The organism is Streptomyces sp. PH10-H1 (genome assembly GCF_030063355.1).
Classification (GTDB): Bacteria; Actinomycetota; Actinomycetes; order Streptomycetales; family Streptomycetaceae; genus Actinacidiphila.
Window position 1 is genome coordinate 1 of sequence record NZ_JASISZ010000053.1, and the last position, 57,266, is coordinate 57,266.

Sequence of the window (57,266 nt, forward strand, 5' to 3'; positions counted from 1 at the left end):
GCCGGTTCTCGACCGGCCACCCCAACGACGCCTTCGACCCCGCCGCCACCGTCCACCTCGCCGACCACGAGGCGTGACCGCGCCCAGCCCGCCCAACCGGCAAAGGACCTGCGACGCGCTGCACTAGGAACCTTTACGACCTCTCGCTACCCTCCGGCCCATGATTCCCACGGTTGTTTGGGGTACCGGCAACGTCGGCCGCGCGGCCATCCGGGCCGTCGAGGCCCACCCGGCGCTGAGAATCGCCGGCGTGCTCGTCCACAACCCCGACAAGGTCGGCCGCGACGCGGGCGATCTCGGCGGGCTCGGCCACGATCTGGGGGTCGCGGCGACCGACGACATCGACGCGGTGCTGGCCACCGGGCCCGGCGCCGTGGTGTACGCGGCGTCCGGCGACATCCGCCCCGACGAGGCCCTCGCCGACATCGTCAGGGCGATCCGGGCCGGAGCCGTGGTCGTCACCCCCGCGCTGTACGCGCTCTACGACCAGCGCAACGCCCCGCCGGAATTCCGGGATCCGGCGCTGGCCGCCATCGCGGACGGCGGCGGCTCGCTGTTCGTCTCCGGCGTCGACCCCGGCTGGGGCAACGACGTGCTGCCGCTTCTGATCAGCGGGCTCGGCACCACAGTGGACGTGATCCGCTGTCAGGAGATCTTCGACTACTCCACGTACGACCAGGAAGACTCGGTGCGGTACCTGGTCGGCATGGGCCAACCGATGGAGTACGAGCCGCTGATGCTCGCGCCGACGATCCCGACCATGGTGTGGGGCGGGCAGGTGCGGCTGATGGCCAGGGCGCTGGGCGTCGAACTCGACGAGATCCGCGAGACCATGGCCCGGCGCGCGCTCGACACCACGGTGAGCACCAGGACGATGGGTGAGTTCGAGGCCGGCACCCAGGGCGCGGTGCGGTTCGAGGTGCAGGGCATCGTCGAGGGCGAACCCCGCATCGTCATCGAACACGTCACCCGCATCCACCCGTCCTGCGCACCGGACTGGCCGACGCCGCCCGACGGCGACGGCGCACACCGGGTGATCATCGAGGGCCGTCCTCGCATCGAGGTCACGATAGAGGCCACCGACGAGGGCGAGAACCGGTCCGCGGGCGGGAACGCCACCGCGGTCGGCCGGCTGGTGGGCGCCATCGACTGGCTCGTGGACGCGGATCCCGGACTCTATGACGCGCTCGACGTCCCGTTGCGCCCCGCAGTCGGAAAACTCGGAAGGAAACAGCCATGATCATCGACATCCCCGAGGGCCAGGACGCGATCCCGTACGTGTGGGGCGGCATGGTCCCCGAGATAGGTATGGCCGCCTCGAACTTCTCGCTGTCGGTGTACGCCCATACGACCCTGGGGCTGCGCGAGTTCGAGGCCGCGCGGCTGCGGATCGCGCAGATCAACGGGTGCGTCTTCTGCCTCGATTGGCGGACAGAACGGGACGGCGAGAAGGTCGAGGAGGAGTTCCCCGACGCGGTGACCGAGTGGCGCACCACCGACGCCTTCGACGACCGGACCCGGTTGGCCGCCGAGTACGCCGAGCGGTACGCCCTGGATCACCACGGCCTCGACGACGAGTTCTGGACGCGGATGACCGCGCACTACAGCCAGCCCGAGATCGTGGAACTGAGCATGAGCATCGGCTCCTGGCTGGCGTTCGGCCGGCTCAACCATGTGCTCGGCCTCGACACCGTGTGCGTGCTGCCCGCGCCTGAGGTGGCCCGTTGAGGGGAGCACGTTGGCGGCTGCCCGCGGAACCCCACCTCCTTGCCTGATCCCGTCGCGGATTGCGCCGCAGGTCGGCTGTCCGGTCGAAGCTGGGGACCGGGGCTCGGTCTCATCGGGAACCACGCCGCGGACGTGGCCGTCGCCGGACCGGGCGTTCTCCGACGTCAGGCCAGCGGTCGAAATACGCCCGTCCCTCATCGGGCCGGAATGCCGTGCCACTGTCCTCGTGACCCGGATCCTCGATCACCATCGTCTTCGATTCCTCATCCCAGTACGCAATGCTGTTACCCGCTGTCTTCTTCGCAGTGGGACGGGTCACGACATCTTCGAGCCGTTTGGTGAGTTCATCCGTGGTGAGCTCGGGGAAGTGATCCGCCGCATGCCCCTTGGCGATCGCCCGTGCCACCGCCGCGTCGCGCACACTCAGCGCATAGGCCGCATCCGGATCCGTCTTCGCGAGCGTACGCAACTCCGTTCTGGACATCCCGCTGTAGTCGAGCGGCCCGGCCTTCGGGCCCGCACCACCGGGTACCCTTCGCGTCGTTCCGCTGTTACCGGACCCGTCGCCGCTGTGGCCACCACCTGCCGTCGCCTGCGTGGGCCCGCCGGACCGCTGTCCGATGGCCCCGCCGCCCGGTGCGCCCGGTGCGCTCGGTGCGGAAGAAACCTGCCGCGCCGGGGGCAGTTGCGTGTACGTCTGTTGTTCCGGCGTCGCTCCCGGTGGATGTGGCGACAGTGGCTCGAGAGGGCGGGCGAACCCGGCGACCGGCCGGTGCCCCGCCGGTGGCGTCTGAGCGGCGTCGGTCGGTGCCGGATGGGCGGCCGACTGCGGCGCGAAGCCGACCCGGCGTCCCGGCGTGACAGTGACGGATGTCGGCAGGGGTGGTGTGGCGACCGGATCCGTCAGGGCGCCCCTGGTGGCTGCGGTCGGCGCTCCGGTCTCCGCCCGCCGCACGGCGCCGATCTCGGCCTGCCCCGCCAGTTCGGTCCGGATCACCGTGGATTCGGGTGACGACAGTGCCCTGGCGGCGGCGATATCGCCCTCGGAGAGGAAGCCTTGCGCCCTGGCCACCCGTCGCTCCAGAAACTCGGCCTCGCTCTCGAGTTCCGCGGCATCCGACGCCCGGTATCCCGCACCGGTTCCGGCGAACGCCAGCTCGACGCCGATGATGTAGTCCCACTGCGCGGTGAAGGCGGCGACCGCCTGGCTCACCGATAAACCGTGGCGCAGGTAGAACCGTATGTCCCGGTTGAAGACCTCATTCGACGACACGGGATATGTCTCGACTTCGGCGCGGGTCCTGGCGTCCTTGATTCCGATCCAGATGAACTGCCCATTGACCTCATAAGGCCCCCAGGACAGCCGTGCGAGCGCTTCTCCGCGAGTCATTCCCAGCGCCGGAACGAACTGGCGGTCGTATGCCTCCGATTGTCGCGTCTTCTCTTTCTGGCTTGCCTCCCACGCGACCACCTCTTCATCGGTCGCATCGCCGCCGAGCAGCGCACGATTCGCCAGGGTCTGTCCGTATGGGGTCAGGAGGTCCAGAAAGGTTCTGGTGAAGTCGACGGAGTTCTGCTGTCGGCGGCTCCTGAAATCGGCCCACGAGAGGGACCAGGCCGGGCTCGGCACCGCGCCGCCCGGCTGACCGGGGGTGAGGCTGAACCCGTCCGGCAGCCCGCCACTGAGGAAGACCCAGGTCTCCACTTGCTGTCTCGTCACCGGATTGGCGAAGAGCAGACGCCATCTGGCCTGGCCGGGCAAGGGGAACACCCGGGCCGCGGGAGGGGCGGCATCCGGCGGTCTCTGCCGGTCCTGATTCCCCGCGCGGCCGGCACCGTTGCGGCCGGTAGGTGCCGGTGGCCGGCCTTGGCCGTGCGCCGTGCCGTTGGCCCGCGCACCTCGTGCTCTGGCAGGAGCCGCCGGATCGCCGGTAGCCGCCGGTCTCGCTGGATGCGAGCCCGCAGCGTGCAGCGTCACACCCACCGGGGGGCCGCCGTCGTAGCCGGCCAACGTGTACCGACCGCCGCCGGTTTGCCCGGGCCCGTCGGCGAAGGGCTCCGGGGCCGCCCGGCCTGCGGGCCCCTTGGACACGGCCACCTCGTCCGCCGCCGCCGCGCGCACCCCCCGGGCGACACCGGCCAGCACCGTCGCGACCAGCTGCTGTCCTGCCGGCCGGGACATGCTGTCGGAGATGGCGTCGGCCCCGCCGGCATCGTCGGGCAGGTGATACCGCCGCCTCATCGAAGTCTCCGTTCCATCCGCAGTTCCGTCCGCCGTCCTTCGTCACCGACCTCGGTGCCGGTGCCTGCCGCCCTCATTGGAAGGGATCCAGCTGGTTCAACAGCCGCAGCACGACCGAGTTCTCCCGGGAGAAGGCCAGCCGCAGGTTGGAGGCGGTAAGGGCCAGCTGCGGGGCGGCCTGCCGCTCGATGACGTGATCGATGGTGATGGTGATCCGGCGCCCGTTCACCGTCAGGTAGGGGGCGCCGTCCGAGAAACCGCAGCCCGCGTCGGTGAACAGGCTGCGGGCAGACGGATCCGCGGCGACCCGGCGCCAGAAGCGGTTGCGTTGCAGGTTGAACAGATGGCGGCTGTTGCTCGCGGTGAGGATGGCGGCGTCGCCCGCCCGCGCTGCGGCGTCCCACAGCCGCTGCAGGACACTGATGTCGCTCTGATCGAAGCGCTTGGCCAGAATCCGCCGCAACGCCGTGACCTGACCCGGGGTGAACCCGGCCGCCACTTCGGGCGCGGTGGTCACGACGCCCTGGCCCGGGGCGATCGTGGTGGTGGACGGCGAGTGGTCGAAGGTCTGCTCCCAGGACCGGTCATCGGCACGATCGACGTCGGTCTGTCCGTCAGGGGTGCCATCGCCGCTGATGACCCGGCGTACGCCCGTGTGGTCCACCGCGGTCACAGCGACGACGCGGACCGCGTTACGGACGGCCTGGGCACCGCGAACGGTCGGACGGGGCGAAGCACCACGGGGAACGGCCGCAGCCGGCGCCCGAGGTGTGGCGGCCGGCGCCGTGCTTACCGGCTCGGCCGCTGTCGGGGCCGCGCTGCTCTCAGGCGCAACGGTCTGAGTCCGCGTCGGAGGCACGGTCCGCGGAGCGGTCGCGGACGGGGGCGCCCGGTGCGCCTCCGGTGCGATCGCGGACGGCTCGCGCTCCAGCTCCACGAGGGCCGGCGTCGTCCGTCCGGCGCCGACTCCCGGCACGTCGATTCCGGCCTCGGCGCCCTCCATCGCGGCGCCCAGCCCGCGCCCGAGACGGCGCGTGGTCAATCGCAGCGCGAACAGGGTGTTCTGGGCGAGTTCGCTGCTCGCTCCGGACGCCACGATCCGCGCTCCGGCCCGCAGCGCCAAGCCCCCGAGCCGGAGCGCGGCGTGTGCCATGAGGAGATAGTCGATCAGCCCAAGACCCTCGTTGACGAGCGCCGCCTCAGTCGTCCAGTAGGCCACGACGTCGCCATTCGGATCGTGGATCCGGTGTTCACGGCATCCGCTGCCACCGGATTTGAGGTAATAGGCGACGATCTGCGGGCCGTCGAACTGCGGTATCGGCCGCAATGAATTCCAGTTCGCGACAAGGTTCTCCTCGAATGGCGTCAACCGCCCCCCGACCATCTGGACAAGGAAGGCATGGAGGGCTTGAGGGGTCATCTCCCAGCTGTTGTCGTGAACGATGACGCGATCGTCGTGCTGATCCCCCGGACCCTCGATCACCACAGTCCGGTCATGCAATATCGCACGCGTCCGGTCGCTGACCCTGATGGGCGCTCGCCGGTCCTCGAAACTCAGTGACCTCCAGTACTCGGGCTCCTCCGGAGTGACCCCGTAGATCATCCGGATGGTGTCGGCACCGAGGGTGGCTGAAGGAGTGGGCTGCTCCCGAACAAGACGTTCCCGCACTCCCCGCAGGAACGAATCGAGGCCGTCCCGCCGCAATGCGTCCCTGAATGCCTCGTCATTTACGGTGTCGGCGTACCAGTTCACCACTCGCTGGAGCAGGGCCATGTCACGGCGTCCGTCGATCTCGAGGAACCGGCTCGCTTCGAGCAGTAGCCGGTCCTCGAACGGCAGCCCGGCATCCGCTCCGTGAGTGCCCGTCGGTGCCGCTCCGTGGGTGCCTGTCGGCTCCGTCGGCGCACCACCCTGCGGGCGGGCCCTGCGCACTACTGGCACGGCAATCGGGCGGCCGCCGTCGTCGTAGCCGGGCACCTGCGCGAACTGGTCCTTCGCCGCGTCCCGGCCCGGCCCGTACCGCTCCCGAGCCGACGGTCGCTCAACGGCCTCGCCGCGGTGCCGCTCCGCCGGCACCCGCTCGGCCAGCACCCGCTCCGCCGTGGCCAGCTGCGCCGCCACCGTCCGGGCCAGCGCCTGACCGAGCGCCTCCAGCTGCTCCTGCGTCGGCTCCCCCACCACTCGCACGGTGATGGGCACGTAGCAGTTGATCTGCATGTCACCACCTCGGGATCTGGCTGTCGAGCGCGGACTACGGGTGCGGGTTCACGGATCCGGACGCGGAGTCGGTGTGCCCGAGCGAGTCGGTCGGGGAACTGGTGAACCCCGGCCGTCCGGAAGACGGGGACCGGGCCGTCGCTCGGTCCCCAGGCCACCTACAAGTGGACGGTGATCGACGCGGACGCGGAGCCGGTTCCTCCACGCGAATCCGTCGCGGTGACCGTGAAATCGAACCTTCCGGTTGTGGGCAGCGAGATCTGCGCCCCCCAGGTCGACCAGTCACCGGCGGCCGACGTGTCCTGCGCGGATCCCGAAGGACCGTTGGTGAACGCGTAGGACACCCCGGTCACGCCCGACGACGCACCCGACGTCTTCCCGGCCAGGGCGAACACATACGGCAACGACGTGGCGGTCACATTGCCGTCGAACGGATCGAGCGTCATCGACGGCGGCGCGCCGTCGGTACCCACCAGCGACCGGGTCTGGGTCGACGATTGATTCGCGGGGTCGGTGCACGTGATCGAGATCGAACGTGACCCCACCGGCGTCGGGGTGAGCGTGATGGTCGACGAGTACGACGTGCCGCTGTACTGCCCCGTCGTGATCGCACCGTCATGGGCGATGCTGACGGAGAAGGGATAGAACTGGTCGGTCCCGCTGCTCAGTTGCACAGTGACCGGGCCACCGTTCGGGCCGAGGCCGACCGTGGCGCCGTCAGCCGGCGCCACCACGGTGAACACCGGAGGACCGACGGGACTCACCGGAAGATTCACCCCGGATGCGTGGACCTGCCCTCCGCCGGAAGTCGTTCCTGTCGCCGAGATCGTGTAGTCGGTCGCCTGCGAGAAGGTCTGGGAATAGCTGCCGCCACCCCCCGGATAATCCGTGAGCGCGGTGAGGATCTGATCCGAGGAATCCTGCCAGGTGATGGCGAGTTCGGTCTGTGTGTAGGTGACCGCAGGAACCGGCTGCCAGGTGTTTCTCCGGAAGACCCAGCCGGTGCCGGGGTCGGCGATCACGCGGATCGTGGTCGGCAGGCCTGCCCTCACCGTGCCGGCCGGCAGGTGGATACTCATCGATGGCGGGACGTTGTCCGGCGGAGTCGTTATCGAGGGGTTCACGGATGTCGTCGGACCGCTCTCAGCGGCCGGCAGATCGTTGATGGTCACGGAATCTCCAATCCTGCGGCAGACGCCGGACCCGTGGAACTCCCGCGCGCCTCAACGCCCCCCTGTGATGTCGGACGGCCGGTGGACAGCATCGCCCGCCGGAGCCGGCCTGTCGCGTCCCGTTCCGCTCACCGGACCGCACCGCACCGCACCGCCTGCCGCATGGCATCGGCCGCGGGAAGACGTTCGTGGCCGCGCGCAGTGCGCGGGCGCAAGCCAGGGGCGGGCCATCGGCCCGCCCCTGGGTCGTACGCGATGGGTTGTGCTAGCCGATCTGCGCGCCGAAGGCGGTCAGTGCGGCCGTGACCGGCTGGAAGAACGTCTCCCCGCCGTTGGTGCAGTTTCCGCTGCCGCCGGAGGTGAGACCGACCGCGGTGTCACCCGAGAACAGCGCGCCGCCGCTGTCGCCGGGCTCGGCGCAGACGTTGGTCTGGATCAGTCCGGTGACCGATCCCTCCTGATAGTTGACGGTGGCGTCCAGCCCGGTGACGGTGCCGTCGTGGACCTGCGTGGTGCTGCCGCTGCGCTGCACCACCTGGCCGACGGTGGGGTCGCCGGCCTGGGTGATGGTCTGGGTGTTGCCGTTGTACAGGTCAACGCTGCTGGGGTGAGCCACGCTGGTGTCGGTGTACTTGACCAGCGCGAAGTCATGGCCGGGGAAAGTGGCGGCCTCGACGCTGCCGATCTCCTTGCCGCCGGAGGAGTCCGACCAGCTCTTGAACGCGACGCCGCAGTGACCCGCGGTCAGGAAGTACGGCTGGCCGTCCTTGACGACATTGAAGCCCAGCGAGCAGCGCGCTCCGTTCGCGAAGATCGCGTCGCCGCCGGCGACGAACGGTGTGAAGCGACCTGCCGACCGCTGCAGCCGGGTGGTGGTGCCGAGCGTCTTGACAGCCGTGGTGAGCCGGTCGAGCTGCGCGCCCTTGACGGTGCTGTCCGCGGTGACCACCACCTGATCGGTGCGTGGATCGATGGACCACGAGGTGCCGGGGATCCGGGGCTGCGCCCCCAGCGTCTTGGCCGAGGTGTGCAATTCGGCCAGGGAGTTCCGCACTGTCCTGGGGACGGCGCCCGCCTCCTGGACCTTCTGACCCGTGTCCGTGCTCAGGACGTTGACGATGAGCTGCTGGGTCTTCGTGTCGTAGTACGAGCCCGCGGTGCCCTCACCCAGGCGGGAGGTGAGGTCGCCGGCGAGCTGCGCCGCGGCGGCCGGGGCGAGCGCCTTGGGGGTCGGCGTGGACGGCTGAGCGGCGTTGGCGTGGGGCAGCAGGACGCCGGCGGCCAGTACGGCTGCGGCTCCGGCTGCGGCGAGAGCGGTACGGCGCCTGGTTATCTGACGGTGCTTCAACTCGATGGCTCCTATGGGGGGATCGGCCTGCTCATCGACAGCAGGCCCGGAGAACGTGTCGGCACGGCCGAAACCGGAACGATCGCGTCCATGCCAACGTGTGCCGCCGAGTATCCCGATACCGCTCGGTAGCCTGCAAGGCCACGATCAAGCCCCCGGCGCACCGCGCCGACCAGCGCGGAGATACCTCGCAACCACCCCAGAGGCGGACCAGGACGGCGACATTGGAGCCCCACGCGACGGCCCGCACACCTGGCGTAAGGACTACACCTGTCCGAAAACCGACGCTCGCCATCCGCATGTGGAGGCCGGCACGGCCCTGTCAGTGGCCGAGGGCACACTGGCGCTGCCTGCGAGGTGGATGGTCCGGCCAGGTGATCGCCATCGGCGAGGACGGCAGGCGGGCGCTCGTCCTGGCAGACGAACCAGCCAGTAGCTGTTACCTCCGGCGGTGCTCATGGATGCCGCCACCACGGGGACCGAGCTGAACGTCGGATACCTCAGCGGGGGCGGGCTTCCCGACCAAGCGCCCGTCCCGCTGCACCCCGGCCGGTGACGGTCCGCGCCGCCCACACCGAGGCCGACGAGCAAACCTGGGTCGGCCTGGTCCAACTCCTGCCCGATGGCGCCTGACCGTCAGAGCGCCGGGCGGCGGTGGGTGCGGGATTTCAGGTCCTTTGCCAGCCGGTCGCTCTCGCTGGGCGAGAGCGTGCGCTCCATCGACGGCACGAGGTCGCGCTCCTCGTGCAGGAGGTACTGGTCGACTTCGCCGAGCACGATTTGCGTGGTGAGCGGCATCGCCTCGACGGCCACCTTGCCGGCCATGACATCGTCCAGGCGCCGCAGGAGCTGTGCGCCGTCCTCGCGGTCGCGTGCCACGGCCACGGAGGCGGCCTTGTCACGATGCTCCAGAAGGGGGTGGACGGTCGCCTCCTTCGCCGCGTAGTGCTGCTGGAACGCCACCACGAATGCCGGCAGGCCCTCCGGAGCGCCCGACGGGAATCTGTGCAGCTCCTGCAGGACCGCACGCAGGGCGCGGCTCCTGGTGATCAGCGCGTCCGCCGCACCGGTGTGGGGCGCGTTCGCCGGCGCCTCATCATGCTGGCGCTTCCTGGCGTCGGCGTCGAAGTCCTCCGCATGGCTGACGATCTCGTGCGGTCCGTGGAGACGGTCCTGCGAGCCGCTGTCCTGACGCGATGATCCGGTCATGGTGGGCGTCACCTCCTGATTTCATCCACTCACGTCGTCCGGGTACCCGCAATCCCAGGCCCCAGACTCAGCCGGGACCTGATCGGTCCTGCCGTCTTGACCGGGCATCTGCCCTACGCACCGGCGCACGACCTACGCGCACGTATGCTGAACGGCGACAGCTTCCGCGTGTTCGGTCAGGACGGCACCGGTGGCTACGCGGCGTTCTGGCTGGTCCGCCCTGGCCGCTCGCTCGTCGAACAGCCAGTCGTATTCCTCGGCTCCGAGGGCGACGTCGGCGTGGTCGCTCGCGACCTGGCCGGCTATTTGTGGCTGCTGGCCGAGGGTTTTGGCCCCTCGAAGCGATCGATTCACCGGAAGGCCCCGCACGACCCGCCCCGGAGCTGGCGGCCATCGCCGAACAGTTCGCGCCCGGACTCCACCAGCCTGCGGCGTCAGTGATCAGGGGAGCCGTGCAGGAGTTCCCCGACTTTGCACGTGTCATCGATTCGCTCTGCCGCTGAGTCCGGGGCGCTCGGCCAACAAGCACAGCGCGCCGCCCAATCAACTCTCGGGGACATATCGGCCGATGGCCGCCTCCCGGACGGTTTGCCCGTTTGTCCCTCCGGGCGCCGAGTTGACAGGCGTCGCGCGGGAGTTGACGATGAGTGACGCCTCCAAAGCCCTCGTGCCCGGGACCCCTTCATGACCGTCTCGAAGCTCACGCGCCGGCGCGGGGCACCGTGCGGACACCGTGGCCTTTGGCACGCCCGCCGTCATGAACTGTGTGGAGGAATCTGTGATATCCAAGCGCGGACTGGTCGCCGCCACCGCAGCCGGGGCTGGCGCGCTTCTGCTCGCCGCCGGTCCCGCCGTCGCCTGCAGCATCGGTGACTTCAGCGCCGGGACGAAGGCGCTGTGCGACACGAGCACCGGTGCGCCGATGGCGGCAATCACGGTCACGGACAAGGACGGTACCGGCACGCCGGCCGACATCTCCGTGCTTCTGCACATGGCGTCCGGACAGCAGGCCGGACCAGTGGTCGGCAGCGTGCACATCGCCCACCCGACCGCCGCCGGAGTCACCAGGACGATCCTCGTGGAGTGGCTCCCCGGGTACACCTGGGACGTCCAGGTGAGGGCCGGAAACATCCTCGACGAGTACCTGGACGTTCACCCCGCGTCCGCCGACACCGCTTGCGCCCTGCCCGGCAAGCCGACGACCGCGCCCGCGAAGCCGTCGTCGACCCCGACGACGGCCACACACGACTCCGCGCCGCCGTCCAGCACGAAGAAGGCGACGCCGTCCCCCTCGGCCTCCACCACCGGGACCGTTCTCGCGACAACCGGCGGCGGCGACGACACAGCCACGATCGCGGGGCTCGCCAGCGCGTTCCTGCTCGTCGGCGCCGGCGGCCTCTTCGTCCTGCGCCGCCGCGCCGCCACCGGCAAGCACTGACGCCACGCTGGGTACGTTGGCCGGGAGATGCCGGCCAACGGGACCCACCCCCCATTGCACCCTTCGGGCGCGGACTACTGGCGGCTTCCGGCGATGACTGTTATTGATCACGGTGTGCGCCGATCCGACGCGACGGCAGATCCTGGAACACCTCAGAGGCGGTGAGCTCCCTGCCGGTCAGATCGCGAGCCGCTTCGCGATCAGCACGCCGTCCATCTCGCGGCACCCCAAGGTGCTCAAGGAGGCGGGCCTGGTCACGGAGCGCCGGGACAGCAACCGGATCATCTACGCGCTCGTGGAGGACCGGCTTGCCATCTGCGTGGGCCGGTTTCTCAGCGCCGTCTGCCCCGAGCAAATCGTGCTTCGCCACACCAAGTGGCGCCCCACCACGGAAGGCGAGGAGTCATGATGCAGCCCCGTCTCTCCAGCATTGTCGAACGTCGGCTCCTGGTGAACCACCGAGTCGATCCACAGACTGCCGCACGGCTGATACCCGCACCTCTGCGTCCGCATCTGGTCCGCGGCCATGCGGTCGCCGGCATCTGCCTGCTGCGGCTCGGAAGCATCCGGCCCAGCTGGGTTCCCCAGGCAGTCGGACTGCGCAGCGAGAACGCGGCGCACCGCTTCGCCGTCGAGTGGGACGGACCGGACGGTGCCGAAACCGGCGTCTACATCCCGCGCCGCGACACCGCGTCACGACTCAACGCCTGGGCCGGCGGCCGCTTCTTCCCCGGCGAGCATCACCTGGCGGACTTCCAGGTGCGCGAGACGCGAGACGTACTGCGCGTCGCCTTCGACGCTCGGGACCGCACCGCCCGCGTGGATGTCGTGGATGTCGCCGCCGTCCTGACCGACGATCTGAGCACCAGCGAACTCTTCACCGACCTCGACGAGGCATCGGAGTTCTTCCGCCGCGGAGCCAGAGGATTCTCCGCCACCAGGACAGGCAGCCGCCTGGACGGCATGACGCTGCACACCGACACCTGGCGGGTGGAGGCATGCGAAGTACGCTCCGCCGAGTCCTCCTATTTCGACGACCCCAACCGCTTCCCGCCGGGCAGCGCGACCCTGGACTGCGCCGTGGTCATGCGCAACCTCCCCGCCACCTGGCAACCACTGCCCTCCCTGGCCACCGATTGAACGCCCGGGTCGGCGAGTGAGCAGATCTGCCGGCGGTTCTGAGCCATGGCGAGCTGCTATCGGCGGCCGCGAGCGGGTGCGCTGGGCATGGCCGGCGCCGGGGCGTAGGCGCTCACCGCCGGGGTGGACACCGTGCTTCAGGGCTGATCCCGGGCGATGCGGAGCCGCACCGCCCGGGATGCGGACGCACCGGGTCGGCGTTACCGGCTTGGTACCGCTGCTCCGGAGGCACCCCGCAGTGAGATATGTGATGCTGAAATTCTGCTACCTCCTGCATTCTCTGCATCGGCCAAGAAGAGGGGGCGAGAGTGGTGTCGCATTCCTCCGAATCCCCCCTCTCATCCATTCCGCCGCTCGCCACCGGTCCGCCGACCGGTTCCGGTACCGGCGAAAAGGGCCTCAAGAACGGCACGCTGGGGATCTTCTCCTCGGTGGCGATCGGCATCGCGTCCACCGCCCCGGCGTACAGCCTCGCCGCGACGCTGGGACTGATCGTCGCGGGTGTCGGCCTGCAGGCCCCGATCATCACCATCCTGGCGTTCATCCCGATGCTGCTGATCGCCTACGCCTACAAGGAGCTCAACGAGGTCGACCCGGACTGCGGCACCACGTTCACCTGGGCGGCTCGGGCCTTCGGTCCGCGGACCGGCTGGATGGGCGGCTGGGGCATCGTCCTCGCAGACATCATCGTGATGGCGAACCTGGCGCAGATCGCCGGCTCCTACGGCTTCCGGCTCTTCGGGCTCGACTCACCGGCCGCGAACACCACGTGGACCACCCTCGCCGGGGTGCTGTGGATCGTCGTGATGACCGCCATCTGTTACATCGGCATCGAGATCTCCGCGGCCCTGCAGCGCTGGCTGCTGTGCCTCGAGGTGGCCGTACTGATCCTGTTCGCGGTCACCGCGCTGGTCAAGGCGTACACCAGCGGAGCGCCTGAAACGGCGATCCACATCTCGGCCTCCTGGTTCAATCCGTTCAACGTGCCCTCGGCCGGAGCCCTGACCACAGGTATCCTCGCTGCCGTCTTCATCTACTGGGGGTGGGACACCGCCGTCTCGGTCAACGAGGAGACCGCGGACAGCGCGCGCACCCCCGGCCGCGCCGCCGTGATCTCCACCGTGCTGCTGCTGCTGATCTACGCACTCGTCTCGACCTCGGCCCAGGCCTTCGCGGGCGTGGGCACCAACGGCATCGGACTCGGCAATCCGGACAACGCCGGCGATGTGCTGTCCAGCCTCGGCAGCGCGGTGTTCGGGAGCACCGGCCTGGGCTGGTTCCTCGCCAAACTGCTGATCTTCATGGTGCTGACCTCGTCAGCCGCCTCCACCCAGACCACCATCCTGCCCACCGCCCGCACCACGCTGTCGATGGCCGCGCACAAGGCCATCCCCACCCAGTTCGCAAGGGTCCACCCCAGGTTCCTCACCCCCACCTGGTCCACGGTGGCCATGGGCCTCGCCTCCATCGCCTTCTACGTCATGCTGACCCTGATCAGCGACAACGTCCTGGCCGACTCGATCGCCTCGGTCGGCCTGGGCATCGCCTTCTACTACGGCCTGACCGGCTTCGCCTGCGTCTGGTACTTCCGCCGGGTGCTCACCCGCAGCGTGCGGGACTTCGTGTTCAAGGGCCTCTTCCCCGGCATCGGCGGCCTGACGCTGCTGTTCTTCTTCTGCTACGCGGCGTTCAACATCTACGCCGACCCCACCTACGGGGCCACCTCCATCAACCTGCCGCTGCTCGGCGAGACCGGTGGCGTGAGCGTCATCGGTGTGGGCGCCCTGGTGCTCGGGTTCCTGCTGATGCTGGTGCAGTGGGCCGTCCAGGGTTCCTGGTTCCGCAACCCCGACGTACCGGTGAGTGCAGCCGCCCGGGACGCCGCGTAGCGGCCCGCGAACGGGCCGGCGGTCCGGAACACACGCGGGCGAGCCCATCCGCATGGAGGCTCGTAGTTGAGCCGGTCGGCCCACCCCGGGGTACCCATACGGCACCTGTCGCCGGCATCGGCGGCACGGTCATCCTGGGAGTGCGGCTCCCCCGTACGCACACGGTCACCCCCCTGGCGGCCGATCCCCGCGACCGGAGGAGCGTCCCGGCGACGAAGTCGACGCCACCGGAACAGCGGCCACACGCGACAGCGCCAACCGCGCGCCCCGGGTGGTGCGGATCGACTCCCCGCCACCCGGGGCGCCCGCACCGGCATCGCCACGTGCGCCGGCATCGCTGAAGTCAGTGCCCGCTCACGCCGAACCGTTCAGCGCCGCGTAGGTACGGAAGCTGTAGTAACCCACCAGCGAGAACTGATTGGCCCCGGACGGCGAGGGCAGCGCGAACCAGTGGTCCAACAGACGGTCAACGGCAGGGCCGCATCCGGTCACGCCGGGTACGGCGAAGGTGGTGTCATACATCGCACCCTTGATGATCGGCGGGTTCTGGGACACCCACTGGGTGGGGCCGTAGGCGGTCGAAGTCACGGTCACAGGGGCGCGGTCGGAGCCGATGGCACAGGTCCGCCGCAGACCCGGGTGCTGGAGGCGGATCTTGATGTCGATGGAACCACGGATAGTGCCGTTCCCGATGAAATCTGCGTTACCGGCGTACTCGGGCTGGAGCTTGAGGCCGGGGATGCCGGGGACGGCGACCGGACTGGCATGCATCGCGCCGAAGACCTGACCGGTGGTGCCGTCGGGCAGCGGTCCCTCGGAATGGGTGACGGTCAACGGCACCTCGACGGCGGGGACTTTACCGGTCACGATGCGGATGTTGGCGACCATCACCTCGCAGCGCCAGGCGGCCGGGTCGGCACCGGACGGGAGTTCGGGACAGTCACGGTAGTCGAAAGAGGTGGGTATACCGGGGTCGGACGGCTTGGGCGGCAGGTCGGCGGCGGTCGACGCGGTGGCTGTGGCCAATGTCAGAGCGCCGGCGGTCGCGGTGGCGGCAAGAGCGAGAGTGAGACGCTGCGTTCGGTTCATGAGGCACAGCCTGGCTCGGAGCACGGCCGTACGACGTCCGGGGCCTCCCCTGCCCAACCCTGACCGCACCCTGACGTACGGTCAGGGTGACGATCACGGTTGGCTTCTGCCCGCAGACCTGCCGCTGCGACGAGCGGAACTCCGGCGTGCGGGTCGACGAGGCCTGGAATACCGATCCCGGTGCGCTGGGCGGAACCATGGCATGTGTGGTGGCAGGCGCCACCTCGGCCGCCGGCGCGGCGATGAGCAGCTCCGTGTGCCTGTGGTCGGACCGGGCCGGTTTCCGCCTGGTCGCCGACCACCATCCCAGCGGTGACCCATGAGGTCATCGCGGCCACGGCGCGGGGGCTGCGCGAGGCGATCCAGCACCCGGCGGGAGACTGACCCCGGCGCGGGCCGGCGGCTTTAGTGATCAGCCCGGCGCGGTGCGGCCGCGGGCCCGCCGCCGCACCGGCTCACGGGAAGGTCAGGGTCTCGCCAGGCAGGCGGGCTCGTCCGGGGCCCCACGGTCGGCGGTGTGCTGCTCGCGGGAGTGCGACTGCCAGGCGTCCATGCGGTGCGGCAGCTCGAAGACCCGGGCTCCGGCCGCCCGCAGGAACTCCGTGACGGCGTCCGCCGTACGGTCCTCGATGGAGAACACCCAGCGTCCGGGCACCAGCACCGTGTCGATGAATCCCATCGCCGCCCGGGCGAGCAGCAGCCGCAACTGGGGCTGGACGGTCCGGCAGGAGATGCCGTTGTCCAGGAAGACATAGGGGGCGCCGAGCCCGAGGTTGCCGGCGTGCTGCTCCAGTGCGCGCACGTGGACCGCCATCTGCCAGGTGTCGTAGGGGTAGCAGCGCAAGTAGGCCGCAGTCGCTGCGGCCCGGGATGCGTGCGTGCTGGTCATGGTCGCTCCTCGTCGAGCGCGAAAGGTGCAGTGCCGGCCCTGCGGTTCCCGCCTTCGCTGCCGGCCCCCGACGGGCTGGGGCGGGGTCGGGGCTGGCGCGAAGAGACAACTGCACGGGTCCAAGGGAGGGCCGCGGTGGTGGGCGACCTGGCCGGGGTGACCGCCGGTCGGACCGGGACGGTCCGGCCCTGGGGGGCAAGCGCCGCGATCGGCAGCGCTCCGCGGGCATGGCCCTGGTCTCAGGGTCCTTCCCGCCGACGAGTTCGGCCTCGGGGAGGCAGTGACGGCGCAGCCTGTGCCGGCTCGGAGCCGTTCCACACTCCTCAGGTGTACCTCCATAGTGGACCAGACCACTCCAAAATGTCTAGACCATGTATCCCTCGGCCCGCAGGCCGGTCATGTGCGGACCCGGAGCCCGGGCCCGCACATGACCGGCGACACCCGTCACCATCCGTCACCGTCCGTCACCGCTTGCGCAGCCGCAGTGCGGTCCAGCTGGCATCAGCGGTCCAGCCGCCGTCCACCGGCAGCGCGACGCCGTTCACGAAGCCGCTGCGCGCGGGGTCGGCGAGGAAGGCAACGACCTGGGCGATGTCCTCAGGTGCGGCGAACCGTGCCATGGGCACCCGCTCGACGATGTCGGAGTCCGTATAGCCGCCGGACGCCTGGTCCACGGCGTCCATCTCGGTCTTCACCCAGCCCGGGCACACCGCGTTGACCCGCACCCCGCGTCCGCCCCACTCCGCGGCGAGCGTCCGGGTGAGCCCGATCAGTCCGTGCTTGCTCGCGTTGTACGCGGCCCTGTCGGCGACCCCGTGCAGGCCGGCGATCGAGGCGACATTGACGATCGAGCCGCCGCCCTCATCAAGCATCAGCCGGCCCAATGCCTGCGACAGCAGGAACGGGCCCGTGAGGTTGACCTCCAGGACCCGGCGCCACTGCCCGGCAGTGGTCTCCTCCGCCGGGCTGAGCAGCGAGACGCCCGCGTTGTTGACCAGTACATCGACCCTGCCGAAACGCCCCCGGGCCTGCTCGGCGAGATGGGCCGCGTAGTCCTCCGAAGCGACGTCGCCGACCACCGCGACCGCCTCCGCCCCCGCGTCGCGCACGGCCGCGAGCGTCTCCACCGGATCCTTGAGATCGGCCAGCACCAGCGCGTAACCCGCAGCCGCCAGTACCTCGGCCACCCGCCGGCCGATGCCCTGCGCCACACCGGTCACCACCGCGACCGGCACACGTACATCGTGCTCGGAGCTCATATCCATCAGCACAGCCTCACCGACACGGGGCACCAGCGGAAGGACCGGTACGGGAAGCGACATCTACTCAGCGCTCAGAACGCTTGCGCCACCTCCCCCCAGGCAGGCCCGCCCTCATCGGCCGCAGCGGGGGTCAGAACCGGGCAGTTACGGGGTCGCGGGCGGGTCGCCCCGGGCGGCGTGGCGGTACAGGTCCAGGAGATCGTCCGTGAAGTACGCGCTGTAGGAGATGTCGGGGGTGTCACCGCCCGTGTGGTATCCGCCGATGACGCCGATCAGTGCGTAGCCGGTGGGGCCGTGCATCAGGAACGGTCCGCCCGAGGTGCCGCCGATATAGCCCTCGCACGCGATTTCCAGGAAATCGCCAGGGGCTTGGGGGTCAGTGCTGGTGTAGAGGTCGGTGGAGGAGAGGCAGTCGAGCGGTTGGGGGTACGCGGCGTCGCTGCCGCCCGGGTAGCCGATCAGCCGTACGTCGCGGTGCTGGTAGCCCGTATAGACCGCGAGGTCGAAGCCACCGACAGCGCTCTCCACCTCGGTGCCGTCCTCGCGAGGGCCCAGTCGGACGACGCTGTAGTCCCAGCGAGCGCCGCCGCCCGTGCCCAGGTCGTAGTAGCGCTGGTCGATGTAGATGCTCTCGACGGGGAAGACGCCGTGGGGTGTCAGGCTGTCGTGGTACTGCGGCACGAACGACAGATGGTGTTGCGGGTCCGGTGAACGCAGGCAGTGCGCCGCGCTGACCACCAGGTCATGGTGCGGGCTGCGGACGACCGTACCGCCGCAGAACCGGCCGGTGTTCGTCGCGTCGCTCCAGAAGAACGTGCCCACCTGCGGGAGCCCGTCGAAGGGGTGGCTCGGCGGTGCGGACTCGGCGACCGCGGGCGCCGCGGCCCGTTTGCCGGTCGGGACCGGCAGAGCGGACGCCATGCGCGCGGGCGTCCAATAGGTGGTGGCAGTGACGGCCGCGCCGGGGCGATCCGCGGCCTGCGCGACCGGGCCGGGTGCCACGGCGGTCAGCAACCCGAGCAGCAGGGCGACGAGACCGCGCAAGGCCGTGGGTCTCCTCATGAACAGGTTCCTCCGGCACAGGGTCGGGGTTACGGGTGCAACAAGGCAGACGGGTGAGGCTGGGGCGCGTATGACGCGAGCCTGTCATCGCTCCACGTCCTGGAAGCGGGTGAACGGTGCGCAACGCGCCGTCATTCACCGGAATGCAGTCCCGCCCGAGGCGAGGCACCGCAACCGGCCCTACCTGATCTGGCCCGATGAGAACCGCCGGCGAGAGCATCAGCCCGGTTGTTCATGGCGATGGTGCCGGGGGGAGCGGAGACGCCTCCGGGCCGCGGCACCGGCCGGTTCGACCGCACGGATCTCCAGCGGCGCGGAGTCGGAGGTGGCGAGGACCTCTGCACGTCCGGCCCCGGTTACGACGCACCGACCGGCATGGGCACCCCCAACGGACTCGGGGCCCTGTAGGTACCGGCCCACGTCACCACGGGCTCACGTCACTACCGGCGCACGCCTGCCGGGCGAGCACCGCCCGGCGGGCCCCTTCGGCTGTTCGTCCTTGTTGTTCTTGGTTCAGTGGCCGGTCGACGCTTCCAGGTCGCGTGCCCGCTGCAGCCAGGTGGCGAACAGGTCGGCGTCAATGTCCGTGAGGGCGCGGAGTTTCACGCCGGCCATGTCCCGCGCGCCGGGTTCGAGGCGGCCGGAAGGGTCGGTGATCTCCTGGCCGCGCCAGAACCCGAAGGTCACGTAGGCGGAGTACGCCTTGATGTAGCAGACCGGGGACTTGCCAGGCGCGGAGCCCAGACTCCACCCGGGGTGCCCGTGCCAGACCGCGCCGGCCCCCGGCAGTGCCGTCTCGATGAGTGGCAGGAGTGTGCCGGTGATCTCGCGCTGGGTCGCGGGGAGGGAGGAGAGGTAGTCCTGCACGGTGGCGAACGTGGCCATGTCGATCGTCCTTTGCTCTTCTGTGCGGATTCAGGCGGGTCGGTACATCAGTCGGTACGTCGAGTGGCACGTCGAGCGGTACGTCGAGCGCGCGGCCCGTGGTGAAGGCCGCCCACTCGCGGGGAGGTTCAGAGGCTGCGGCGGTACCGGGCGGCGACCGCGGAGATCCAGAGCATCGCGGTGATGGCGCCGACGGCCAGGGCCGGTTCCCTGCATTCTCGGAGTGGGTTCCGTGGGTGGCGATCGAGCTGGCCCGCCGCTTCCGCAAGATCGTCGGTGACGGCGAGAGCGTGATCCAGCAGGTCTTCGGCCCCTGAGCTGCTGTCATCGTGCCTGTGACGAACACCCATCGCACCATCGATGCGGTCTGGAAACTCGAGTCGGCCACCATCATCGCCGGGCTCACGAGGATGGTGCACGACGTCGGCCTCGCCGAGGAGTTCGCCCAGGACGCGCTCGTCTCCGCGCTCGAACAATGGCCCCAGTCAGGCGTCCCGGACAACCCCGGCGCCTGGCTGATGGCCATTGCCAAGCGCCGCGCCATCGATCGCATCCGGCGCTCCCAGCGTCTCGAGCGCAAGCACGAGCAGCTCGCCCGCGAGCCGGAACAGCCGCAGGACTCCCCTGAACAGGACGACGTCCTGCGGCTGATGTTCATCTCCTGCCACCCGGTGCTGCCGACCCAGGCGCGCGTCGCGCTGACGCTCCGGCTGCTCGGAGGTCTGACGACCGAGGAGATCGCGCGGGCGTTCCTCGACAACGAGCCGAGGATCGCCCAGCGCATCGCCGGGGCGAAGCGGACGCTGGCCGAGGAGCAGGTGCCCTTCGAGCTGCCGGATGCATCGGAGCTCGCCGAGCGCCTGTCGTCGGTGCTCGGGGTCATCTACCTCATCTTCAACGAGGGGTATTCCGCGACGTCCGGAGACGACCTGATGCGGCCGGGCCTGTGCCTGGAGGCGCTGCGTCTCGGCCGGCTGCTGGCCGAGCTGGCGCCGCAACAGGCCGAGGTGCACGGGCTGGTCGCGCTCATGGAGATCCAGGCGTCCCGCTCGGCCGCGCGGACCGGGCCGGCGGGCCAGCCGGTCCCGCTGCACGAGCAGAACCGGGGGCGCTGGGACCAGCTGCTCATCCGCCGTGGTTTCACCGCGATGCTGCGGGCACGGGAGATCGGCGGCACGGCCGGCCCGTACGTACTGCAGGCGGCGATCGCCGTGTGCCATGCCCAGGCACGAACCGCCGAGGACACCAACTGGCCGCAGATCGCCTCCCTGTACGAGTCGCTGGCCCGGCTGCTGCCGACACCGATCGTTCGGCTCAATCTGGCCGTGGCGCTGGGGATGGCGCGCGGGCCGCAGGCCGGGCTGGACGTCGCCGACGCCTTGACCACCGATCCCGCGTTGCAGGACTACCACCTTCTTCCGGGCGTTCGGGGCGATCTCCTGTTCCGGCTGGGACGGTACGAGGAGGCGCGGCTGGAGTTCGAGCGGGACGCGTCGCTCACCGGCAATGCCGCCGAGCGTGCCTTCTTGCACCGCCGTGCGGACGAGATCGCCGGCACCGGCGCGCCGCCGGTGGTCACGCTCGGGCAGGCCGCCCAGGAGTTCCTGGCACGCGACGATCTGGACGCCGGGACCATCCGCTCGTACGGGCAGACTCTGCGGCGGCTCTGCCGGACCCTGGGCGATCGGATGCCGCTGGCCTCCCTGACCCCCGACCAGGTGGCGCGGGTGTTCGCGACGGCCTGGGGTGAGGCGGCGGCCGCGACATGGAACTGGCACCGGTCGGCCGTCCGATCGTTCGGCGCCTGGGCACCCTTGGACCACCTCGCGGCGGGCCTCGACCGGCGTGCCGAGGATCGCCCGCGGACGCGGCCGATCGGCCGGGCACAGCTCGAGGCCCTCTGGAGCCGTCCCGACCTGCATCTGCGCGAACGGACCCTGTGGCGGCTGCTCCACGAGTCGGGGGCCGGGGTGGGGGGCCGCGCTGTCCCTGAACGTCGAGGACCTGGACCTGGACGACCGCCGGGCCCGCGCAGGCGACACCTGGGTGAGCTGGCGGTACGAGACCTCCCGGCTTCTCCCCCACCTGATCGCCGACCGCACCCGAGGCCCTGTGTTCCTCGCCGACCGGCGACCCGGACCGTCCCGGATGCCGGCAGCGGCCGATCTGTGCCGGCAGACGGGCCGCAGCCGTCTGTCCTACGAGCGGGCCGAGTACCTCTTCAAGCAGGCCACGAAGCCCCTGGACCCGGCAGGCAACGGCTACACCCTCGGCCGGCTCAAGCCCCGCGCCTGACCGGCGGACATCCTGAGGACCCGGCCAGCTCACGGCCCCCGGCCCCCGGGTCCCGGGTCCCGGCTCCCGGCTCCCGGCTCCCGGCTCCCGCAGCGGTCCTCTCCGAACCCCGGTGCGTGAAATCGTTGGCCGTGGCACGCTTCTCGGATGCTTCTCGAGACCCCCCGGCTCCGCCTGCGCCGCTTTCAGCCCGGCGACGCGCCGGCGCTCGCGGCCTACCGTTCCGACCCGGAGGTCGCCCGCTACAAGAGCTGGACAGCTCCCGTGTCGATCGATTCCGCCACCGCGTTCGTGCGGGCGTGCGGCGAGGCCGACCCCGGACAACCCGGATGGTTCCAGTACGCGATCGAACTCAAGGCCGACGGCAGCCTGGCCGGTGATGTCGGGGTGCGCCTGCACGACAACCGGATGCAGGCCGATCTGGGAGTCACCCTCGCCGCCGGCCGGCAACGGTCGGGGTACGCAATCGAGGCGGTCCGCGCGGTCCTGGAGGATCTGTTCACCCGGCGCGGCCTGCACCGGGTCTCAGCCGAGTGCGATGCCCGCAATACGCGCTCCGCTCAACTCCTGGAACGCGCCGGATTCCAGCTCGAAGGGCGCCGTCCCGAGTTCACCTGGCTCAAGGACGAGTGGACCGATGACCTCCTCTTCGGTCTGCTGGCGGACCGATGGCGGCAACTGAACTAGGGCCTGTCCGGCGGCAGGTCAGGCCAGGAGCAACGCCCGGTCCCAAGCCGGCGGGACATCGGTGGCGGCGGCGAGCAGGGCGAGTACGACCCCCGCCGAGCCGTCGAGGAAACCGGGGCCCGCGCCCGCGCGCACTTCACGCAACCCCATCAAACGCGCGGTGAGTTCGGCTGCCGCGTCCGAGAACGCGCCATCCCCCGTGTCCCGCGCGAACCGCACGGTGATCTGGAGCAGGCCCGCCACGCCATGGCACAGGCCGGGCGTCGCATCGATGCCGCGCCGCGAAGCGGGGCGTCGATAGACGGCCTTGAGCGTCTCCACCGCGAGGTCGCGCAGCGAGCTGTCATCGACAGCCACCCCGGCGAGCCACAGCGCCCTCGCGACGCCGGGGCTGCCGTAGCACCACGAACTGCGGGCGGCCGGGCCGTCCGCACCTGCCGTGCCGGGGCGATCAGGCAGCGCGACCAGCCTCGGCCAGCTGGGACACCACGCATCGTCAGCCCGGTGCGCGAGCAGCCATCCGACCACCCGCTCGATGGCCTCGCGTTGCCCCGGAACGTGGATGCCGACGTCCATGGCCAGTGCCAGCAGGGCGACGGGGCCGGGAATGCCGTGTGACAGGCCGCAGTTGAGAGCCCCCAGGGGAAACTGTTCGCGCAGTTCGGCGTCCTTGATGGCTTCGACCGGCGTGTACCAGTTGGGTGTTCCCGCCCGCTCACCGCACAACGCCACCAAGGCGGTGAGAACCTCACGCAGCACCTCGCGACACGCAGGCTCCGCGCTTCGGCACAGCAGATACGCTCCGGTACCGGTCATTCCGGAGATGACGTCGAACACCCGGACCGGTCCACCGTGAGCGGCGCCGCCGAGCGCACGGGCATTCGCCGTCGCCTCGCCGACGATGTCGGCGTCCCACCTCGAAAGCAGGTCGTCCGCACGGGACACGGACCAGGCCGCGAACGCCGGTCCGGCGAGCCCGCCGAACAGACCAGGCGACAACCTGCCGGCGCGTTCGGCACCCTTGGCCACGGCGGCGATATACCCGTCGGCCATGGCGTCCCACCCCTCTCCCGGCAGGCACCGGTCCAACTGGTGGTACGCCAGGGCTAGGCCCGCGCCACCGTGGGCGAGGTCGTGTCGTACGGCGTCGGGAACGGAGCGCGCTCGGCCCGCCATGCCGGCGACGCGATCGAGGACCGCGGCAGCCGTGTTCTCGGGCAGTAGCGCCGACCACTGCGCGTTGGGCACGTCATTACCTCCGCATGGGCGGTCCTGTGTGGACATGGGCGCATCCACACAGGACCGGTCGGTCACCGCTCACTGGTCGTGGCAGCGGGACTGCTCCGTGCAGTAGTAGCTGGTGTGGAACGTGTCTCAACACATCACCGGCTCCAGCAATTGTTCGTCCGTCTCCGGCAGTTCCTGCAGTTCCAGGACCTCGGTCGTCTCCATGGTTCGCATCTCCTCTCCGGGTGTTCTTCTTGCTCGCGGCGGCTCCCGGTCGGTCAGTCGTCGTCGACCAGCCAGGAACGATGACCGCCGTGTCTGAGGCGCAACAGGAAGTCCAGTACGCCGGCGAGGCCGACGTTGTACGCGGCGCAGATGTCGCGCATCGTGTCGTCGGGGACCACCAGCCGTCCGTCCCGGAGCGCGGCCCGGACGAACAGGCAGGTCGCGAGTTCCGCCGCCCGCGTCCGATAGCGTTCGTCCCCGGTCAGGTCGGCCAGGTCGAGCAGCAGTTCCGCGTTGCCCGACACCCCGTGGCAGGCTCCGGGGCCGTGCTGCCAGCGGTCCTGGTACACGGCGAGCGCGGCCCCTTCGGCGTACTCGCGGAACTGCGCGTCGCCGGTGGCGGCCCACAGCCGGACGAGGAAGGTGCCGACGCCGGATGTGCCGTTGCACCAGAAGTTCAGCCCGGTGCGTTCGGTCCGGCCCGGGCTTTTGGGCCAGTGCGCGGCGCCGCCCCGCCACTCGGCCACGGCGCACAGCGCGCGTGCGCCGCCGATCGCGCTCTCGGTCAGATCCCGCCGGTCCAGATCACGGCCCGCGGCGAGCAGGAAGGCCGCATTGCCGGCGACCCCGTGCCCGAATCCGTACAGGGCCGAGCCGGCGAGGTCGTCGCGGTACTCCTCAGGACCCGCCGGCCACACCACCCCGGCCCCGGCGTGCCGGGTCAGCCGGAGAAGGCCGTCCGCGCACTCCGACGCCCGCTCGGCGAACCGTTTGTCGCCGGTCGCGTGCCAGAAGTGCAGTTGTGCCATGCCGGCACCGGCGAGGCCATGGCAGATGTCCGGATTGCTCCACTCCAGCGGGATGCGTAACGCGTACGGCACCCCTCGATCCGCCAACTCCTGATCACCGAGCGTCTTCGCCGCGTCATGAAGCGCCCACGCCGTGCCGGAGCGGCCGAAGTACAGGCCGGGCAGAATCCGGCTCGGCAGGGTCAGCCGCTCGTCCAGCCACCGCGCCGCGGTCCGCAGCGCCGGCTCGACCGACCGTTCCCCCGCTCGCACCGCCCGGTCCAGGACGGCCAGCACACCGGCCGCGCCCAGTTGGACGTTGCACGCGTCGCCGTACGGCAGGGAGCGCGGTCGCGGCCACAGATACTCGCCGGCCGGATCGATCGTGTCCACCAGGTACGCCAACCCGTCGCCGATCAGCCGGTCGGCGCCGCCGTGCGCCAGTGCCGGCCCGGCGGACACGGACTCCACATCGAGCTTCACGTCGGGCACGGCGTCGGGCTCCGCAACGGATTCCGAAACAGATTCCGTATCGGGCTCCGCATCCTGCTCCGCCCGGAGGAATGCAGCTGCCTTCGCCAGCGGCCAGCGGGCCTCCCCGTCCGCGGTGAGGCCCAGGACGAGCGGCGCGAGGGCCCGCAGCGCGGGGCAGGCCGGCGCGGCGGCTTCGACGATCGCCGCGATCCGTTCACCGGCCGGCCGCGCGGATGGTGCGTCGGGGGCGAGCACCGGATTGATGCTGCCGGCGACGTAGAGCAGGGTGGCTCCCAAGCTGTAGCAGTCCGCCTCCGGGCCGGGTGCCGGCGGCGGTACGCCATCGTCCGCACCCGGGCCCTCGAGGTATTCCGGCGCGGTGAACCCATGGGTGCCGACGATGCGGGCCGGTTCTCCGGCGCGGACCGTGCACTCCATGTCGACGAGCACGGGCACGTCGTCCGGTGTCATCACGACATTGCTCGGCTTGAAGTCGCGCACCACGAACCCGGCCGCGTGTACTTCGCCGATCAGCCGGGTGAGCTCGCGCGCCAGGTTCCACGCGACGGAGACCGGCACCCTTCCGTCATCCCGCCGCGCGCGATCCAAGGACCACTGCTGCAGGTTCTTGCCGTCGATCAGGTCCTCGACGAGGAACACATGTCCGGCGGACTCGAACACCTCGCGTACGGCCGGTGTGATCCTGCGCGGTGCGAGCCGGTCCAGGATGTCCGCCTCGTAGCGCAGCCAGTACCTGGCGTCCTTCCCACTCAGATCGGCTCCGACATGAGGGCGGCCCTCCTTGAGCAGGACGTCGTCGCCGGTCCTTTCGTCCCGTGCCCGATAGACACCACCGCGGTTGGAGTGCCGGACCGCCTCCTTGACCAGGTAGCGGCCGGCAATGAGCACGGGGCCGCCGCGCCGCCGCCCGGGAGCCGCCGGCACGGGCGGTCCGAACGGCCGGCGGGCCCACGCGGGAGGAGAGAACCAGGGGTTCCGCTCGTCCGCGACGAAGGTTCCGTCGGGCGCCCAGCCGCCCCTCGTAGAAGCCCTCGTCATTCAACTCGCGCGGCCGGGTGAAGCAGCCGAAGCGGTAGTGCACCAGGCTGTCGGGCTCATATCGCCGGTCCGACAGGATCGCGGGACCGGCGAGTCCGAGCGTGGCTTCGTGCAACTGCTCCGCGAGCACCCGCAGCTGATCGTCATCCGCGGGGTACGCGGTGAGGAATTTGCCGGATTGCGCCCGGGCGGCCCGGACCGAGGTGATCTCGGCGGTGAACCGTGGCGTGACCGCGAATTTGAACGCGCATTCATGCGCCACCAGCACCCGGGCCGCGTTCTCCAGTACCTGGGGCGCCGACGCGGGAGTCGCCGACAGGTGCAACTTCCAGCCCTGCTGCCGGCGTACATGTCGCGGCGGCGTCACCATGGACCAGGATTCGCCGTCCCGGAGCTGCCATTCGGTCGAGGAATTCGTGATCCCCAGGACCCTTGCGATGATCGGCTGATAGCTCGATGTCACCGCCTCAGAATGCCATCGGAGCCGCGGACCACGCGCGATGCAATCCGGCCGAAACGGCGACGCCCGGCGCACGCCCCCGTCACCGCTCAAGCCCGGCATTGCCCAAGAGGGCCGCGACTACTCTCCCGTGGCCCCGTCGATCCGCTCACGGAGCAGGTCGGCGTGGCCGTTGTGCCGCGCGTATTCCTCGATCATGTGGGTGAGGACATAGCGCAGGGAGAACACCTCGTCGCGCCACTGCACGGTGGTATCGAGGGATTCGGCGGCGTCGACGACGGCGCGAGACCGCGCGCACGCCTCTTGCCAGACCGCGAACGCCTCGTCGGGATCGGCCGAGTCGGTATCGAATTCGGCGAACGCGCCGCTCTCGGTCCTCGGCCAATGGGGTCGGACGTCCTCGCCGCTCCACACGAACCGGAACCAGCTCCGCTCGACCTCCGCCGCATGCCGCACCAGCCCGAGCAACAACAGACCGGACGGCGGAACGGCCCTCTCCCGCAGTTGCCCGGCAGTCAGCCCGGCAACTTCATGGTCAGCGTCTCGCGCTGATACTCCAGGAATCCGGTCAGCGAGGTGCGCTCGTCGTCCGTCCGCGAAGGTTCGGTCCGCTGTTGATCACTCATCCGGGCATCGTGCCAGGGTCCCTGCTGTCGAAGGCCGCCCTTTTTGGCGTCGGGTGGGATGGGGAGGGGCGATGATGAGTGCTTCCACGGGGTACGGAATTCAAGGAGAGTCGATGGGAAGCCGGGTCCACCAACCGATGGAGAACGAGGAGTTCGACTTCATTCTCGCGAAGGCCGATGGACCTGTGCTCGCCTACTTCTGGGGGATCTGGTCCGAGGCGTGCAAGGAGATGGATCCCATCGTGCGCGAGATCGCCGACGAATACGGAACCCGTCTCATCACCGTGAAGACCGACATCACCAGGTGTCCGGCGGCGACCAAACGCTACGGAGTGACCGGCGCGCCCGCCTTCGTCCTGATCCGACACGGAGAGGTGACGGCAACCGGCGATGGGCCGATGACCCGGGGGCAGCTCAGGGAATTGCTGGACGCGAACCTCTGAGCGTTGCGGAGCGGAACGACGCCGGACGACGCCGGACGACGCGGGACGACGCCGGGCGACGAAAACGGCTCGGATCCTTCCGGTGCGGGCTACGCCCAGCGGCCGCGGACCATCACCGCGGCGACTTGGGTGAGGGACTCCATCCGGCTGAGCGGATCGCCTTCGACGATCAGGAGATCGGCGTCGTAGCCGGCCTGTAGCCGGCCCTTGCGGTGGCCGAGCCCGCACACGTCCGCCGCGACCGAGGTCGCCGAGGCGAGCGCATCGGCGGCCGGGACCCCACCGGCGGCCAAGTCCGCGATGGCCACCGGCAGAAGCCCGCGGGGCTTTCCCGAGGTGATGCCGGAATCGGCGCCGTCGCGGCTGTCGCCCCCGAGGTGGACATGCGTATCGATCAGCCCCGGCAAGAGGGTCCCTTGCTGAGACTCCGCCACCGGCAACCCTGCGGGCAGGGGCTCCCCGGCCGCTTGCACACCTGGCGATCCGGCCCTCGCCGTCCGCCGACTACAGGCGCCACCGTAGCGCCATCATGGCACCACCCTGGCCGCACCACCTTGGCTTGCGGCCTGGCGGGATTCGGGTGTCGGGCTGAGTCTACGACCGGTGGGAGTCCGGTCCCGGGAGTAGCCGATCGTGTCGATGCGGCCTTCACGGCGGAGGGCGAACACACTCCGGGAGCCGTTCCGCGGGCAGCCGAATCTCGCGCGAGCGTGACCCACAAGACCCCATGACGCCATTGGCGCGCCACTACGACTTGCCAAGGCGCCACACTGGCGCCATAGTGGTGCCATGGACCTCACGCCGTACGTCGACAACCTCCGGAACGAACTCGCGGTCGCCGCGGCCGCCGGCGGAGACGAAGCCCGCGCCCTGGCCGAGCGGCTCACCGCACCCCTGGAGTCGGCCGCCCGGCTCACGCTGTTGAACGCACTGTCCGCCGCCATGGGCGAGGTCACCCGAGACCTGGCACCCGGCTCGGTCGACGTTCGGCTGCGCGGGCTCGACCCCGAGTTCGTGGTGACGCCACCACCGGCTCAGGAGTCGTACGCGGAAGCCGAGGAGCGTGTAAGCACACCGAGCGCTGGGCGAGCGCCCGCGCCACCCATCCCCGCGGACGGCGACGAAGGCAGTACGGCACGCATCAATTTCCGCCTCCCCGCCCACCTCAAGACACGGGTCGAGGACACCGCTGGACAAGAGGGCCTGTCGGTCAATGCCTGGCTGGTACGGGCCGTCGCCACCGCCCTGGAACCCGGCGAGCGCGGCCGCCCGACGGGTCGCAGTCGGCACTGGGGCCAACAGGGCTACACCGGCTGGGTCCGCTAGCCCGGACCGACCCACCGCACCACTCGTACCGCACCACTCATACCGCGCCACTTCCACCTTCACCCGCCCTACCAGCGGGAATACGAACCACAGCCATGAGGACGGGACAGTCATGCCTACTTTCGACACCCTCGAGCCGATCTCCGCCACCCTCGACCTCCAGATCGGATCGGTCCGGATCACCGCGAGCAAGCGCACCGACACGGTCGTGGAGGTCCTGCCGAGCAACGGTGCCGAGGACGCCGACGTCCGGGCCGCGCAGCAGACCACCGTCACCTACGCGGGCGGCACCCTGCAGGTCAAGGGCCCCCGCAAGCGTTCCCTGTTCGGCCGGGCCGGGTCGCTCGACGTGAGCATCGAGCTGCCCGCCGGCTCCGAGATCCACGCCATCGTGGCGCTGGGCGACCTGACCTGCCAGGGCCCCCTCGGTGACTGCCGCCTCAAGACCTCGGTCGGCGACATCCAGGTCGACCAGGCGCAGACCGTCCACCTGCGGACCGACCACGGTGACATCCAGGTGCACCACGCGGCCGGGAACGCCGAGCTCATCGGCGCGGGCCGCATCACCGCCGGCTCCCTCGCGGGCACGGCGACGGTCAAGAACGGCAACGGCGAGACCGTGATCGGCGAGGTCGTCGGCGACCTGCGGGCGAACGCGGCCAACGGCCGGATCTCCGTCGACGTCGCCCGGTCCGCGGTCGAGGCCAAGTCCGCCAACGGAGCCATTCGTGTCGGCGAGGTGACCCGCGGCCGGGTCACCCTCCAGGCCGCCGTCGGCGACGTCGAGGTCGGCATCGCCGCCTCCACCGCCGCCTGGCTCGACGTGCACACGCGGGTCGGCACCGTACGCAACGCCCTCGGCCCCTCCGAAGGCCCCGGGACCTCCGACGAGACCGTCGAGGTCCGCGCCTCGACCGGCGTCGGCGACATCGTCATCAGTCGTTCCTGACCAGCCGAACCAGCACACAGGGGGACAAGACCACCATGAACGCACCGTCCACGACCGCCTCCACGGCGATCTCCGCCAGCGGACTGACCAAGTCCTACGGCGACAAACTCGTCCTCGACGGCATCAACCTGCGCATCCCCGAGGGCACGGTCTTCGCACTGCTCGGGCCCAACGGCGCGGGCAAGACCACCACCGTGCAGATCCTCTCCACACTCATCCTCGCGAACGCCGGCACTGCGCAGGTCGCGGGCCACGATCTGGCCCACGACGCCGATGCCGTCCGCGGCGTGATCGGGGTCACCGGCCAGTTCTCGGCGGTGGACAACCTGCTCACCGCCGAGGAGAACCTGATCCTCATGGCGGACCTGCACCATCTGGAGCGCCGCGAGGGCCGACGGCGTGCCGCCGAGCTGCTGCACCGCTTCGACCTGACCGAGGCGGCCACCAAGCCCGCCGTCACCTTCTCGGGAGGCATGCGGCGCAAGCTCGACCTCGCGATGACCCTGGTCGGCGATCCACGCATCATCTTCCTCGACGAGCCGACCACCGGACTCGACCCGCGCAGCCGGCGCACCATGTGGGAGATCATCCGCAGCCTGGTCGCCGACGACGGCGTCACGATCTTCCTGACGACGCAGTACCTGGAGGAGGCCGACCAACTCGCCGACCGCATCGCCGTCCTGGACCACGGGAAACTTGTCGCGGAAGGCACCCCGGAAGAGTTGAAGCGGCGTATCCCCGGTGGCCACATCCGCCTCCAGTTCGCCGACATGAGCGGACTCGAATCGGCCGCCGCCCTCTTCGGTTCCGTGGCAACGAGCGACAGCGAAGCACTCACCCTGCACGTCCCCAGCGACGGCAGCATCCCCACCCTGCGAGCCGTCCTCGACGTCCTGGACAACGCGTCCGTCGAAGCCGAGGCACTCACGGTGCACACCCCCGATCTCGACGATGTCTTCCTCACCCTCACCGGCCACCCGCAGTCCGGCGGCGGGGCCGACGCGCAGAAGGAGAAGATCCGATGACCACCCTGTCCTACGCCGTCAGCGATTCGGTGACGATGCTGCGGCGCAACCTGAAACACGCGCTGCGCTACCCCTCCATGACGGTCTCGGTCGTCGCGATGCCCGTCATGATGCTTCTGCTCTTCACCTACGTCTTCGGCGGAGCCCTGGGTACCGGCATCGGCGGCACGTCCACCGGCAGCACCCACTACATCGACTACGTCGCCCCCGGCATCATCCTGATGGCCGCCACCTCAGGGGCTCTGGCCACCGCGGTCGGCGTCTGCGTCGACATGACGGAAGGCATCGTCAACCGGTTCCGCACGATGGCGATCTCCCGCGCATCGTTCCTGACCGGGCACGTCGTCGGCAGCGTGATCCAGACGCTGATCAGCATCACGCTCGTCATCGGCGTCGCGCTGCTCATGGGCTTCCGGCCCAACGCCACGCCCATCGAGTGGATCGCGGCCGCCGGCATCCTCGCCCTGCTCAGCCTGGCGCTCACCTGGCTGTCGGCCGCGATCGGCCTGGTTGCCAAGAACCCCGAAACCGCCAGCAACATGCCCATGCCGCTGCAGTTCCTGCCCTTTATCGGCAGCGCCATCGTCCCACCGGAGTCGATGCCCACCGGGTTGCGCTGGTTCGCCGAGTACCAGCCCTTCACACCGATCATCGAGACGCTGCGGGGCCTGCTGATGGGCACCGGGATCGGCAACAGCGGGATCATCGCGCTCGCCTGGTGCGTCGGCCTCAGCGTCGTCGGATACTTGTGGGCGCGGGCGGTCTTCAACCGCAACGCCTGACGGTGACCGGGGGGCGGGCGAGGCGCGGGCCGAGCGGGGCCGGCCACGGAGGGGCGGGGGTTGTCCCCACCCTGAGTTGGGTGACACCTCCATATACCCATGATCGCCGGTCGACTTGACTGGCGGTTCGTACAGAGTGCCGCTCGCCGGCCGTCAGCAGGGGGACGTTTCATGCGCATCACCGTGTCGAGGACAGCCCGGAGCACCGCCATCGCGCTTTCGGTTCTGGCGGTGTCCGCACTCTCGGTCGTACCCGCTGGGGCGAGCCAGGGCAACAGCCCGAGTCGCTACACCGATTCCGACTTGCGGCACGATCTCGCGGCGGTGCGGGCGGCCGGGGGCAGGGATGTGAACGTCGCCACCCGGGTGGACACCCCGCAGGGGCCGCTGCGGGCGCGGTACGGCACGGCGGCAAGCTGCTGCCCGCCGCGCAGCGGCGGCAGATGCGGGAGACCGTGCCGTACGACGATCTGCCGGTGCCGCCCCCGGGCAAGCAGGGTGGCTACGGACTCGGCCTGCGGGAGATCCCGCTGACCTGCGGCGGCGTCTACTACCTCCACGAGGGCGACGGCCTCGGGGTCTACACCCGTCCCGCCGTCAGCGCCGACGGCCGCCGCGCCGTGACCGTGTCGGTGACCACCACCACCGCGCTGATCGACCAGGACAAGGTCAACCAGGCGGTGGAGGCGCTCACCGACCACGCACTGTGCGGACGCGCATGACGGTGTGGCGGAGCCGGCCGACCAGGCCTTGACATGCAGTCCTGACGGATGCGGTATCGAACGTTCCGCACGCCAAGGCGATGCACCTACAGGGCCTTGGCGGCCGTCTGCTAGCGGACTCCGTTCCGCCCAGGCGTTGTTGACTTTCCATCAGCGGACGGCTTCACTATCTGATGATCCAGGTTGACAACGTTGTCAAGCTGTCGCCGACGACCCCCACCCCTGCCTTCCGTGTGTGCGCGTATGTCACCTAGAAGATCCCCCATCGTCTCCTGGAGCCACGTGATGACACGATCTGGGCGCACCGGCGCGCCCGTCCTCCGCAACGCGCTGGCCGCGTTCTCCGCGGCCGTGCTGATAACGCTGCCGCTGCAGGCGCTGGCCGCGCCGACAGCCCGCGCGGCCGGACTCGTCGATGACCCCGCTTCGCTGGTCAACCCGATCATCGGAACCTCTGGCACGGTCGACACCTTCCCGGGCGCCGACGCGCCGTTCGGCATGGTGCAGTGGAGTCCGGACACCACGCCGCACCGTCCCGACGGGGGCGGCTACGAGTACACCGACAAGAAGGTCTCCGGCTACAGCCTGACCCACCTGTCAGGGCCCGGCTGTCCGGCCGCCGGCGATCTGCCCATCCTGCCCGTCACCAGCGCGATGAGCGGTGATCTGAGCGCGACCTCGGTCGGCATCGACCACGCCAAGGAGACGGCGCAGGCCGGCTATTACGCGCTCAGCGACGGCTCAGGGGTGACCACAGAACTGACGGCCACCGCCCGGGCGGGGATGGGCCGGTTCACCTTCCCCGCCGGCTCGGACGCCCATCTCCTGCTGAAACTGAGCGGCGGCGCCACCAAGATCGACGGCACCCGCGCGCAGGTCGTCAACGACCACGAGGTGACGGGTGCGATCGACAGCGGCCACTTCTGCGGTGCCAACAACACCTACACGCTGCATTTCACGATCAGCTTCGACCACCCCTTCACCAGTAGCGGTACCTGGATCGGCAGCACGGTGAACCCGAACGCCAAGGTGTTGAAACTGGGTGCCCCGGCGCAGCAGCTGTCCGCCGGCACCACCCGCGCGGCCCAGCCGGGAGCTCACTTCACCCTCCCCGCGCAGCGGCAGCCCGCAACGCACGGGAGCACCGATCCGCAACGGGCCAAGACTCCCGCCAACCCGCCGGTGGTCGGCGCCAACGGCGTCTATCTCGGATTCGACACCGCCACGTCGGCCACCGTCACCGCCAAGGTCGGCATCTCGTACACCTCGGACGCCAACGCCGCCGGGAACCTCGCCAGTGAGATCCACGGCTGGAACTTCAACTCCGTGCGACAGGCCGCCCACACCTCCTGGGACCGGACCCTCGGCCGGATCGCGGTGGGCGGCGGAACCACCGACCAGCAGACCCAGTTCTACACCGCGCTCTACCACTCTCTGCTGCACCCCAATGTGTTTTCCGACAGCAACGGGCAGTACATGGGCATGGACCGGCAGATCCATACCGCCGCCCGGGGGCATATCCAGTACGCCAACTACTCGGGCTGGGACACCTACCGGTCGCAGACCCAGCTGATGGCGCTGGTCGCCCCGGCCGTCACGTCCGACGTGGTGCAGTCGATGCTCAACGGGTACTACCAGACCGGGATCCTGCCCAAGTGGGCGCAGAACAACGGCGAGAGCTATGTGATGGTCGGCGACCCGGCCGACGGCATCATCGCCGACGCGTACGCCTTCGGCGCCCGCGGTTTCAACACCGGCGACGCCCTGGACGCGATGACCTGGCAGGCCACCCATCCCAACGGCGACCGCCCGGGCCAGGCCGTCCGCGACGCCAAGGGCTATCTGCCGATCGACAACAGCACCTGGGGCTGCTGCAACTTCTACGGGCCGGTCTCGACCCAGCTGGAGTACGACACCGCGGACTACGCCATCGCCTCCCTCGCCAAGTCCCTTGGCAAGAAGGACCTCTACACCTCCTTCGCCAGCAAGGCGCAGGACTGGCAGAACGTGTTCAATCCGCAGACCGGCTACCTCCAGGCGAAGCTGGCGAGTGGTGAGTTCGCCGCCGGCTTCACCCCCGGTACCTCCAATGGCTTCGTCGAGGGGACGGCGGCCCAGTACACACCCATGGTCCCGTTCAATCTCCAGGCACTCATCCAGTCGCGCGGCGGGACCGCCGCCTACAGCGGTTACCTGGACGGCCTGCTGTCCGGTCTCACCGCACCGGACAGCACTCACGCCGATCTCAGCAATGAGCCGAGTGTGGAGGTCCCCTGGGAGTACGCCTATCTGGGCCAGCCCTGGAAGACCCAGAAGGTGGTGCGGGACGTGCAGCAGAAGCTGTACTTCAACGCCCCGGTCGGCTCCTTCGGCAATGACGACCTGGGCGCCATGTCGTCCTGGTATGTCTGGTCCGAACTGGGCATGTACCCGGAGACTCCCGGAACCGACACCCTGGTGCTCGGCAGCCCGGTCTTCCCGACCGCCCGGGTGACCCTGGGCAACGGGCACACGCTGACGATCAACGCCCCCGCGGCGGCCACCGGCAGTCCGTACGTACAGGGACTGAAGGTCAACGGCACCGCTTCGAACCAGCCCTGGACGACATTCAGCAAGCTGTCCGGCGGCGCGACCCTGGACTACGACCTCGCCGCCACCCCGAATACCTCCTGGGGCTCCGCGGCCTCCGCCGCGCCGCCTTCCGACAGCACCGGGCAGCGCGACGTCGTCGCCGCGACCGGCCCGTCCGGCGCCGGACTGGTCCTGGCACCGGGCACGAGCGGCACCGGCACCCTGGACCTGGCCGACATCTCCGACACCCCGGCGAGCGTCGCCTGGACCGCGGCGCCGCCGAGCGGAGTCACGATGACGACCACCAGTGGAACCGTCGCCGTACCGGCCCACTCCCGGGCCGAGCAGCAACTCCAGGTGACTGCGGGCACCACGGAGGGGACCTTCTCGGTCCCGATCAGCCTCAGCACCGGCGACGGCCGCCCCCTGCCGCCGACCGCGCTGCGCGTGGCGGTGGCCACACCGGGCCAGCTGTGGCCCTACGCGACCGGGACCGGCGTGTATCCCGACAACAAGACCTTCGGAGGCGGCTTCGACGAGGAGGGCTGGGCATACTCCCAGAACGCGCTGGACGCCGGCGGAGTGAAGACCGGAGCCACGGTCACCAGCGACGGAATCTCCTACCCCTGGCCGGGCGGGTCGGGCAAGCCCGACAACATCGCGGCAGCCGGCCAGACCATCCCGGTCGCCGCCCCGGCGGACGCCACCGCCATCGGCTTCCTGGGAGCGGCGATCAACGCTCCCGCGAAGGGGACCAGCGGCGCCGTGACCGTCACGTACACCGACGGCTCCACCGAGAAGGTCACCCTGGCCATGTCCGACTGGACCCTCAACGCCGGGGCGAGCAAACCGCTCCCCGGGATCACCACCGTCGCCCGCACGCCGTATCGCAACGTCGGCGACGGAACCAAGGACACGGTGGCGACCTATCTGTTCAGCAGCAGACTCCCGCTGACCGGCGGCAAGCAGATCGCCAGCGTCACGCTGCCGGTGACCACCGACGGCACACTGCACCTGTTCGGCATCGGCTTCACGAGCTGAGTCGAAGAATCTGACCGATCCGAACCGCGGGCACACGGCCCAAACCGGGACGGACGGCGAGCACGCGCCGTCCGTCCCGCCGGGTCCACCCGCACCACGCGGACGGTCGGACGGTCGGACGAGGGAGCGTCACGCCGTCAGATTTCGATGAACTGGTAGTCGCTCGTGATCCGGTCCTCCTCGTCCAGGACGAGGAACTCCAGACCGACGGCTCCCACCTCGCCGGTGCGCTGCAACGCCTCCCAGTGGAACGTGACCACGTTGCGCAGACGTGCGGCGTCGCGTCGTGCCCGGAACACCATCTCCCCCGGCGCCACGAAGTCCTCGTAGGCCCGGCTCACCCGCACCTCGAGCTCCTCATGCCCCCGGGCTTCGAGAGTGGCGTCGGAGAAACCCAGCTCGACGGCGGACTTCCTCATCTCCTGCGGAGCCTGGAGGACGTGGACGCCGTCCGGGCTCCAAAGCTCGCTGACGAGCTTGCGGCGTACTCCGGCGTCCGGTTCGTTCCAGACGGCGACGTAGCGGTCGGCGAGTTCCTGTGCGTCGGACTTCGGCATCGCTTCTCCCTGATCCCTGTTCGATCCCTGTCGTCTCTCTTGCTGACCTGACTCTCGCCCAGGAGGCCGGGGCCGGACAATTCCCCCCAGGGAATGACCGATGGCCTCGCTGCGTCCGGCGGTGGGATCCGAGTGAGTGAGCTGTTAGCGACGTGTGGGTGGGGGCGTGGAGGATGGCTGTTGAGCCCACCGGGGATCCCGGGGCAGGGACGACGGCCGGGGAATTCCCCGCTGATTGCAGCAGGGAGCACGCACAGTGAAACCGTCCGGCCCCTGCCGTCCACCTCGGCTGCCGTGCTATCCGTTCACGGCTTTCAGCCGGAGGCGGACGTTCTCGGCGTCGGGGTGTTTCAACGTGTCCAGCAGTTCCAGGGCCTGCCGCCACGCATCGCGCGCGGCGAGGGAATCACCGGCGGCGAGCCGGGTCTCGCCGAGATGGGTCAGTGAGAGGGACTCGTGGTAGGGCACGCCCACCTCACGGCACCCCTCGACGGCACGCAGATAGCAGCCGGCCGCCTCGTCGTACTGGCCCATCTCATGATGAACCAAGCCGAGGGTGTCCCAGGTCAGAGCCAGGCTCCGTCGGTCGCCGAGCTCATCGAGGAGGGACAGCGCCTTCCTGCACTGGTCGAGCGCCTGTGTGTGGTCGCCCAGCAGCGTGTGGAAATAGGCCACATTGTTGAGGGATTTGGCCTCTCCGTTCTTGTGGCCGGCGGCACGGAACAGGTCCAGCGCCCGCTGGTTGTGATGCAGCGCCTCCTTCACGTGATCCCGCTGCTCGTACGCTTGCCCAAGATCCAGATGGGTCTCCGCCTGGCCGACCAGATGCCCCAGTTCGGCGAAGAGATCGAGCGCACAGGTCAGGTGCTTGCCGGAAGTGCCCTCTCCCTCCTCTCCTTCCAGCAGCTGGACTGCTTTGCCCAGGCTCCGGTGTGCGTGCGCCTGCGCGGCGAGGTCGCCCATTTGCCGGGTGGCATCGAGGGCGGCGGCCTGGGTCGCGGCCAGATCGGCCCAGTGGCCGCGCCAGTAGAGGAAGGTCTTGATGTGGTACGCCAGCTGCCAGACAGCGCAGTGCAACTCGGCCGACGCGGCCTGCCGGACAACGGCCAGAAGCACCGCGTGCTCCTGGGTGAACCAGTCTCCGGCCGCGGCCGCGTCGGCCATGTCTTCGGGCTGGACCTGCGGCGATGCCATGGGAGGTGGATTGATGGGCTCGAGTTGCGGATCCATCAGCGAGGCTGCCGTCCGGGCGCTGTGCAGGTAGTGGTCCACCACCCGCTGAACGGCCGCGAGCCGGTCGGTCCCGGACCCGACCCCGTCCCCTTCAGCAGGTTCCGAGGCCAGTTCCGAGGCGTAGGCACGCAGCAGATCGTGGAAGGCGTACCGTCCGGCAGTGCTCTCGGTGATCAGCTGCACCTGAGCCAGCTCGGCGAGCAGCGGGCGCACCCGCGGCAGGGGAAGGCCCGACAGGCTCGCCGCGGCCGGGGCGCTGAGCGAGGGGCCCGGATGGACGGCCATCAACCGGAAGAGCCGTGCCGCGCCGGCACTCAGAGTCTCGTAGGACCAGGAGAGCACCGCGCGGAGATCGCTGAGCACGTCGTGACTGGCGAAGGCGTCCAGTCCGTGTGCCTGCCGCAGTTGGCCGGCGAGACGGTCCATCGAGAGGTCGGGATGGACGGCGGCCTGGGCGGACACGATGGCGAGCGCCAGCGGCAGCCCTGCGGTGAGTTCGATGATCTCGGAGACGGCAGTGGTCTCGGCCGCCGCACGGCCGCTGCCGATACGCGTGGCCAGCAGTTCCCGGGCCTCATCCGCGGACAACAGGTCAAGGGGTACGGGATGGGCGCCCTCGACGGCCACCAGGCCGGGCAGCCGGTCACGGCTGGTCACAAGGACCAGGCTCTCCGACGCTCCGGGCAGCAGCGGACGTATCTGTTCCGCGTCCCGGGCGTTGTCGAGGAGGATCAGGAACCGTCGTCCGGCCGTCAGGCTGCGGAAGAGACCGGTCCGTGCCTCAACGGTGGCCGGGATCCTGGCGCGCGGCACGCCGAGCCCGTCGAGGAACTCCCGGATCGCGTCCGCCGGAGCGACGACCGTCCCGCTCGGGCAGAAGCCGCGCAGGTTCACGTAGAGCTGACCGTCGGGGAATTGGTGCCGGATCCGGTGCGCCCAGTGCAGCGCGAGCGCGGTCTTGCCGACGCCGCCCGTTCCGGTCACGGCGATCACTGTCGCCGTCCCTGGCTGCCGGGCGGCCCGGCCGACGATGTCGGCCAGCCGCGACAACTCGGTCCGGCGGCCGGAGAATCCGAAGGCGGCCGGGGGAAGCTGCGCCGGTGCGTAGTCGAGCGGATGCGCCGCCCCTGTCCGGCCCGCGGTGTGGGGGTCCGGCGGTGCCGCGGGCGGGCTCGCAGGCGCGCTTGTGGGCGCGCCCGATGTGCCCGATGAAGGCGACGAGGGCGACACCGGCCCGGGTTCGGCCGCCGAGCGGGGCGGACGGCCCTCGATGATCTCCTGGAAGGCATCCTGCACGGCGGAGCCGGGCTCGATGCCGAGCTCGTCGACCAGCGTCCGCCGCAGCCGGTGGAACACCGCCACCGCCTCGGCCTGCCGGTCCGTACGGTGCAGCACCAGCATCAGCTGCCGGTGGAATGCCTCACGCAGCGGGTATTCTGCAACCAGTGAGCCGAGCTCGGCCGCCAGGCCATGGTGCCGGCCCAGCTCCAGCTCGGCGTCACAGCGCCACTCCAGTGCGTGCAGCCGGGCCTCATGGAGGGACTGGATGTGCTGGCTGTACGGCATGACGTCCGCGAGATCCGGTACGTCGGCCAGTGGATTGCCCCGCCACAGCTCCAACGCCTGCGCGCACTCATGACGTACGTTCTCCCAGTTCCGCCGCAGACGGGCCGCGCGGGCCTCGCGCAGATGGTCCTCGAAGAGCGCGCTGTCCAGCTCACCGTCCCGCACGTCCAGGATGTACCCGTGCGCGACGGAGCGGAGGCGGCTGCCGCCGTCCTCCGCGAGCGCCCGCCGCAGACGCGACACGTGATTGTGCAGGGAACCGGCGGCGGTCGCCGGGGGATGCTCCCCCCACAGCGCCGTCTTCAGCTCGTCCGCAGCGACCAGGCGGTTGCTCTGGAGCAGCAGCGCGCCCAGCACGGTCCTGGCCTTGGTACCACTGACCGCGCGGTCAGCTGTTCCGTCATGCACCGTCAGCGGCCCGAGCAGACCGAATCTCATCCCCATGTCTCCCCCGACAGCTTGGCGATACCGAGCCGACCGCCCCCTCGCCCACGCGAGAAGCGGTGATCATCCCGTCTCACTCTAGTAGCGCCGGGCATGGCCCTGTCACGTGGTCGGGCCACCTGCAACCGGGGCGAAGCCGTGTCCGTTATCCGGCGCGCGCGGCCCGTGGAGGGGGTCGGCGCCCGCGTCGCGCCGGAGGGCGGATCGCGCTCGCAAGGACTGCTCGAGCTCACCCCGGTAGACATCCGGCCGCTCCTCGGCCAACGCCCGCCGAATCCGGACCGGCTCCTCGCCCAAGCGACGGCACAACTGGTCAGCGAGGCGCGTCTTGCCCTGCCCGCCGGGTCCGTGCACCAGTCAGGCCCCGAAGCCGCCCTGTTCGCACCAGGCGCCCAATCGCCCCAGCAGTTCCTCCCGTCCGCGGAAGGGAACCACCTGCCGACGCGCCTGCAGCAGCGCCGCCGGGGACTGCGCGGGCGGGGCCGGGGCCAGGAAGTCTTGGGAACGGCAGGCGGGCCATCGCGGTCTCCGGCGAACTGGATCCGACGGTGGCCTGAGGATGACGGCGCCTCCTCCGGCGAGCAGTCGGCTCAGATGTCGAGAGAACGGGCGCGGCAGTTCGGGTGTTCGCCGCGGTGCTGCATCCACAGGACCACGTCGCATACCCGCAGAGCGCTGACCGTCTCGGGTAACCCCGCGGCTTGCCGCAGGGTGAGGAGTTCGCGATGCAACCGGGCGTCGTCGTCGCGCAAGGCGGCGTGCAGTGCAAGCCAGAAGCCACGGGGCCTCCCCAGGGTGCAGCGTACGACGGTGTCGTAGACCGGTAGCAGCCGAGGACGTTTGCGGGCGAGGATCTTCCCAGCTTTCACCCATGCGATCCCTCGCTGTTTGCCGAGGAGGTGCCAGGCCAGGTCTGCCGGCGAGCGCGCACGCAGATGGGCCGCGTCTGCTTCGGCCATGTCCATGTCGATGGGAATGGAGCGGAGCAGGGCAGACATCTGGCTGCCGAGGTGGCCTTCGAGGATGTCGAGCACGAATTGCTCCGGGATGCGAACGGACAGGGTCTGGACGGCGATCAGGTCCTCCGCCGTGACGGTGTCGGCGATCTCTGGTCGATCACCTCCGCCTGCCAGGTGTTCAAATCGGCTACCGGTGAACGGCAGGTCGCCTGGGGGCCGGCTGATGCCGAAATAGCGTTGCAGATCGGTGCGGGCCCGGGGGCGGCTATCAGGGCGCGCAGGCGTTCCACGAGCGGCTGAGCCCGGCCAGCACCACGGATCCCGGCAACGGCTCCGCCGCGCAGGCACTCGGCACGCCGTCCCGGACTGTGGGGACCAAGCTCGTCGGCATCGTGGAGATCACGCCGATGACCGTGGTCTACGCCAAGGAAAGCGACGGGCAGACATCGCGGTACGGCACATTCGTCGTCATCACGACGCAGGACAAGTGGCTCTCCGCGAACGCCGCCAACGAGGAACCGACCGACGGAGCGGCCGGCGGCTGGCAGTGGATCGCCCCGAACGGGGAGACCGTCTCCGAAGGTAAGGGCAATGCCTTCAAGGTCAGCGTCACCGGGTACAACGGCCTGGGCAGGATTGAGCCGGGAGCCCAGCAGAAGCGTGCCGAGATCTTCGACCTCACCGCGGCGCAGGCCAAGGGCGGCACACTCGTCTACACCGACGCCACCAAGTCCTCGTACCGCTGGAAGATCCCGGCGAGCGACGCCGGGCCCGACATCGCGGACGTCAGGCGACACCTGAACCCCTGACCACTGACTTGGTTCCCGCCTGCTCCCGGCAGCACGCTGTTGGTGGAGCATCCGCTCGGTGCCCGCGGCCGGCAGGACCGGGACCTTCACCACGTCCAGCAGGGCGAGGAGCGCGGGCCGGCGGGGAACACCGGCGAGCCATGTCTCGTGGCCGTCGTCGGCCAGGAGCGCGGCGACCAGACCGCGCAGGGCGGTGTTCACCGGCCCCCCACCTCCGCGTGCGCTGTTGCGTCGAGCGTCCAGTCGGCTTCCGTACGCCGGCTGTCCCACCACCGTTCCAGCAGGACCCGGGCGTCGGCGGTCTCACTGTTGCGGCACACCGCGCGGCTGCCGTCGGGGTCGGTGACCCGCCGACCCGCCTTGAACTCCTGGGATGGCCGATGGCCGATGGACACGGCCGATCAGGCGACCCTTCCGGACGGCGGCCGGAAATCATCGGCAATGTCCGATTAGTATCCCGGCGGACGGGCCGGTCCCCGGCACGGACTCCCCCACGCGAGAGGACGTCATGCCCAACGACCCGACACGTGAAGTGAGCGACAGCGGACGCCGGACGCTGATCCGCACGCTGATGGGCGGCACCGCCCTCGCCGCGCTGACCGCCACGGCGCTGCCCGCGGCCGCGGCCGCAGCCGGCCCCCGGCCTCCGGCCGACAACGCCGGAGACCCGTTCGCCGTCGACGAGTTCCCGTCCAGCGGCCGGGTCCGCGAGTACTGGATCCAGGCCGACTCCTTCCAGCACAACACGGTGCCCAACGGCCGCGACGGCCTGACGGGCATGCGGTTCATGGCCGACCAGACCACCTACTGGGCGGTCGGCTTCCGCGCCTACACCCCCGGGTGGGGCCGTCCGCTGGACGCCGATCTCGGACCGCAGGGCATCGGCGCCAACAGCGGGATCCCGGGGCCGGTGATCCGTGCCGAGGTGGGCGATGTCATCCGGCTGCACTTCCGGAACAACGACGAGCACTACAAGCTGCCGCACAGCATGCATCCGCACGGCGTGCGCTACGACCGCGACAACGACGGTGCCTGGCGGGCGGACGACCCGGACCGGCCGGGCACGGCCGTGCCGTACGGGAGCAGCTACACCTACACGTGGACCTGCCGCCGGGGCTCGGTGGGCACCTGGCCGTACCACGACCACTCGATGCCCGGGAGCATCCCGAAGCCCGCACCGAAGGCCGCGCCGAAGTCCGCCCCGAAGGCTCGCAGCGGTGCGGCGGCGATGCCCGTCGGCGCGGTGATGGAGATCGGCGCGGAGCTGGGCCTGTTCGGCATCATCGCCATCACCGACGAGAACACACCGCCGGTGGACCAGGAGTTCGTGCTCTTCCTGCACGAGGCATACCCGACCGATGTCCCGTCACTGCGGAAATCCGACATGGTCAACGGCAGTGCGTACATCAACAACACCCCGACCTGCACGGCGAAGACCGGCGACCGGGTGCGCTGGCGGATCGCGGCGCTCGGCCGGGAGTTCCACGTCTTCCACATCCACGGGCACATCTGGCGCAGCCACCAGGGCTGGGTGGACTCGCAGATCCTCGGGCCGTCGACCGCACTGACCGTCGAATACACCGAGGACAATCCCGGGGACTGGCTCTACCACTGCCACCTCAGCGAGCACATGATGGGCGGCATGGTCGGGCGCTACCTGGTCACCACCTGAGCCGGGCCGGCGTCAGGTGGTGACCGTACGGCGCCGTCAGCCGCGGCAGAGCACGGTGTCCAGTACCTCCGTCAGCGTCCGCTCCGGGTCGGTGTCCGCGGTGCGTGCCCGCCACGCCACGAAGCCGTCGGGGCGGACCAGGACCGCTCCGTCCGCCTCCGCCCCGTGCAGCGCCGCCCAGTCCGCGGCGTCCTCGGGCGCCAGCAGGTCCTGCTCCGCGGGATCCACCTGGTGGCAGACGAGCGGGATGCCGGTCCGCGCGGCGATCCGCTCGCCGGCCGCGTGCCAGGCTCCGCCCGCCGGACCGCTGAGCAGCACCGGCCACTGCTCGTACAGGTCCAGTGTCGACACCCGGCGGCCGTCCTGGCGCAGCCACAGGTGCGGTGCCCGGCCGCCGGGCTCGGCGACGGGCCGGAACTCCTCCGGGACGGCCGGCCCGGACGGCTCGGCACCGACGACCGCGCCGGACTGGTAGCGGTAGCCCAGCACCATCGCGAGCATCCCGGGCTGCCGGCCGGTGCCCGGGCTCACGTCGTAGCCGGGGTGCCGGTGCTCCGCGGACCGCGCCGCGGCGCGCGCGCTGGTCGCCAGCGCCACCGGCCGCCGCTCGGCGTCGTACGTCTCCAGCAGGCCGGGGCCCGCCCAGCCGCGCAGCACCGCGGCGAGCTTCCAGGCCAGGTTGTGGGCGTCCTGGATCCCGGTGTTCGAGCCGAACGCCCCGGTCGGGGACATCTCGTGCGCGGAGTCGCCGGCCAGGAAGACCCGGCCGGCCCCGTAGCGTTCTGCCACCCGGTCGGCGGCATGCCAGGGCGCCTTTCCGGTGACCTCCAGCTCCAGGTCGGGTACGCCGGTCGCGGTGCGGATGAGCTCCGTGCACCGCTCGTCCGTGAAGTCCTCCAGGGTCTCCCCGCCATCGGGGCGCCAGGGCGCGTGGAACACCCACTGCTCCTGGTTGTCGACCGGCAGCAGGGCTCCGGGACTCTGCGGGTTCGTCAGGTAGCAGACGATGAAGCGGCGGTCGCCGACCGCGTCGGCCAGCCGCTTGGCGCGGAAGGTGATACTGACGTTGTGGAACAGGTCGCCCTGCCCGGTCCGGCCGATGCCCAGCTGCTCCCGGACCGGACTGCGCGGCCCGTCGGCGGCGACCAGATAGTCCGCCCTGACCGTCCGGCTCCCGCCCGTCGCGCGATTCCGCAGTTCGGCGGTTACGCCGTCGCCGTCCTGCTCGAATGAGACCAGTTCGGTTCCGAAGTGGATGTCGCCGCCGAGCTCCCGGGCGCTGCGCAGGAGGACCGGTTCCAGGTCGTTCTGGCTGCACAGGCACCACCCGGACGGGCTGAGCCGGGACAGCGCACCGCCCGGGTCGATCTTCCGGAACAGCCACTCCTGCTCCGCGCCGGTCAGTGTGTCAGCTTGCAGGATGCCGTGGTTCTCGGCCAGGACGGACGCCGCCTTGCGGATCGGGGACTCCACCCCGGCGGTGCGGAAGAGTTCCATCGTGCGGACGTTGTTGCCACGCCCGCGCGGATGCTCCGAGGTCCGTTCGTGCCGTTCCACCAGCAGGTGCTCGACGCCGAGGCGGCCGAGGAAGAGCGAGGTGGACAGCCCCACCAGGGAGCCGCCCACGATCAGGACGGGAACGTGATCGCCGGCTTTCGACGTCATGACTCTCCAGACATGTGCGTGTAGGTGCTGCGGTCGCCGACACGGGCTCGCGACGGTCGTTCCGCTGCGTCCACCTATTCCCGTGCACGACCGAGTTGAGCGGATCTTCACCCGCGTGACTCACGTATCTCGCACATTCCATCGCATTAAGTAACTATCGGGCATATGCGAACCTCAACCCTCACCGAACAGCAGGCCCCACACGCCAAGACCGGGGATTCCCGGCTCCGAGTCGTCCTGCTGCTGGACGTCCTCGACGGCAAGCAGCAGCACTTCCTCGACGCCTACGAGCAGATCCGCCACCAGGTGGCAGGAGTGCCGGGCCACGTCAGCGACCAGCTCTGCCAGTCGCTCGGGAACTCCTCGCAATGGCTCATCACCAGTGAGTGGGAGAGCTCCGAGCCCTTCCTGGACTGGGTGGAAAGCGCGGCCCACCGCGCGATGGTGGAGCCCCTGCACGGGTGCGTCCGCGATACGACATCACTGAGATTCGTCATCGCCCGCGAGACGCCCGACCCCGCGGCCGCGGGAGAACAGCGGGTCCGTGCGGCCACCGAGGCCAGGCCGCGCGCCGCCGGTCTCGACCCGCTGCCCACCCCGCCGCTGTCCATCGGCGGAGTGGTGCGCCACGCGCTCACCTTCACCGTCAAGCCCGGCAGCGAACCGGAGGTGGCCAAGATCCTGGCCGGCTACCGTTCGCCACAGGCGCGCGTCGACGATGTCACCCGGCTGCGCCGCACCTCGCTCTTCATGCGCGGCAACCGGGTGGTCCGTGCCGTCGAAGTGACCGGCGACCTGGGCAACGCGCTGCGGCACGTCGCGATGCAGCCCGAGGTCAGGGCCGTCGAGGAGGCACTCAACCCATACCTCGAAGAGGCTCGTGACCTCGGCGACCCGTCGTCCGCCCGGGCCTTCTTCGCCCGCGCGGCGCTGCCCGCGGCGCACCACGCGGGCGGGTCGGGGCCGGACGACGACGCGACCCGCCGGGCGTTCCTCCACCCCGTCCAGCCCGGACGCGGCGCGGCCGCCGCTCAACTGCTCTCCCAGCTGGACGAGACCGCGGCCCAGGATCCGGCGCAGCCGCTCGTGGGCAGCACCGTGTTCCTGCGCGACGACGTCCTCGTCCGCGTGATCGATCTGCGGGGGCCCAGGCCATCGGCGCCCGGCCCCTACGGGCGCGCCGCGGCGGCCGAACTGAGCCAACTGCTCGACCTCGGCGAGGACGTGGACCTGACGACCGAAGCCGGCGTCGGGCGCTACCTCGCCGGCTGTGCGCTGGATCTCGTCACCGACCGCCGAGCCCAGGCCTCCTGAGCCCTGGAGCACCGACCCCCCTGTCCCCTGCCGCCACCTTGAGAGGGCGATCATGACCACTCAGCCAGACATCCGGATCGTGCACGTCGACGAAGCGCCGCCCAACCGCCGGCGCGGCGGGGACCTGCGCGCCATGCTCACCCCAGCCACGGTGGGTGCCACCAGCGGCTTCATGGGCCTGGCGATCATCCAGCCCGGCGAGCGGATCGGCGAGCACTACCACCCGTACTCCGAGGAGTTCGTCTTCGTCGTCAGCGGGTCCCTGGAGGTGGATCTGGACGGCGAGAGCCACCCGCTGCGCCCGGACCACGGCCTGCTGATCCCCCGTGATGTCCGGCACCGCTTCCGCAACGTGGGCAGCACTGAGGCACGGATGGTCTTCCACCTGGGACCGCTCGCGCCCCGCCCCGAACTCGGCCACGTGGACACCGAGGACACGGCGGACGCCGGTGCGGCGGCTCGGACCGGTGCCGCAGCACCCCCCGACCACACGGGGGCCAGGGCGTGATCCGGCGGGTGGCGGTCACCGGACTGGGCGTGGTCGCTCCCGGCGGCATCGGAGTGCGGGCCTTCTGGGATCTGCTCACCGCCGGGCGGACCGCGACCCGGGGCATCACGCTCTTCGACCCCACGGGATTCCGCTCGCGGATCGCGGCGGAGTGCGACTTCGACGCGATGGCCTGCGGCCTCGACCCCGTGCGGGCCGAACGCTCCGACCGCTACGTCCAGTTCGCGCTGGCAGCGGCCGGTGAGGCGGTCCGCGACTCGGGCCTCGACCTGCGGACGCAGGACACGTGGCGGGTCGGCGTCTCCCTCGGGTCGGCGGTCGGTGGAACCACCCGGCTGGAACACGACTACGTCGGGGTGAGCGGCTCGGGCGACCGGTGGGAAGTGGACCCCCGGCGTGCGGGCCCGCACCTGCACCGGGCGTTCTCGCCCAGTGCGCTGGCGTCCGAGGTCGCGGAGGACCTCGGCGCGAACGGTCCCGTGCAGACGGTCTCGACGGGCTGCACCTCCGGACTGGACGCGGTCGGCCACGCCTTCCACGCCATCGAGGAGGGCAAGGCCGACATCGTCGTCGCGGGAGCCGCCGACTCGCCGATCTCGCCGATCACCGTCGCCTGTTTCGACGCGATCAAGGCGACCTCGACGCGCAACGACGACCCCGCGCACGCCTCCCGTCCCTTCGACGCCGACCGGGACGGATTCGTGCTGGGCGAGGGCGCGGCCGTGCTGCTCCTGGAGGAACTGGAGCACGCCCGCAACCGCGGCGCCCGGATCTACTGCGAGATCCGCGGCTTCGCCACCTTCGGCAACGCGTACCACATGACCGGCCTCACCACCGAGGGCCGGGAGATGTCCGAGGCGATCGACCAGGCGCTGGCGCAGGCCCGGATCGACCCCACGGAGATCGACTACGTCAACGCGCACGGCTCCGGCACCAAGCAGAACGACCGGCACGAGACGGCGGCCGTGAAGCGCTCGCTGGGCGCGCACGCGTACGACGTGCCGATGAGTTCGATCAAGTCCATGGTCGGCCACTCCCTGGGTGCCATCGGGGCGATCGAGCTGGTCGCCTGCGCGCTGGCACTGGACAACGGCGTGGTCCCGCCCACCGCCAACTACGGCACCCCCGACCCGGAGTGCGACCTCGACTACGTGCCGCGGACCGCACGGTCCGTACCCCTGCGCACGGTGCTCTCGGTCGGCAGCGGCTTCGGCGGATTCCAGTCGGCGGTGGTGCTCTCACTTCCCGATGGGAGGACGGCATGAGTACGACCGAACCTGCCGCGACGGAACGGCGGACCGTGGTGACGGGTCTCGGCGTCGTGGCGCCGAACGGCGTCGGCACCGAAGCCTTCTGGAAGGCGGTGCAGCAGGGAGTGTCCGTCCTGGGACGGATCTCCCGCGAGGGCTGTGAACGGCTGCCGCTGCGCGTCGCGGGCGAGGTCCGCGAGTTCGACCCGGCGGGACTCATCGAGGGCCGCTACCTGGTGCAGACCGACCGCTTCACGCACTACGCGATGGCCGCGGCCGATCTCGCCCTCGGCGACGCGCGGTTGAAGGCCGACGCGGAGTCGCCCTTCGCGATCGGCGTCGTGACCGCCGCCGGTTCCGGCGGCGGCGAGTTCGGCCAGGGCGAGCTGCAGAACCTGTGGAGCCAGGGCCCGAACTTCGTGGGCCCGTACCAGTCCATCGCCTGGTTCTACGCCGCCAGCACCGGACAGATCTCCATCCGGGGCGGCTTCCAGGGACCGTGCGGGGTGCTCGCCAATGACGAGGCGGGCGGCCTGGACGTGTTCGCGCAGGCGAGCCGGGCCATCCGGCGCGGCACGGACGCGGTCGTGGCCGGCGCCACGGAGGCGCCGCTCGCCCCGTACTCGGTGGTCTGCCAGCTCGGCTACCCGGAACTCAGCGTCGCCGAGGACCCGCACCGGGCCTACCTGCCGTTCACCGAGGACGCCTGCGGGTTCTCGCCCGCCGAGGGCGGCGCGATGTTCGTGCTGGAGGAGGAGGGCGCGGCGCGGCGCCGGGGCGCCCGGGCCAGGGCCGTGGTCGCGGGACACTGCGCGACGTTCACCGGTACCGCGGGCTGGGAACGGTCCAGGGAGGGGCTCGCGCGGGCCATCCGCGGCGCCCTGGACGATGCCGGGTGCGCCGCCGAGGACATCGACGTGGTGTTCGCCGATGCCCTGGGCGTGCCCGAGGCCGACCAGGCCGAGGTACTGGCGATCGCCGACGCGCTCGGCCCGCACGCCGCGAACGTTCCGGTGACGGCGCCCAAGACCGGTTTCGGCCGGGCCTACTCCGCCGCCTCCGCGCTCGACGCCGCCGCGGCGGTGCTCGCCCTGGAGTACGGCGTGCTGCCCCCCACTCCCAACATCACCGAGATACGCCACGACCTCGATTTCGTCACCGGTCATCCGCGGCGTGCCGCGCTGCGCACGGCCCTGGTGCTCAGCCGCGGATTGATGGGCTGCAACTCAGCCCTGGTGCTGCGGCGCGCGTAGACCGGTGTGCGACCCCTGTCCCCCGAACCCGTTCCCCGAGTCCGTTCCCCGAACTCGTTCCCTGAAGGAGATGTATCCGATGAATGGTCCTGTCACCTTCGAAGAGCTCGCCACCCTGATGAAGGGCCGGGCGGGCCTGGCCGTCGACCCGCAGGAGATGGCGAGCCGGCCCGACACCCACTTCGATGTGTTCGGGCTCGACTCGCTCGGCCTGCTCGGCATCGTGTCCGAGTTGGAGAACCGGTACGGGCGGCAGATCAGCAACGAACCGGAGAGCTGCAAGACCCCGCAGGAGTTCCTCGACATCGTCAACTCGCAACTCACCGTAGGAGCCTGACATGGCCGGAAGCACCGACAACCAGATCGTCATCGCCGCCCCGCTGGACGTCACCTGGGAGGTGACCAACGACCTCGATCGCTGGCCCCGGATGTTCAGCGAGTACGCGTCCGTCGAGGTGCTGGAGCGCGCGGGCGACAAGGTCACCTTCCGGCTGACCATGCACCCGGATGAGAACGGCAAGGTCTGGAGCTGGGTCTCCGAGCGGGAGGCCGACCGGCCCTCGCTCACCGTGCGTGCCCGCCGGGTGGAGACCGGTCCCTTCGAGCACATGAACATCCGATGGGAGTACCGGGAGGTTCCCGGCGGGACGTTGATGCGCTGGATCCAGGACTTCGCGATGAAACCCACCGCGCCGGTCGACGACGCCGGGATGACCGACCACATCAACCGCAACTCGCGGATTCAGATGGAGCTCATCCGGGACAAGGTCGAGCAGCACGCCCGCGAGACCGGGCGCGGCGCCGAGGCATCCGTTCCGAGTTGAACGGCCCGCACCCCCACCACCCGTCACAGCAAGGAAGGGACACGAGAGATGCACCGCGCGCTGATCGTCGCTCGGATGAGGCCCGATGCCGCCCCTGACATCGCCGAGACCTTCGCGGACTCGGACCGCGGGGAACTGCCGCACCTGATCGGTGTGACCAGCCGGAGCCTGTTCCAGTTCGGCGACCTGTACCTCCACCTGATCGAGGCGGACCGGCCGCCCGGCCCCCAGGTCGCCAAGCTCAGCGGCCATCCGGAGTTCCGGGACATCAGCGAACGCCTCACCGCGTTCGTCCAGGCCTACGACCCCGCCACCTGGCGCGAACCCAAGGACGCGATGGCCCACGAGTTCTACCGCTGGGAGTCCAGCAGCGCCAAGTGACCGACCCGCCCGGGCCGTTCGCCCCCGGGCCTCGCCAGGCTGGAAGGACACCAACATGCTCGACGTCGAGAACGCCCAGCCCGGCGAGGCCCCCGCGTGGGTGCATTGCGGCGACTGCGTCGCGTTGATCTACACCAAACGCTTCAGCCGGGCCCTCCAGGTGTGTCCCGACTGCGGTTCGCACGCCAGGTTCACGGCCCAGCAGCGCCTGGACCACCTGCTCGACCCGGGCTCGGCGGAGCTGCTCCCGCATGTCGAGTGCGTGAGCGACCCGCTGGACTTCGTCGACACCCGTCCGTACCTGGAGCGGTTGCGGGATGCCAGGGCGGTGACCGGGATGCGCGAGGCGGTGCTCTGTGCCCGGGGGACGATCGAGGGCCGGCCGGTGGTGGTCGCGGCGATGGACTTCCGGTTCCTCGGCGGCAGTCTCGGCAGCGGAGTCGGCGCCCAGATCACCGAGGCGGCCAGGACCAGCCTGCGACTGCGGATCCCGCTGCTGCTCGTCACCGCCTCGGGCGGGGCACGCATGCAGGAGGGTGTGCTCTCGCTGATGCAGATGGCGAAGACCGCGCACGCGCTGGCCGAGCTGGACGAGGCCGGGATCCTGGTGCTGTCGCTGATCACCGACCCGACATACGGGGGCGTGGCCGCCTCGTTCGCCACCCTCGCCGATGTGATCATCGCCGAGCCCGGCGCACGGCTCGGCTTCGCCGGGCCCCGGGTGATCGAGCAGACAACCGGCGAGAGCCTTCCCGAGGGCTTCCAGACGGCGGAGTTCCTGCTCGCCCACGGGCTGATCGACGACGTGGTGCGCAGGGCCGCCCAGCGGTCGGCCATCGCCCAGTTGCTCAGCCTGCAGTCACCAACCCCCGCGGCGCCGGCCGCATCCGGCACCCCGCCGAGGGCCGGCCGCATCCTGCGCCGCGCCGAGGAACTGCCCCGGACGGACTCCTGGTCGGCCGTCCGGCTCGCCCGCCACCCCGACCGCCCGACCACCCTGGACTACGCCGTACACCTGCTGGACGGCTTTCACGAGCTGCACGGCGACCGGATCGCCGAGGACTGCGCCGCCGTGGTCGGCGGCCCCGGACGGCTGAGCGGACGACTCGTCATGCTGATCGGGCATCAGAAGGGCGGCAACGACCTGGCCGAGCGGCAGCGCCGGAAGTTCGGCATGCCGAGCCCGGGCGGATACCGCAAGGCTGCGCGGCTCATGCGGCTGGCAGCCAAGCTGGGCCTGCCCGTGGTGACGCTGATCGACACGCCCGGCGCCAACCCGGGTCCTGAGGCGGAGCGGAACGGCCAGGCGGTCGCCATCGCGGAGAACCTGAGACTGATGGCCCGGCTGCCGGTCCCGATCATCGCGGTGGTCACCGGCGAGGGCGGCAGCGGCGGCGCCCTGGCGCTGGCCGTCGCGGACCGGGTACTGGTCAGCGCCAACGGCGTCTACTCGGTCATCAGCCCCGAGGGCTGTGCGGCCATCCTGTGGAAGGACGTCAAGGCGGCGCCGGCCGCGGCTGCCGCACTACGTGTCGGCGCCCGGGATCTGCTCGGCCTCGGTATCGTCGACGGTGTCGTGCCCGAGCCGCCCGGTGGTGCGCATACGGACCCCGCCCAGGCAGCGGTCCTGCTGGGCGACGCCCTGGCCGCCGCCCTGGACGAGCTGGACGGATGGGAGCCGCAGCGGCTGCTCGAGGAACGCGGGAGCCGGTTCCACCGATTCGGCCTAGAGCACGACCCACGTGCGGAAAGAGGTGCACTATGACGACGGACCGCGACCAGTCGGAGCCGGGAGAGAACGGCGGCCGGACGGAGGACGGAGCGCGGGACGTACCGGGTCCCAACGCCGAATCGCCCGCTGGAGCGGTGCTCGACGCCGTGTTCCGCAGCGTGGCACAACTGGCCGGTACCACCCCGGATCCACCGCGGCGGATCCGGATGCAGGACGGCACGACGACCGTCGAGGTCGAGTGGCCGGATCCGGTACGGGCCCAGCCGGTGCCCGCGGGTGTCGCTGCGGTGCCTGCGGGCGCCGTGGAGGTGCCTGCCGGTGCCGCGGCGGTGAACGGCACGGAGACCGGCCAAGCGGTGGCCGAGCCGGCCGACGACCTCCGGTATCTGCGGGCCCCGATGGTGGGCACCTTCTACCACGCTGGGGCTCCGGACGCGCAGCCCTACGTCAAGGTCGGTGACGTGGTCCGGCCCGGCCAGGAGGTCGGGATCCTGGAGGCCATGAAGATGATGAGCACCCTGACCGCGGACGAGGGCGGCAGGGTCGTCGAGATGCTCGTGCCCAATGCGCAAGCGGTCCAGTTCGACCAGCAGTTGATCGCCCTGGCGCCGGTCGCCGCAGGGGCTGACGACGAGTAGGGCCGCCGGTCCCGGGGCCCCCGATCACCGAGGTGATGCTCATGTTCTCGAAGGTCCTTGTCGCCAACCGGGGAGAGATCGCCCTACGGGTCGCCCGCGCCTGCCGCGAACTCGGCATCCGTACGGTGGCGGTGTACTCGACGGCGGACCGTGACTCGGCCGTCGTCCGCTTCGCCGACGAGTCGGTGCACATCGGTCCGCCGCCCGTGAAGGGCAGTTACCTCAACATTCCCGCCATCATCGAGGCGACGCTGCAGACCGGCGCGCAGGCCATCCACCCGGGGTACGGGTTCCTGTCGGAGGACCCCGATTTCGCGGAGATCTGCGAGGCCAACGGCATCGTCTTCATCGGTCCGCCCGCGCAGGTGATGCACCAGCTCGGCGACAAGGCCGCGGCCCGGACCGCGATGGCACAGGCCGGACTGCCGGTGCTGCCCGGGAGCACCGCGGCGCTGGTGTCCGCCGCGGAGGCGAAGGCGCTGGCCCAGGAGGTCGGCTTCCCGGTGATCCTCAAGGCCGTCGCGGGCGGTGGCGGCCGGGGCATGGCGGTGGTGCGCTCCGCCGACGATGTGCGGCTCGCCTACAACGAGACGCGGGCCCACGCGCAGGCGGTGTTCGGCGACGACCGGCTCTATCTGGAGCGCTTCGTCGAGGACGCGCGCCATATCGAGGTCCAGGTGCTCTGCGACCAGCACGGCTCCGTCGTCCATCTGGGTGAGCGCGACTGCTCGGTGCAGCGCCGGCATCAGAAGCTCATCGAGGAGTCCCCGGCCTCCGGAGTGCCGCAGGAGCTGCGCGAGGCGATGTGCGCTGCTTCTGTGCGCGGTGCGTCTGCGGTCGGCTTCGTCGGGGCGGGCACGTTCGAGTTCGTGGTGACGCCGGACCACGAGTTCTACCTCATGGAGATCAACTGCCGTCTTCAGGTGGAACATCCGGTCACCGAGCTGGTCACCGGGATCGACATCGTCCAGGAGCAGATCACCATCGCCGCCGGGCTTCCGCTGTCGTTCGGGCAGAGCGATGTCGGTTTCCGCGGCGTAGCGCTCGAATGCCGCGTCAACGCCGAGGATCCGGCGCGCGAGTTCGCTCCCGCGCCGGGGCTGCTGACGGAGTTCGTGCCGCCGGGCGGCCCGTTCGTCCGGGTCGACACCCACGCCTATCCGGGTTGGGTGGTCGGGCCCGACTACGACTCCCTGCTGGCCAAGGCGGCGGTGTGGGCACCGGACCGCGCGCAGGCGCTGGCTCGGATGGACCGCGCGCTAAGCGAGTTCCGGGTGGACGGGCCCGGTGTACGGACCACCCTCGGCTTCCTGCGGCAGGCATTGGCGCACCCGCTCTTCCGTACGGCGCGGCACACCACCGGTTTCGTCGCCAGGATGTCGGCCGAGCAGGACCTGGCGGCGGACGGCAACACGGCCGCGGATGTCGAGAAGGCCCAGGAGACCGAGGGGAGCGGGGAAGCCGCCACCATCGGCTGATCCGCCCTCCGGTCGGGCGCAGGAAACCGCGCACCCGCCGGCACCTTCCCGGTGCCCGCGGGTGCGCGGTTTCCTGCGCCTGCTACACCGGCACGGTGCTGTGGAACGCGTGCAGATAGGAGTTGATCGGCTGGACGTCTCCGACGGCCAGACCGGCCTCCGTCATCAGGCTGACCAGGCTGTTCCTGGAGTGCTTGGCACCTCCGACGTTGAGGAGCAGCAGCAGGTCCATGGCCGTGGTGAACCGCATCGACGGGCTGTCGTCGACGAGGTTCTCGATGACCAGGACCCGGGCGCCCGGGTCGGCCGACCCGACGACGTTGCGCAGGGTCTTCCGGGTGCTGTCGTCGTCCCACTCCAGGATGTTCTTGATGATGTAGAGGTCGGCCCGGACCGGGATCGCGCTGCGGCAGTCGCCCGGGACGAGCCGCACGCGCGAGGCCAGCGTGCCGCCGTCACGCAGCCGCGGATCCGCGTTCGCCACCACCGTGGGGAGGTCGAGCAGGGTGCCCTGCAGCCTCGGGTGCTTCTCCAGCAGGCTGGCGAGCACGTGTCCCTGCCCGCCGCCGATGTCCACGACGCTCGACACTCCGGTCACGTCGACGAAGTCGGCGATGTCCTGGGCGGACTGCCTGCTGGAGGTCGTCATGGCCTTGTCGAACACCTGGGCCGAGTCGCCCGCGTCGGCGTGCAGGTAGTCGAAGAAGTCCTTGCCGTAGAGGTCGGAGAAGACGCTCTGGCCCGAGCGGACCGCCTCGTCGAGCCGCGGCCAGGCATCCCAGGTCCACGGCTCCGTGCACCACAGGGAGATGTACCGCAGGCTGTTCGGCGCGTCCTCGCGGAGCAGACGGGACATCTCGGTATGGACGAAGCGTCCGTCCTCGGTCTCGGCGAAGACCCCGTAGCAGGACAGCGCCCGCAGCAGCCGGCGCAGCGGCTGCTGCTCGGTGCCCAGCGCCGCTGCCAGTTCGTGGACGGTGGCGGGCGCGTCGCCCAGGGCGTCCGCGAGTCGCAGCCGGACCGCCGCGCGGACGGCCGCGGCGCAGGCGGCACCGAAGATGAGTTCGCGCAGCCGCATCGGAGCGGGGGGGCCGACGGGTGGTGTGTGGGAGGGTGCGGTGGTGGTCATGGGGCGCCTTTCTCCTGTGAGGCGGAGTGTCCGGATCGTGCGGTCGGTCAGCAGTGGCGGCCGGCCGGCTCGGAGATCCGGCAGGTGTTGCCGCTGAAGGTGTTGCCTGCCCCGCGGTCCCGGTCGGCCAGGTCGGCCGGCCCGTTGCCGACGGCCTCATTGCCGCGGATGGTGTTGTTAATGTCGGGGCCGCCCACGAAGCTGTGGAACAGCACGACACCGCCGGACATCGGCGAGGCGCCGACGTTGCCGTTGACCTGGTTGCGCGTCACCAGCGTGTCCTCCACACCGGTGAGGACGATGCCGATGCCCTGGAGGTACGGCAGCCGGGCATTCGGCGGACAGTAGGTGTTGTTCTCGTTCACCCGGTTGCCGCGCACGGTCAGGGCGCCACCTCGGGGACGCCCCTCATCGCCGATCACGAAGACTCCCGCGCAGTTTCCAGTGATGGAATTGAGTTCGACCGTGAGGTTCCTGGCGCGCCGCAGCACGGTACCGATCCGGTTCCCGGTGAGGTCGTTGCCCTTGATCACGGCGCCCTCGGTGTCGAGCGCCCCGCCCTCGGCGTAGGCGTCGTTCGCCAGGAAGATCCCTGCCTGCCCGTTGTGTCTGGCGTGGTTGCCCACCAGTCGGCCCCGGATGGATTTCTCCTGGCTGATGCCCTGCTCGCCGTTGTTCTCGACGAGGACGTCGCGGACGGTCATTCGATCGGTCTCGGAGCCCGAGACGCCGTTCTTCGCGAACCCGGAGACGGTGAGTGACTCGATGCGCACGCCGGCGACCCGGTGGCCCGCGGTGCCGAGGACACAGATGCCGTGACCCGGAGCGGCGCAGGAGCCGCCGGTGGGTTCGGAGCCGGCGGCGGCTCCCGCGGCGCCCGGGGTGCGGACCGCAGGAGCCGCCGGAGTGATCACCGTCGTGCTGCCCGCCCCCCGGATCGTCAGGTCCGGAACGGTGACCAGGACACTTCCGCGGTAAGTGCCGGGGAGCAGGAGGATCGTCTCGCCGGGACGCGCCCGGTCGACTGCCTGCTGGATCGACTCACCGGGGCGGACGATCTGCCGGCCGGCGGCCTGTACGGGCGGCGCGGCACCCAGTCCCAGCACGCTTGTCGTGACGAGGCAGGCGGCGATGCCCGCCAGGTGGCGAGCCCGTCGTGAGGGCATGAGTCCCAACTTTCTTTCCAGGATTCCGTCGAGGCAACGTCTCGCTCGGCAGCGGATCGGATCGACGCCGGTCGGCAGCCCCCGCGCCCGGCGCATTCGACCGCTGGGTGGGGTATGCCTCCACCCAATCGAAGCTATGGGCCCACACCACGGCCCGCCACCGGTGCTGGGCCGCCCGGGTCCTGACACTCCGACGAGGCGGTCTCCCGGTCCGCACGGTGAATCGTCCGCCGCTGCGGGAAGACAGTCGGCATGGATCCGATGCGCCCTCGACGCCCGCCGGTCAGACGGCGTACCGGGACAGTTCCCAGGGGTCGTGGGCGCTGAAGATGCTCACCTCGTCTCCGTGCAGCCGGGTGAGTTCGCGCAGTCGGGCGTGGTTGGCCATGCGCAGTGGCCGGTCCACCTCGGTGATCT

At 70.4% G+C, this 57,266-nt stretch carries 52 protein-coding genes and 4 pseudogenes (1 of these 56 running past the window's edge); 32 read left to right on the forward strand and 24 right to left on the reverse strand.

Going from position 1 to position 57,266, the window contains the following annotated elements:
* The first annotated feature begins 160 nt into the window (after positions 1–160).
* Positions 161–1,240 carry an NAD(P)H-dependent amine dehydrogenase family protein gene (locus QMK24_RS27385; RefSeq protein ID WP_283469463.1) on the forward strand — a complete coding sequence of 360 codons (1,080 nt, stop codon included), beginning with the start codon at positions 161–163 and terminating at the stop codon, positions 1,238–1,240.
* Entirely contained in the window at positions 1,237–1,728 is a 492-nt protein-coding gene (locus QMK24_RS27390) for a carboxymuconolactone decarboxylase family protein (protein ID WP_283469464.1), read from the forward strand. Before QMK24_RS27385 ends, QMK24_RS27390 begins: the two co-directional genes overlap by 4 nt.
* Positions 1,729–1,837: 109 nt before the next feature.
* On the opposite strand, the gene QMK24_RS27395 is transcribed toward QMK24_RS27390, so the two are convergent.
* The 5 genes from QMK24_RS27395 to QMK24_RS27415 all read right to left on the reverse strand — a co-directional run bounded on the left by QMK24_RS27395 (position 1,838) and on the right by QMK24_RS27415 (position 9,917).
* The gene (locus QMK24_RS27395) at positions 1,838–3,490 is read right to left on the reverse strand and encodes a hypothetical protein (protein ID WP_283469465.1); all 1,653 of its coding nucleotides are present in this window, start codon (positions 3,488–3,490) and stop codon (positions 1,838–1,840) included.
* A 553-nt stretch (positions 3,491–4,043) separates the two neighbouring features.
* The gene (locus QMK24_RS27400; protein ID WP_283469466.1) at positions 4,044–6,188 is read right to left on the reverse strand and encodes a hypothetical protein; all 2,145 of its coding nucleotides are present in this window, start codon (positions 6,186–6,188) and stop codon (positions 4,044–4,046) included.
* Positions 6,189–6,346: 158 nt separating this feature from the next.
* Entirely contained in the window at positions 6,347–7,210 is an 864-nt protein-coding gene (locus QMK24_RS27405; protein ID WP_283469467.1) for a hypothetical protein, read from the reverse strand.
* A gap of 415 nt (positions 7,211–7,625) precedes the next feature.
* On the reverse strand, positions 7,626–8,708 hold the full coding sequence (locus QMK24_RS27410) for a S1 family peptidase (protein WP_283469468.1): 1,083 nt from the start codon (positions 8,706–8,708) through the stop codon (positions 7,626–7,628).
* Positions 8,709–9,344: 636 nt separating this feature from the next.
* Complete coding sequence (locus QMK24_RS27415; protein WP_283469469.1) at positions 9,345–9,917, reverse strand: hypothetical protein; 573 nt, start codon at positions 9,915–9,917, stop codon at positions 9,345–9,347.
* A gap of 96 nt (positions 9,918–10,013) precedes the next feature.
* On the opposite strand from QMK24_RS27415, the gene QMK24_RS27420 reads away from it, so the two are divergent.
* The 5 genes from QMK24_RS27420 (at position 10,014) to QMK24_RS27440 (ending at position 14,384) form a co-directional block, all read left to right on the forward strand.
* Positions 10,014–10,358 (forward strand): hypothetical protein, encoded by a 345-nt coding sequence (locus QMK24_RS27420; protein WP_283469470.1) that lies wholly within the window; start codon positions 10,014–10,016, stop codon positions 10,356–10,358.
* Positions 10,359–10,695: 337 nt separating this feature from the next.
* Complete coding sequence (locus QMK24_RS27425) at positions 10,696–11,355, forward strand: hypothetical protein (protein WP_283469471.1); 660 nt, start codon at positions 10,696–10,698, stop codon at positions 11,353–11,355.
* Between the two features lie 112 nt (positions 11,356–11,467).
* On the forward strand, positions 11,468–11,764 hold the full coding sequence (locus QMK24_RS27430) for a metalloregulator ArsR/SmtB family transcription factor (protein ID WP_502962657.1): 297 nt from the start codon (positions 11,468–11,470) through the stop codon (positions 11,762–11,764).
* Positions 11,761–12,495 carry a DUF2071 domain-containing protein gene (locus QMK24_RS27435; RefSeq protein WP_283469472.1) on the forward strand — a complete coding sequence of 245 codons (735 nt, stop codon included), beginning with the start codon at positions 11,761–11,763 and terminating at the stop codon, positions 12,493–12,495. The genes QMK24_RS27430 and QMK24_RS27435 overlap by 4 nt, the downstream gene beginning before the upstream one ends.
* Positions 12,496–12,806: 311 nt before the next feature.
* On the forward strand, positions 12,807–14,384 hold the full coding sequence (locus tag QMK24_RS27440) for an APC family permease (RefSeq protein WP_283469473.1): 1,578 nt from the start codon (positions 12,807–12,809) through the stop codon (positions 14,382–14,384).
* Between the two features lie 354 nt (positions 14,385–14,738).
* Here the strand turns inward: QMK24_RS27440 and QMK24_RS27445 are convergent, their stop codons facing one another.
* Entirely contained in the window at positions 14,739–15,473 is a 735-nt protein-coding gene (locus tag QMK24_RS27445) for a hypothetical protein (protein WP_283469474.1), read from the reverse strand.
* Between the two features lie 86 nt (positions 15,474–15,559).
* Between QMK24_RS27445 and QMK24_RS27450 the strand changes: the two genes are divergently transcribed.
* Positions 15,560–15,796, forward strand: coding sequence for a hypothetical protein (locus QMK24_RS27450; protein WP_283469475.1), 237 nt, complete (start codon positions 15,560–15,562; stop codon positions 15,794–15,796).
* Between the two features lie 143 nt (positions 15,797–15,939).
* On the opposite strand, the gene QMK24_RS27455 is transcribed toward QMK24_RS27450, so the two are convergent.
* The 3 genes from QMK24_RS27455 to QMK24_RS27465 form a co-directional block, all read right to left on the reverse strand.
* Entirely contained in the window at positions 15,940–16,362 is a 423-nt protein-coding gene (locus tag QMK24_RS27455; protein ID WP_283469476.1) for a hypothetical protein, read from the reverse strand.
* A gap of 464 nt (positions 16,363–16,826) precedes the next feature.
* A complete protein-coding gene (locus QMK24_RS27460; protein WP_283469477.1) occupies positions 16,827–17,627 on the reverse strand; it encodes an SDR family NAD(P)-dependent oxidoreductase in 801 nt (266 codons plus the stop codon).
* Positions 17,628–17,768: 141 nt separating this feature from the next.
* Entirely contained in the window at positions 17,769–18,686 is a 918-nt protein-coding gene (locus QMK24_RS27465; protein WP_283469478.1) for a trypsin-like serine peptidase, read from the reverse strand.
* Between the two features lie 234 nt (positions 18,687–18,920).
* Between QMK24_RS27465 and QMK24_RS27470 the strand changes: the two genes are divergently transcribed.
* Positions 18,921–19,094 carry a hypothetical protein gene (locus QMK24_RS27470; RefSeq protein WP_283469479.1) on the forward strand — a complete coding sequence of 58 codons (174 nt, stop codon included), beginning with the start codon at positions 18,921–18,923 and terminating at the stop codon, positions 19,092–19,094.
* Positions 19,095–19,199: 105 nt separating this feature from the next.
* On the opposite strand, the gene QMK24_RS27475 is transcribed toward QMK24_RS27470, so the two are convergent.
* A complete protein-coding gene (locus tag QMK24_RS27475) occupies positions 19,200–19,571 on the reverse strand; it encodes a DUF1801 domain-containing protein (protein WP_283469480.1) in 372 nt (123 codons plus the stop codon).
* Between the two features lie 128 nt (positions 19,572–19,699).
* Positions 19,700–20,047: a hypothetical protein gene (locus tag QMK24_RS27480; protein WP_283469516.1), complete on the reverse strand. Its 348-nt coding sequence runs from the start codon at positions 20,045–20,047 to the stop codon at positions 19,700–19,702.
* On the opposite strand from QMK24_RS27480, the pseudogene QMK24_RS27485 reads away from it, so the two are divergent.
* The 4 genes and pseudogenes from QMK24_RS27485 to QMK24_RS27495 form a co-directional block, all read left to right on the forward strand.
* A pseudogene (locus QMK24_RS27485) lies at positions 19,982–21,121 on the forward strand (RNA polymerase sigma factor); the annotation flags it as partial. The gene QMK24_RS27480 and the pseudogene QMK24_RS27485 overlap by 66 nt on opposite strands.
* A 135-nt stretch (positions 21,122–21,256) precedes the next feature.
* Positions 21,257–21,322, forward strand: a pseudogene (locus QMK24_RS41935) (hypothetical protein); the annotation flags it as partial.
* A gap of 295 nt (positions 21,323–21,617) precedes the next feature.
* Positions 21,618–21,866, forward strand: a complete 249-nt coding sequence (locus QMK24_RS27490) for a hypothetical protein (RefSeq protein WP_283469517.1) — start codon at positions 21,618–21,620, stop codon at positions 21,864–21,866.
* A gap of 147 nt (positions 21,867–22,013) precedes the next feature.
* On the forward strand, positions 22,014–22,553 hold the full coding sequence (locus QMK24_RS27495; protein ID WP_283469481.1) for a GNAT family N-acetyltransferase: 540 nt from the start codon (positions 22,014–22,016) through the stop codon (positions 22,551–22,553).
* An 18-nt stretch (positions 22,554–22,571) separates the two neighbouring features.
* On the opposite strand, the gene QMK24_RS27500 is transcribed toward QMK24_RS27495, so the two are convergent.
* The 4 genes and pseudogenes from QMK24_RS27500 to QMK24_RS27510 form a co-directional block, all read right to left on the reverse strand.
* The gene (locus QMK24_RS27500; RefSeq protein ID WP_283469482.1) at positions 22,572–23,801 is read right to left on the reverse strand and encodes a lanthionine synthetase C family protein; all 1,230 of its coding nucleotides are present in this window, start codon (positions 23,799–23,801) and stop codon (positions 22,572–22,574) included.
* Positions 23,802–24,058: 257 nt separating this feature from the next.
* A complete protein-coding gene (gene lanL, locus QMK24_RS27505; protein ID WP_283469483.1) occupies positions 24,059–26,326 on the reverse strand; it encodes a class IV lanthionine synthetase LanL in 2,268 nt (755 codons plus the stop codon).
* A 43-nt stretch (positions 26,327–26,369) separates the two neighbouring features.
* Positions 26,370–26,888: pseudogene (locus QMK24_RS41940) on the reverse strand (class III lanthionine synthetase LanKC N-terminal domain-containing protein); the annotation flags it as partial.
* Positions 26,889–26,906: 18 nt separating this feature from the next.
* Positions 26,907–27,412, reverse strand: a pseudogene (locus QMK24_RS27510) (DinB family protein).
* Between the two features lie 113 nt (positions 27,413–27,525).
* Here QMK24_RS27510 and QMK24_RS27515 point away from each other — a divergent pair.
* The gene (locus QMK24_RS27515) at positions 27,526–27,855 is read left to right on the forward strand and encodes a thioredoxin family protein (RefSeq protein ID WP_283469484.1); all 330 of its coding nucleotides are present in this window, start codon (positions 27,526–27,528) and stop codon (positions 27,853–27,855) included.
* Positions 27,856–27,944: 89 nt separating this feature from the next.
* On the opposite strand, the gene QMK24_RS27520 is transcribed toward QMK24_RS27515, so the two are convergent.
* Positions 27,945–28,262, reverse strand: coding sequence for an amidohydrolase family protein (locus tag QMK24_RS27520; RefSeq protein ID WP_283469485.1), 318 nt, complete (start codon positions 28,260–28,262; stop codon positions 27,945–27,947).
* A 382-nt stretch (positions 28,263–28,644) separates the two neighbouring features.
* Between QMK24_RS27520 and QMK24_RS27525 the strand changes: the two genes are divergently transcribed.
* From QMK24_RS27525 to QMK24_RS27550, 6 genes are all read left to right on the forward strand, one after another.
* Complete coding sequence (locus tag QMK24_RS27525; protein WP_283469486.1) at positions 28,645–29,181, forward strand: hypothetical protein; 537 nt, start codon at positions 28,645–28,647, stop codon at positions 29,179–29,181.
* A 112-nt stretch (positions 29,182–29,293) separates the two neighbouring features.
* Positions 29,294–30,130, forward strand: a complete 837-nt coding sequence (locus tag QMK24_RS27530) for a DUF4097 family beta strand repeat-containing protein (RefSeq protein WP_283469487.1) — start codon at positions 29,294–29,296, stop codon at positions 30,128–30,130.
* Positions 30,131–30,165: 35 nt separating this feature from the next.
* Positions 30,166–31,155: an ATP-binding cassette domain-containing protein gene (locus QMK24_RS27535; RefSeq protein ID WP_283469488.1), complete on the forward strand. Its 990-nt coding sequence runs from the start codon at positions 30,166–30,168 to the stop codon at positions 31,153–31,155.
* Entirely contained in the window at positions 31,152–31,937 is a 786-nt protein-coding gene (locus QMK24_RS27540; RefSeq protein ID WP_283469489.1) for an ABC transporter permease, read from the forward strand. Before QMK24_RS27535 ends, QMK24_RS27540 begins: the two co-directional genes overlap by 4 nt.
* Before the next feature lie 443 nt (positions 31,938–32,380).
* Entirely contained in the window at positions 32,381–32,659 is a 279-nt protein-coding gene (locus tag QMK24_RS27545; protein WP_283469490.1) for a hypothetical protein, read from the forward strand.
* Positions 32,660–32,944: 285 nt separating this feature from the next.
* Complete coding sequence (locus QMK24_RS27550; protein WP_283469491.1) at positions 32,945–36,271, forward strand: GH92 family glycosyl hydrolase; 3,327 nt, start codon at positions 32,945–32,947, stop codon at positions 36,269–36,271.
* Positions 36,272–36,408: 137 nt separating this feature from the next.
* On the opposite strand, the gene QMK24_RS27555 is transcribed toward QMK24_RS27550, so the two are convergent.
* The 3 genes from QMK24_RS27555 to QMK24_RS27565 form a co-directional block, all read right to left on the reverse strand.
* Positions 36,409–36,828, reverse strand: coding sequence for a hypothetical protein (locus QMK24_RS27555; protein ID WP_283469492.1), 420 nt, complete (start codon positions 36,826–36,828; stop codon positions 36,409–36,411).
* Positions 36,829–37,125: 297 nt separating this feature from the next.
* Positions 37,126–40,065: an AfsR/SARP family transcriptional regulator gene (locus tag QMK24_RS27560; protein ID WP_283469493.1), complete on the reverse strand. Its 2,940-nt coding sequence runs from the start codon at positions 40,063–40,065 to the stop codon at positions 37,126–37,128.
* 596 nt (positions 40,066–40,661) lie between these two features.
* Complete coding sequence (locus QMK24_RS27565; protein ID WP_283469494.1) at positions 40,662–41,378, reverse strand: DUF6308 family protein; 717 nt, start codon at positions 41,376–41,378, stop codon at positions 40,662–40,664.
* A gap of 20 nt (positions 41,379–41,398) precedes the next feature.
* On the opposite strand from QMK24_RS27565, the gene QMK24_RS27570 reads away from it, so the two are divergent.
* On the forward strand, positions 41,399–41,839 hold the full coding sequence (locus QMK24_RS27570) for a hypothetical protein (RefSeq protein ID WP_283469495.1): 441 nt from the start codon (positions 41,399–41,401) through the stop codon (positions 41,837–41,839).
* 197 nt (positions 41,840–42,036) lie between these two features.
* On the opposite strand, the gene QMK24_RS27575 is transcribed toward QMK24_RS27570, so the two are convergent.
* Positions 42,037–42,234 (reverse strand): hypothetical protein, encoded by a 198-nt coding sequence (locus QMK24_RS27575; RefSeq protein WP_283469496.1) that lies wholly within the window; start codon positions 42,232–42,234, stop codon positions 42,037–42,039.
* Between the two features lie 113 nt (positions 42,235–42,347).
* Between QMK24_RS27575 and QMK24_RS27580 the strand changes: the two genes are divergently transcribed.
* On the forward strand, positions 42,348–43,511 hold the full coding sequence (locus QMK24_RS27580; protein WP_283469497.1) for a multicopper oxidase domain-containing protein: 1,164 nt from the start codon (positions 42,348–42,350) through the stop codon (positions 43,509–43,511).
* 36 nt (positions 43,512–43,547) lie between these two features.
* Here the strand turns inward: QMK24_RS27580 and QMK24_RS27585 are convergent, their stop codons facing one another.
* On the reverse strand, positions 43,548–45,176 hold the full coding sequence (locus tag QMK24_RS27585) for an FAD-dependent oxidoreductase (protein ID WP_283469498.1): 1,629 nt from the start codon (positions 45,174–45,176) through the stop codon (positions 43,548–43,550).
* A gap of 165 nt (positions 45,177–45,341) precedes the next feature.
* Between QMK24_RS27585 and QMK24_RS27590 the strand changes: the two genes are divergently transcribed.
* The 10 genes from QMK24_RS27590 to QMK24_RS27635 all read left to right on the forward strand — a co-directional run bounded on the left by QMK24_RS27590 (position 45,342) and on the right by QMK24_RS27635 (position 54,554).
* Positions 45,342–46,490, forward strand: a complete 1,149-nt coding sequence (locus QMK24_RS27590; protein ID WP_283469499.1) for a SchA/CurD-like domain-containing protein — start codon at positions 45,342–45,344, stop codon at positions 46,488–46,490.
* 52 nt (positions 46,491–46,542) lie between these two features.
* The gene (locus QMK24_RS27595; protein WP_283469500.1) at positions 46,543–46,998 is read left to right on the forward strand and encodes a cupin domain-containing protein; all 456 of its coding nucleotides are present in this window, start codon (positions 46,543–46,545) and stop codon (positions 46,996–46,998) included.
* The gene (locus QMK24_RS27600) at positions 46,995–48,263 is read left to right on the forward strand and encodes a beta-ketoacyl-[acyl-carrier-protein] synthase family protein (RefSeq protein WP_283469501.1); all 1,269 of its coding nucleotides are present in this window, start codon (positions 46,995–46,997) and stop codon (positions 48,261–48,263) included. The genes QMK24_RS27595 and QMK24_RS27600 overlap by 4 nt, the downstream gene beginning before the upstream one ends.
* Positions 48,260–49,501, forward strand: coding sequence for a beta-ketoacyl synthase N-terminal-like domain-containing protein (locus QMK24_RS27605; protein ID WP_283469502.1), 1,242 nt, complete (start codon positions 48,260–48,262; stop codon positions 49,499–49,501). Before QMK24_RS27600 ends, QMK24_RS27605 begins: the two co-directional genes overlap by 4 nt.
* A gap of 79 nt (positions 49,502–49,580) precedes the next feature.
* On the forward strand, positions 49,581–49,838 hold the full coding sequence (locus tag QMK24_RS27610) for an acyl carrier protein (protein WP_283469503.1): 258 nt from the start codon (positions 49,581–49,583) through the stop codon (positions 49,836–49,838).
* Between the two features lies 1 nt (position 49,839).
* Complete coding sequence (locus QMK24_RS27615) at positions 49,840–50,325, forward strand: SRPBCC family protein (RefSeq protein WP_283469504.1); 486 nt, start codon at positions 49,840–49,842, stop codon at positions 50,323–50,325.
* A 48-nt stretch (positions 50,326–50,373) separates the two neighbouring features.
* Positions 50,374–50,706 (forward strand): TcmI family type II polyketide cyclase, encoded by a 333-nt coding sequence (locus QMK24_RS27620; RefSeq protein WP_283469505.1) that lies wholly within the window; start codon positions 50,374–50,376, stop codon positions 50,704–50,706.
* Positions 50,707–50,761: 55 nt separating this feature from the next.
* Positions 50,762–52,471, forward strand: a complete 1,710-nt coding sequence (gene accD, locus QMK24_RS27625; RefSeq protein WP_283469506.1) for an acetyl-CoA carboxylase, carboxyltransferase subunit beta — start codon at positions 50,762–50,764, stop codon at positions 52,469–52,471.
* Positions 52,468–53,076 (forward strand): acetyl-CoA carboxylase biotin carboxyl carrier protein, encoded by a 609-nt coding sequence (locus tag QMK24_RS27630; protein ID WP_283469507.1) that lies wholly within the window; start codon positions 52,468–52,470, stop codon positions 53,074–53,076. The genes accD and QMK24_RS27630 overlap by 4 nt, the downstream gene beginning before the upstream one ends.
* Before the next feature lie 41 nt (positions 53,077–53,117).
* On the forward strand, positions 53,118–54,554 hold the full coding sequence (locus QMK24_RS27635; protein WP_283469508.1) for an acetyl-CoA carboxylase biotin carboxylase subunit: 1,437 nt from the start codon (positions 53,118–53,120) through the stop codon (positions 54,552–54,554).
* An 82-nt stretch (positions 54,555–54,636) separates the two neighbouring features.
* On the opposite strand, the gene QMK24_RS27640 is transcribed toward QMK24_RS27635, so the two are convergent.
* The 3 genes from QMK24_RS27640 to QMK24_RS27650 form a co-directional block, all read right to left on the reverse strand.
* Entirely contained in the window at positions 54,637–55,683 is a 1,047-nt protein-coding gene (locus QMK24_RS27640; RefSeq protein WP_283469509.1) for a methyltransferase, read from the reverse strand.
* Positions 55,684–55,730: 47 nt separating this feature from the next.
* Complete coding sequence (locus tag QMK24_RS27645; protein WP_283469510.1) at positions 55,731–56,849, reverse strand: right-handed parallel beta-helix repeat-containing protein; 1,119 nt, start codon at positions 56,847–56,849, stop codon at positions 55,731–55,733.
* Positions 56,850–57,132: 283 nt separating this feature from the next.
* Positions 57,133–57,266: the end of an MBL fold metallo-hydrolase gene (locus tag QMK24_RS27650; RefSeq protein WP_283469511.1), read on the reverse strand. 679 nt of this gene lie beyond the right edge of the window; the window shows 134 of its 813 coding nt (coding positions 680–813); its start codon lies beyond the right edge, outside the window; it ends in the stop codon at positions 57,133–57,135.

Coding starts and splice junctions, on each gene's coding strand:
- QMK24_RS27545 (WP_283469490.1), top strand. CDS start 32,381: ATGCGGGAGACCGTGCCGTACGACGATCTGCCGGTGCCGCCCCCGGGC.
- QMK24_RS27560 (WP_283469493.1), bottom strand. CDS start 40,065: ATGAGATTCGGTCTGCTCGGGCCGCTGACGGTGCATGACGGAACAGCT.
- QMK24_RS27595 (WP_283469500.1), top strand. CDS start 46,543: ATGACCACTCAGCCAGACATCCGGATCGTGCACGTCGACGAAGCGCCG.
- QMK24_RS27615 (WP_283469504.1), top strand. CDS start 49,840: ATGGCCGGAAGCACCGACAACCAGATCGTCATCGCCGCCCCGCTGGAC.
- QMK24_RS27550 (WP_283469491.1), top strand. CDS start 32,945: ATGACACGATCTGGGCGCACCGGCGCGCCCGTCCTCCGCAACGCGCTG.
- QMK24_RS27630 (WP_283469507.1), top strand. CDS start 52,468: ATGACGACGGACCGCGACCAGTCGGAGCCGGGAGAGAACGGCGGCCGG.
- QMK24_RS27540 (WP_283469489.1), top strand. CDS start 31,152: ATGACCACCCTGTCCTACGCCGTCAGCGATTCGGTGACGATGCTGCGG.
- QMK24_RS27640 (WP_283469509.1), bottom strand. CDS start 55,683: ATGACCACCACCGCACCCTCCCACACACCACCCGTCGGCCCCCCCGCT.
- lanL (WP_283469483.1), bottom strand. CDS start 26,326: ATGACGAGGGCTTCTACGAGGGGCGGCTGGGCGCCCGACGGAACCTTC.
- accD (WP_283469506.1), top strand. CDS start 50,762: ATGCTCGACGTCGAGAACGCCCAGCCCGGCGAGGCCCCCGCGTGGGTG.
- QMK24_RS27435 (WP_283469472.1), top strand. CDS start 11,761: ATGATGCAGCCCCGTCTCTCCAGCATTGTCGAACGTCGGCTCCTGGTG.
- QMK24_RS27455 (WP_283469476.1), bottom strand. CDS start 16,362: ATGACCAGCACGCACGCATCCCGGGCCGCAGCGACTGCGGCCTACTTG.
- QMK24_RS27605 (WP_283469502.1), top strand. CDS start 48,260: ATGAGTACGACCGAACCTGCCGCGACGGAACGGCGGACCGTGGTGACG.
- QMK24_RS27385 (WP_283469463.1), top strand. CDS start 161: ATGATTCCCACGGTTGTTTGGGGTACCGGCAACGTCGGCCGCGCGGCC.
- QMK24_RS27530 (WP_283469487.1), top strand. CDS start 29,294: ATGCCTACTTTCGACACCCTCGAGCCGATCTCCGCCACCCTCGACCTC.
- QMK24_RS27445 (WP_283469474.1), bottom strand. CDS start 15,473: ATGAACCGAACGCAGCGTCTCACTCTCGCTCTTGCCGCCACCGCGACC.
- QMK24_RS27620 (WP_283469505.1), top strand. CDS start 50,374: ATGCACCGCGCGCTGATCGTCGCTCGGATGAGGCCCGATGCCGCCCCT.
- QMK24_RS27585 (WP_283469498.1), bottom strand. CDS start 45,176: ATGACGTCGAAAGCCGGCGATCACGTTCCCGTCCTGATCGTGGGCGGC.
- QMK24_RS27495 (WP_283469481.1), top strand. CDS start 22,014: ATGCTTCTCGAGACCCCCCGGCTCCGCCTGCGCCGCTTTCAGCCCGGC.
- QMK24_RS27400 (WP_283469466.1), bottom strand. CDS start 6,188: ATGCAGATCAACTGCTACGTGCCCATCACCGTGCGAGTGGTGGGGGAG.
- QMK24_RS27475 (WP_283469480.1), bottom strand. CDS start 19,571: ATGGCCACGTTCGCCACCGTGCAGGACTACCTCTCCTCCCTCCCCGCG.
- QMK24_RS27555 (WP_283469492.1), bottom strand. CDS start 36,828: ATGCCGAAGTCCGACGCACAGGAACTCGCCGACCGCTACGTCGCCGTC.
- QMK24_RS27515 (WP_283469484.1), top strand. CDS start 27,526: ATGGGAAGCCGGGTCCACCAACCGATGGAGAACGAGGAGTTCGACTTC.
- QMK24_RS27590 (WP_283469499.1), top strand. CDS start 45,342: ATGCGAACCTCAACCCTCACCGAACAGCAGGCCCCACACGCCAAGACC.
- QMK24_RS27390 (WP_283469464.1), top strand. CDS start 1,237: ATGATCATCGACATCCCCGAGGGCCAGGACGCGATCCCGTACGTGTGG.
- QMK24_RS27465 (WP_283469478.1), bottom strand. CDS start 18,686: ATGAGGAGACCCACGGCCTTGCGCGGTCTCGTCGCCCTGCTGCTCGGG.
- QMK24_RS27535 (WP_283469488.1), top strand. CDS start 30,166: ATGAACGCACCGTCCACGACCGCCTCCACGGCGATCTCCGCCAGCGGA.
- QMK24_RS27525 (WP_283469486.1), top strand. CDS start 28,645: ATGGACCTCACGCCGTACGTCGACAACCTCCGGAACGAACTCGCGGTC.
- QMK24_RS27580 (WP_283469497.1), top strand. CDS start 42,348: ATGCCCAACGACCCGACACGTGAAGTGAGCGACAGCGGACGCCGGACG.
- QMK24_RS27460 (WP_283469477.1), bottom strand. CDS start 17,627: ATGGATATGAGCTCCGAGCACGATGTACGTGTGCCGGTCGCGGTGGTG.
- QMK24_RS27470 (WP_283469479.1), top strand. CDS start 18,921: ATGGCGATGGTGCCGGGGGGAGCGGAGACGCCTCCGGGCCGCGGCACC.
- QMK24_RS27635 (WP_283469508.1), top strand. CDS start 53,118: ATGTTCTCGAAGGTCCTTGTCGCCAACCGGGGAGAGATCGCCCTACGG.
- QMK24_RS27645 (WP_283469510.1), bottom strand. CDS start 56,849: ATGCCCTCACGACGGGCTCGCCACCTGGCGGGCATCGCCGCCTGCCTC.
- QMK24_RS27415 (WP_283469469.1), bottom strand. CDS start 9,917: ATGACCGGATCATCGCGTCAGGACAGCGGCTCGCAGGACCGTCTCCAC.
- QMK24_RS27610 (WP_283469503.1), top strand. CDS start 49,581: ATGAATGGTCCTGTCACCTTCGAAGAGCTCGCCACCCTGATGAAGGGC.